48 protein-coding genes and 2 pseudogenes are annotated in these 54,013 nt (G+C 72.5%); 22 read left to right on the top strand and 28 right to left on the bottom strand.

The genetic code is table 11. The annotated features are described in order from the left end of the window. The first annotated feature begins 158 nt into the window (after positions 1–158). On the top strand, positions 159–290 hold the full coding sequence (locus ACZ418_RS34485; RefSeq protein ID WP_468370991.1) for a hypothetical protein: 132 nt from the start codon (positions 159–161) through the stop codon (positions 288–290). A gap of 254 nt (positions 291–544) precedes the next feature. Here ACZ418_RS34485 and ACZ418_RS34490 read toward each other — a convergent pair. Continuing rightward, a pseudogene (locus ACZ418_RS34490) lies at positions 545–997 on the bottom strand (SPDY domain-containing protein); the annotation flags it as partial. 414 nt (positions 998–1,411) lie between these two features. On the opposite strand from ACZ418_RS34490, the gene ACZ418_RS34495 reads away from it, so the two are divergent. Further along, the gene (locus tag ACZ418_RS34495; protein WP_468370993.1) at positions 1,412–2,017 is read left to right on the top strand and encodes a response regulator transcription factor; all 606 of its coding nucleotides are present in this window, start codon (positions 1,412–1,414) and stop codon (positions 2,015–2,017) included. Here ACZ418_RS34495 and ACZ418_RS34500 read toward each other — a convergent pair. The 11 genes from ACZ418_RS34500 to ACZ418_RS34550 form a co-directional block, all read right to left on the bottom strand. Continuing rightward, on the bottom strand, positions 1,995–3,200 hold the full coding sequence (locus tag ACZ418_RS34500; RefSeq protein WP_468370995.1) for a sensor histidine kinase: 1,206 nt from the start codon (positions 3,198–3,200) through the stop codon (positions 1,995–1,997). The two genes, ACZ418_RS34495 and ACZ418_RS34500, sit on opposite strands and share 23 nt — an antisense overlap. A gap of 83 nt (positions 3,201–3,283) precedes the next feature. Then, entirely contained in the window at positions 3,284–4,765 is a 1,482-nt protein-coding gene (locus ACZ418_RS34505) for a SagB family peptide dehydrogenase (RefSeq protein ID WP_468370996.1), read from the bottom strand. A gap of 52 nt (positions 4,766–4,817) precedes the next feature. Next, complete coding sequence (locus ACZ418_RS34510; RefSeq protein WP_468370998.1) at positions 4,818–7,094, bottom strand: TOMM precursor leader peptide-binding protein; 2,277 nt, start codon at positions 7,092–7,094, stop codon at positions 4,818–4,820. Between the two features lie 53 nt (positions 7,095–7,147). Next, positions 7,148–7,297, bottom strand: coding sequence for a hypothetical protein (locus ACZ418_RS34515; RefSeq protein WP_468371000.1), 150 nt, complete (start codon positions 7,295–7,297; stop codon positions 7,148–7,150). Positions 7,298–7,479: 182 nt separating this feature from the next. Continuing rightward, a complete protein-coding gene (locus ACZ418_RS34520) occupies positions 7,480–8,805 on the bottom strand; it encodes a sulfate adenylyltransferase subunit 1 (RefSeq protein ID WP_468371002.1) in 1,326 nt (441 codons plus the stop codon). A gap of 2 nt (positions 8,806–8,807) precedes the next feature. After that, positions 8,808–9,749: a sulfate adenylyltransferase subunit CysD gene (gene cysD / locus ACZ418_RS34525; RefSeq protein ID WP_468371003.1), complete on the bottom strand. Its 942-nt coding sequence runs from the start codon at positions 9,747–9,749 to the stop codon at positions 8,808–8,810. Continuing rightward, entirely contained in the window at positions 9,746–10,366 is a 621-nt protein-coding gene (cysC, locus tag ACZ418_RS34530) for an adenylyl-sulfate kinase (RefSeq protein ID WP_468371004.1), read from the bottom strand. The genes cysD and cysC overlap by 4 nt, the downstream gene beginning before the upstream one ends. Then, positions 10,351–12,222, bottom strand: a complete 1,872-nt coding sequence (locus ACZ418_RS34535; RefSeq protein WP_468371006.1) for a M20/M25/M40 family metallo-hydrolase — start codon at positions 12,220–12,222, stop codon at positions 10,351–10,353. The genes cysC and ACZ418_RS34535 overlap by 16 nt, the downstream gene beginning before the upstream one ends. Before the next feature lie 892 nt (positions 12,223–13,114). After that, entirely contained in the window at positions 13,115–13,885 is a 771-nt protein-coding gene (locus tag ACZ418_RS34540) for an SDR family NAD(P)-dependent oxidoreductase (RefSeq protein ID WP_468371007.1), read from the bottom strand. Beyond that, positions 13,882–14,955, bottom strand: a complete 1,074-nt coding sequence (locus ACZ418_RS34545; RefSeq protein WP_468371009.1) for a sulfotransferase — start codon at positions 14,953–14,955, stop codon at positions 13,882–13,884. The genes ACZ418_RS34540 and ACZ418_RS34545 overlap by 4 nt, the downstream gene beginning before the upstream one ends. Positions 14,956–14,994: 39 nt before the next feature. Further along, positions 14,995–15,885 (bottom strand): family 3 encapsulin nanocompartment shell protein, encoded by an 891-nt coding sequence (locus tag ACZ418_RS34550; protein ID WP_468371010.1) that lies wholly within the window; start codon positions 15,883–15,885, stop codon positions 14,995–14,997. Between the two features lie 282 nt (positions 15,886–16,167). On the opposite strand from ACZ418_RS34550, the gene ACZ418_RS34555 reads away from it, so the two are divergent. From ACZ418_RS34555 to ACZ418_RS34590, 8 genes are all read left to right on the top strand, one after another. After that, positions 16,168–17,091: a LysR substrate-binding domain-containing protein gene (locus tag ACZ418_RS34555; protein ID WP_468371011.1), complete on the top strand. Its 924-nt coding sequence runs from the start codon at positions 16,168–16,170 to the stop codon at positions 17,089–17,091. A 119-nt stretch (positions 17,092–17,210) separates the two neighbouring features. After that, a complete protein-coding gene (locus ACZ418_RS34560) occupies positions 17,211–17,393 on the top strand; it encodes a lysine biosynthesis protein LysW (RefSeq protein ID WP_468371013.1) in 183 nt (60 codons plus the stop codon). Between the two features lie 55 nt (positions 17,394–17,448). Then, positions 17,449–18,312, top strand: coding sequence for a RimK family alpha-L-glutamate ligase (locus tag ACZ418_RS34565; RefSeq protein WP_468371015.1), 864 nt, complete (start codon positions 17,449–17,451; stop codon positions 18,310–18,312). Further along, a complete protein-coding gene (argC, locus tag ACZ418_RS34570) occupies positions 18,309–19,334 on the top strand; it encodes an N-acetyl-gamma-glutamyl-phosphate reductase (protein ID WP_468371016.1) in 1,026 nt (341 codons plus the stop codon). The genes ACZ418_RS34565 and argC overlap by 4 nt, the downstream gene beginning before the upstream one ends. A gap of 100 nt (positions 19,335–19,434) precedes the next feature. Then, positions 19,435–20,349: a transketolase gene (locus tag ACZ418_RS34575; RefSeq protein WP_468371018.1), complete on the top strand. Its 915-nt coding sequence runs from the start codon at positions 19,435–19,437 to the stop codon at positions 20,347–20,349. Continuing rightward, on the top strand, positions 20,346–21,332 hold the full coding sequence (locus ACZ418_RS34580) for a transketolase family protein (RefSeq protein WP_468371020.1): 987 nt from the start codon (positions 20,346–20,348) through the stop codon (positions 21,330–21,332). Before ACZ418_RS34575 ends, ACZ418_RS34580 begins: the two co-directional genes overlap by 4 nt. Continuing rightward, a complete protein-coding gene (locus tag ACZ418_RS34585) occupies positions 21,329–23,026 on the top strand; it encodes an AMP-binding protein (protein WP_468371021.1) in 1,698 nt (565 codons plus the stop codon). Before ACZ418_RS34580 ends, ACZ418_RS34585 begins: the two co-directional genes overlap by 4 nt. Positions 23,027–23,054: 28 nt before the next feature. After that, on the top strand, positions 23,055–24,200 hold the full coding sequence (locus ACZ418_RS34590; RefSeq protein WP_468371023.1) for an acyl-CoA dehydrogenase family protein: 1,146 nt from the start codon (positions 23,055–23,057) through the stop codon (positions 24,198–24,200). A 17-nt stretch (positions 24,201–24,217) separates the two neighbouring features. Here the strand turns inward: ACZ418_RS34590 and ACZ418_RS34595 are convergent, their stop codons facing one another. Next, on the bottom strand, positions 24,218–24,790 hold the full coding sequence (locus tag ACZ418_RS34595) for a CGNR zinc finger domain-containing protein (protein ID WP_468371024.1): 573 nt from the start codon (positions 24,788–24,790) through the stop codon (positions 24,218–24,220). Positions 24,791–24,967: 177 nt separating this feature from the next. On the opposite strand from ACZ418_RS34595, the gene ACZ418_RS34600 reads away from it, so the two are divergent. From ACZ418_RS34600 to ACZ418_RS34615, 4 genes are all read left to right on the top strand, one after another. Beyond that, the gene (locus tag ACZ418_RS34600) at positions 24,968–26,428 is read left to right on the top strand and encodes an MFS transporter (protein WP_468371026.1); all 1,461 of its coding nucleotides are present in this window, start codon (positions 24,968–24,970) and stop codon (positions 26,426–26,428) included. A gap of 111 nt (positions 26,429–26,539) precedes the next feature. Further along, on the top strand, positions 26,540–27,718 hold the full coding sequence (locus ACZ418_RS34605; RefSeq protein ID WP_468371028.1) for a 3-hydroxybenzoate 6-monooxygenase: 1,179 nt from the start codon (positions 26,540–26,542) through the stop codon (positions 27,716–27,718). 24 nt (positions 27,719–27,742) lie between these two features. Further along, a complete protein-coding gene (locus ACZ418_RS34610; protein WP_468371030.1) occupies positions 27,743–28,318 on the top strand; it encodes a YdeI/OmpD-associated family protein in 576 nt (191 codons plus the stop codon). Between the two features lie 131 nt (positions 28,319–28,449). After that, on the top strand, positions 28,450–29,181 hold the full coding sequence (locus ACZ418_RS34615) for an alpha/beta fold hydrolase (protein ID WP_468371031.1): 732 nt from the start codon (positions 28,450–28,452) through the stop codon (positions 29,179–29,181). Between the two features lie 78 nt (positions 29,182–29,259). On the opposite strand, the gene ACZ418_RS34620 is transcribed toward ACZ418_RS34615, so the two are convergent. The 11 genes from ACZ418_RS34620 to ACZ418_RS34670 all read right to left on the bottom strand — a co-directional run bounded on the left by ACZ418_RS34620 (position 29,260) and on the right by ACZ418_RS34670 (position 43,710). Further along, the gene (locus ACZ418_RS34620; protein WP_468371032.1) at positions 29,260–31,611 is read right to left on the bottom strand and encodes a non-ribosomal peptide synthetase; all 2,352 of its coding nucleotides are present in this window, start codon (positions 31,609–31,611) and stop codon (positions 29,260–29,262) included. A gap of 50 nt (positions 31,612–31,661) precedes the next feature. Further along, positions 31,662–32,759 carry a 3-deoxy-7-phosphoheptulonate synthase gene (locus ACZ418_RS34625; protein ID WP_468371033.1) on the bottom strand — a complete coding sequence of 366 codons (1,098 nt, stop codon included), beginning with the start codon at positions 32,757–32,759 and terminating at the stop codon, positions 31,662–31,664. A 98-nt stretch (positions 32,760–32,857) separates the two neighbouring features. Further along, positions 32,858–33,880, bottom strand: a complete 1,023-nt coding sequence (locus ACZ418_RS34630; RefSeq protein ID WP_468371034.1) for a ketoacyl-ACP synthase III family protein — start codon at positions 33,878–33,880, stop codon at positions 32,858–32,860. 160 nt (positions 33,881–34,040) lie between these two features. Continuing rightward, a complete protein-coding gene (locus ACZ418_RS34635) occupies positions 34,041–35,999 on the bottom strand; it encodes an anthranilate synthase family protein (protein WP_468371035.1) in 1,959 nt (652 codons plus the stop codon). Next, positions 35,996–36,691 (bottom strand): isochorismatase family protein, encoded by a 696-nt coding sequence (locus tag ACZ418_RS34640; protein ID WP_468371037.1) that lies wholly within the window; start codon positions 36,689–36,691, stop codon positions 35,996–35,998. The genes ACZ418_RS34635 and ACZ418_RS34640 overlap by 4 nt, the downstream gene beginning before the upstream one ends. Positions 36,692–36,753: 62 nt before the next feature. After that, positions 36,754–37,551 carry a 2,3-dihydro-2,3-dihydroxybenzoate dehydrogenase gene (locus tag ACZ418_RS34645; protein WP_468371038.1) on the bottom strand — a complete coding sequence of 266 codons (798 nt, stop codon included), beginning with the start codon at positions 37,549–37,551 and terminating at the stop codon, positions 36,754–36,756. Beyond that, positions 37,548–39,086 carry an amidohydrolase family protein gene (locus ACZ418_RS34650; RefSeq protein ID WP_468371039.1) on the bottom strand — a complete coding sequence of 513 codons (1,539 nt, stop codon included), beginning with the start codon at positions 39,084–39,086 and terminating at the stop codon, positions 37,548–37,550. The genes ACZ418_RS34645 and ACZ418_RS34650 overlap by 4 nt, the downstream gene beginning before the upstream one ends. After that, the gene (locus ACZ418_RS34655; protein WP_468371040.1) at positions 39,086–39,424 is read right to left on the bottom strand and encodes a phosphopantetheine-binding protein; all 339 of its coding nucleotides are present in this window, start codon (positions 39,422–39,424) and stop codon (positions 39,086–39,088) included. Before ACZ418_RS34655 ends, ACZ418_RS34650 begins: the two co-directional genes overlap by 1 nt. Before the next feature lie 82 nt (positions 39,425–39,506). Further along, positions 39,507–41,228 (bottom strand): (2,3-dihydroxybenzoyl)adenylate synthase, encoded by a 1,722-nt coding sequence (locus ACZ418_RS34660; RefSeq protein WP_468371042.1) that lies wholly within the window; start codon positions 41,226–41,228, stop codon positions 39,507–39,509. Beyond that, on the bottom strand, positions 41,225–42,340 hold the full coding sequence (locus ACZ418_RS34665) for a ketoacyl-ACP synthase III family protein (RefSeq protein ID WP_468371043.1): 1,116 nt from the start codon (positions 42,338–42,340) through the stop codon (positions 41,225–41,227). Before ACZ418_RS34665 ends, ACZ418_RS34660 begins: the two co-directional genes overlap by 4 nt. 11 nt (positions 42,341–42,351) lie before the next feature. Continuing rightward, on the bottom strand, positions 42,352–43,710 hold the full coding sequence (locus ACZ418_RS34670; RefSeq protein WP_468371045.1) for a salicylate synthase: 1,359 nt from the start codon (positions 43,708–43,710) through the stop codon (positions 42,352–42,354). A 200-nt stretch (positions 43,711–43,910) separates the two neighbouring features. On the opposite strand from ACZ418_RS34670, the gene ACZ418_RS34675 reads away from it, so the two are divergent. Continuing rightward, entirely contained in the window at positions 43,911–44,315 is a 405-nt protein-coding gene (locus ACZ418_RS34675) for a VOC family protein (protein WP_468371047.1), read from the top strand. An 86-nt stretch (positions 44,316–44,401) separates the two neighbouring features. On the opposite strand, the pseudogene ACZ418_RS34680 reads toward ACZ418_RS34675, so the two are convergent. From ACZ418_RS34680 to ACZ418_RS34690, 3 genes and pseudogenes are all read right to left on the bottom strand, one after another. Then, a pseudogene (locus ACZ418_RS34680) lies at positions 44,402–44,728 on the bottom strand (hypothetical protein); the annotation flags it as partial. Positions 44,729–44,963: 235 nt separating this feature from the next. Continuing rightward, positions 44,964–45,512, bottom strand: coding sequence for an SMI1/KNR4 family protein (locus ACZ418_RS34685; RefSeq protein ID WP_468371048.1), 549 nt, complete (start codon positions 45,510–45,512; stop codon positions 44,964–44,966). Positions 45,513–45,737: 225 nt separating this feature from the next. Next, on the bottom strand, positions 45,738–45,926 hold the full coding sequence (locus ACZ418_RS34690; protein ID WP_468371049.1) for a hypothetical protein: 189 nt from the start codon (positions 45,924–45,926) through the stop codon (positions 45,738–45,740). A gap of 244 nt (positions 45,927–46,170) precedes the next feature. Here ACZ418_RS34690 and ACZ418_RS34695 point away from each other — a divergent pair, with 244 nt between their 5' ends. The 3 genes from ACZ418_RS34695 to ACZ418_RS34705 all read left to right on the top strand — a co-directional run bounded on the left by ACZ418_RS34695 (position 46,171) and on the right by ACZ418_RS34705 (position 49,571). Next, positions 46,171–46,422: a hypothetical protein gene (locus ACZ418_RS34695; RefSeq protein ID WP_468371051.1), complete on the top strand. Its 252-nt coding sequence runs from the start codon at positions 46,171–46,173 to the stop codon at positions 46,420–46,422. 111 nt (positions 46,423–46,533) lie between these two features. Continuing rightward, positions 46,534–46,683 carry a hypothetical protein gene (locus ACZ418_RS34700; RefSeq protein ID WP_468371052.1) on the top strand — a complete coding sequence of 50 codons (150 nt, stop codon included), beginning with the start codon at positions 46,534–46,536 and terminating at the stop codon, positions 46,681–46,683. A 356-nt stretch (positions 46,684–47,039) separates the two neighbouring features. Then, positions 47,040–49,571, top strand: a complete 2,532-nt coding sequence (locus ACZ418_RS34705; RefSeq protein ID WP_468371053.1) for a WD40/YVTN/BNR-like repeat-containing protein — start codon at positions 47,040–47,042, stop codon at positions 49,569–49,571. A gap of 127 nt (positions 49,572–49,698) precedes the next feature. On the opposite strand, the gene ACZ418_RS34710 is transcribed toward ACZ418_RS34705, so the two are convergent. Continuing rightward, positions 49,699–50,535, bottom strand: coding sequence for an undecaprenyl-diphosphate phosphatase (locus tag ACZ418_RS34710; RefSeq protein ID WP_468371054.1), 837 nt, complete (start codon positions 50,533–50,535; stop codon positions 49,699–49,701). 97 nt (positions 50,536–50,632) lie between these two features. Here ACZ418_RS34710 and ACZ418_RS34715 point away from each other — a divergent pair, with 97 nt between their 5' ends. The 4 genes from ACZ418_RS34715 (at position 50,633) to ACZ418_RS34730 (ending at position 53,904) form a co-directional block, all read left to right on the top strand. Beyond that, positions 50,633–51,022: a BlaI/MecI/CopY family transcriptional regulator gene (locus tag ACZ418_RS34715; RefSeq protein WP_468371056.1), complete on the top strand. Its 390-nt coding sequence runs from the start codon at positions 50,633–50,635 to the stop codon at positions 51,020–51,022. A gap of 102 nt (positions 51,023–51,124) precedes the next feature. Continuing rightward, entirely contained in the window at positions 51,125–52,066 is a 942-nt protein-coding gene (locus ACZ418_RS34720) for a M56 family metallopeptidase (RefSeq protein ID WP_468371057.1), read from the top strand. 293 nt (positions 52,067–52,359) lie between these two features. Then, entirely contained in the window at positions 52,360–52,881 is a 522-nt protein-coding gene (locus ACZ418_RS34725) for a hypothetical protein (protein WP_468371058.1), read from the top strand. Positions 52,882–52,977: 96 nt separating this feature from the next. Next, the gene (locus ACZ418_RS34730; protein ID WP_468371060.1) at positions 52,978–53,904 is read left to right on the top strand and encodes a hypothetical protein; all 927 of its coding nucleotides are present in this window, start codon (positions 52,978–52,980) and stop codon (positions 53,902–53,904) included. Positions 53,905–54,013 lie beyond the last annotated feature (109 nt).

The raw sequence follows: 54,013 nt of genomic DNA on the forward strand, positions 1-54,013 counted from the left end.
CGGTACCCGGCGGCAGCGCGCGGCGTGTGTAATCCGGTTCTGCGCCGGAGACGTTGTGATGGTGTGGATCGGAGTTCATCGGAGTTCAAGCGATACCGGGAGTACCGGCGCACGATGGACAAGCGCCGAAGGCTCTGCAGCGCTTCCTCGCCCCGTTCATGGAGCGGCTCACCGAGAAGAACCTCGGCAACGCCGTCGAGCTCATGAATGAGGACGAACGGACCGAGTTCGACCGGCTGCTCGGCCTCACGATGGAGCCGGTCCGTTCCTTCGCCCCATACACCTTCTGATAGGGCCCGTGTCCCTGCCTGACCGACGCGGCAGTGACCGGCTCCCAGGACAGAGCCGGCATCTGACACACAGGCGTGGGCGTTCCGAGCGGTAGCCGATACAGCGCGCAGCGTTGAACGAAGCTCCGGGCGCAGGAACGGTCCGCTCCCAGCAGCCGCAGTCCGTCACGCCACGGAGACGACGGCCAAGGCAGAGCAGCATGAAGCCGGGCCTCCCCCAGGGGAGGCCCGGCTTCGAGGCGCTGGACGGGCCCTCAGCCGGCCGGAGCGCGCAGGAGTCGGTCGCGTGTGCTCTCCGGCAGCACCCGGCGCAGGACCGGTGCGCTGGAGCTGAGGGAGTCGGCGAACGCTGCGACGAGGTCGTGCGGCACGCTGGCGCTGAACGACGCGGCCCCCAGGTAGCCCGCTCCGAGCACCGGCTCGGCCCAGGCCTGCCACCCGGCCAGGGCCGCCTCGTCCGCCTCAGCCACCAGCGCCAGTGGGTCGCCATCCTCAATGAGGCGCGGCACCTCGCCGAGGTGGATGCGGAAGGCGAACGTCGGATCCACCGCGCCCGACCCGGGCTGGTCGACGTCACGCGGCCAACCGTGCGCCGTTACCGCGTCGAGAACCAGCTTGGGACCACCGCACGACAGGGCGGGCTGATCGCGGGCGTCGAGCGCGGTAAGGAAGCCGGCAAGGATCTCCCCCGGGACATCGGGCGTGAACCCAAGGCAGAACCCCCGCCCAAGTTGCTTCGCGACGAAGAGGTCGTGGGCTCAAATCCCGCCACCCCGACAGGGCAGTACCAGGTCAGGGGCCTGAGTGGTTTCGGGGACTGTCTGAGCGACATCCTCCCCCGAGCTGCTCGCGACCGCTCACCTCGTCGAGTCCGACCTTCGCGTGGCGGCCCGCTTCGCTCGGTTCCCGACGTGCTGACGTACGGTTTTCGGCCGCCGTCGGCAGCGAATCGGTGCATCGGCCAAGGAGTCGCGCCGTGTCGATGGTTCGGCCCGCAACGGCCACGGCCTGCAGGTGATGGCTCCAACAGTCGTGTGCAGAATGCCAGTTCGGGCGTACAGTTCACGCCAAGCACACAAGTCCAACACAACAGATCACCGCACTGACACCGGGGGGAATCAGTGATCCGAGTCCTGCTCGCGGAGGACATGCTCATGCTCCGCCGGGCCCTGGCCTCTCTGCTGAAGCTGGAGTCCGACATCGAGGTGGTGGCCGAGACCGGGAACGGCGACCAGGTGCTGCCGCTGGCACTGGAGCACCGGCCCGACGTGGCGGTGCTCGACATCGATATGCCGGGCATCGACGGCATCGAGGCCGCAGGGCTGCTCCACCAGAAACTCCCCTCCTGCCGGACCGCGATCCTGACCACGCTCGGCCGGCCGGGCAATCTGCGCCGCGCCCTGGAGGCCCATGCCTGTGGGTTCCTGCTGAAGGACACCGAGCCCGCCCGGCTCGCGGCGGCGATCCGGGAGGTGGCCGCCGGGGGCCGGGTGGTCGATCCGGAGCTGGCGCTCAGCGCCCTGCAAGCCGGGGAGAGTCCGCTCTCGGCCCGGGAGACCGAGGTGCTGCGGCTGGCCGCGGAGGGCGAAGAGGTGCCGGAGATCGCCCGCGCGCTGTTCCTGTCCGCGGGCACCGTGCGCAACTACCTGACCGCCGCGGTGACCCGGCTGAACGCCCGCAACCGGATGGACGCCGTGCGAATCGCTAGGGATTCCGGCTGGCTGTGACCGCGCCCTCGCCGTCCTTCCCGTCGGCCTGCGCGGGCAGGACGACGGACAGCTCGAACCAGCCGTCGGGACGTTCACCGGAGTCGAGCCGGCCGCCGAGGGCCGTGGCCCGCGCCGCGAGACTGCTCAGCCCGTTCCCGCCGGACGCGGCGACGCCCGGTACCTCGGCGAAGTGCGCGTTTCTCGCATCCCTGACGCCCTCCCTCAGCCCGTCGTTGACGATCACCAGGCGCACGGAGCCGTCGGCGGCGGTGGCCTCGATCACACAGTTCTGGGCCTTGCTGTGGCGCAGCATGTTGGTGACGCCCTCGCGCAGCACCGTCGCCAGCACCGCGTCCACCTCCGGCGACACCTCACCCGCCGCCACCCGCACCGTGGCATGGATGCCGACGGCGCGCAGTAGCGAGGCGGCGGCCGGGAGTTCGCGGTCGAGGCTCATCCGCAAATAGCTGCTTGCCACCGAGCGCACCTCGCAGGACGCCTGCCGGGCCGCCTGCACGATCTCGGTGATCTCGCTCTCGGCTTGCTCCGGGTCGACCCGCACCAGACGGTGGGCGAGTTCGCACTTGAGGGTGATGGTGGAAAGACTGAAGCCGAGCAGGTCGTGCAGGTCGCGGGCGAAGCGCACCCGCTCCTGCGCGAGGGTCACCCGCACCAGTTCGTCACGGGCGGCCTGCACTTCGGCGATGAGCCCGGTCAGCCGGCTCAGCCCGTACACCACGACGCCGGTGAGGACGGTCGCCACCGTGTTGTACGGCAGTTGGTCCGCGCCGTAGCCCACCAGGAACTGCACACCGCCCGTCGCCACGACGGCCAGCGCGAAGGCGGCCCAGGCGAGCGCGGGGCGCAGCACCAACAGACAGGAGGAGCAGAGGAATCCGGGCATGCCCAGCCAGGCCGCGCCGAAGAAGGCGAACGGGGCGAAGGTGAGTGCCGCCTGGACGGCCAGAGTCACGCGCCGATGCCGCGCCCACCTCGGCGCCCGCGCCGGGAACGAGTGACAGAACTGCAGGCCGAGCAGCATCAGCATCAGAACGCCGAACGCCGTCAGCTTCAGCGCGCCGAAGCCGCCCTTCACCGCGTAGGTGAGCGCCACGCCGAAGAAGCAGAGGATGACGACGGTGGTGATGGCGGACGCCATCCTGGGGGCCAGTTCGACGTTGCTGACCGGTCTGTGCCGCATCGGGCCGGCCGAGACCAACGGACGGAACCATCGCACTGAAACCCCCCGCAGTCGAATGCGATTTCGGGTACAGCATAGGTCCGTCAGGCTGTCATCGTCCCGGTTCCGGGGCCGGGTAAGGCCGACACTACGAACTCCCCCACCCCTGGCTCAGCCCGCCAGTCGAGACCGAAGGCACGGGCCGTCGTCTCGGTGTCGCCGAACGCCAGCGCGCAGGGCCCGAGCCCCATCGCCGTCGCCACCAGGTACAACGTCTGCTGGAGCGCTCCCACTTCCTTGAGGAGGGAGGAGTAGGCCGTTCCCCGGTAGAGGCCGGCCGTACGGTGGTAGCGGGCCGTCATGCTGATCAGCACCGACGGCTCCTGGCTCATCCCCGCGTTCGCGGCGGCCTCGCCGAGCAGGCCGTCCACCAGCTCCGGCGCCGTGTCCAGCGGGGAGAGCCGATGGCCGTGCGGGTCGTAGTGGTACACCCCGCGCTTGAGGTCGCCGCCGCCGGCGACGGTGAGGTACAGCTCCAGCGGATAGCGCGCGCCGAGGCTCGGATACGGTCGCCCGCCCGCCGGACGCTCGGCGGCGGACCGGTGCAGCAGCTCCCCCAGCTGGTCGAGGGTCAGCGGCATTCCGTTGTCCACCCGCTCGGAGCGCCGGGCGGCCAGGACCTCGCTCAGGCCGGGTTCGCGTGCGCCCGCGCGGACGCGGTCGGGCACCGGCAGGGCGATGACTGTGGCGCCGTCGAGGGGGTCGCCGTACCCGCCGTCGCCGTCGGTGTCGTCGTCCAACCCGTCGGCCCTGCCCACTGGTTCGTCGTGTGCGCCCGGTCTGCTGCGCTGGTGCACGAGCAGCTCCCGCGGTGACCAGGGCTCCAGGGCGAGGTCGTGGTCCTCGGCGAAGGCGTAAGAGAAGGAGGGTGATCCGTCTGCGCCGCCGAAGGCCGCCTGCGGGACTCCCGGTACCAGCATTCCGGCGGCCTCCAGGTAGCCGACCACCAGAGCCGTCTCCTCCACCGGCAGCCCGAGCATGCGGGCCGCCTCGCGCACCGTCGTGGGCCGGGCGTAGCAGCCGACCAGCCAGCCGGCCTGCGGGGTGTGCAGGAGCACCCGGTGGGTGGCGAGCGGCGATTCCGCCACCCATCCCTCGGCTCCGGCCCGCAGGGTGACGAACTTCGACAGTCGGTGCACGGCGTCCGCTTCGGGGCGGCCGGGGGTGAACCGGGCTCGCCGGGCGATGGGCACCACGGTCAGATGGTGGGTGCCCTCCGCCAGCGCGAGGGTGCGCACCACGACATGCTGGAGTCGTCCGAGGGCGGCGTCCAGGGCGTCGTACTGGGGGCGTTCCTCGGCCGGTCCGGTGCCCTCGGTGAAGCCGGGCAGCACGTTGTCGAGCGAGACCGGACCGTACGTCATGCGCTCCAGTGCCCGGCCGACCGCGGGGGTGCCCGCGTCGAGGCGGATCTCCCCCCAGGGGGTGCTGACGACACCGGCGCCCGGGTCGTCCGGTACGAGCCGGAATCCGCAGTCCTCACGCAGCGACCACAGCGGCTTCAGGGACGGGGCGACGGAGTTCATGGCGAGACCTCGGGGGCGGCGGTGTCGGGGGGTACGACGGTGTCGGGCGGTGTCACAGGAAGAGCGGGACCGGGTTGAGGTCCTCGTAGCGGATCGGGATGGTCCGGCGGCCAAGGCGCACCGGGACGTCGTACAGGCGGCCGGGGGCGAAGCGGGCCCAGAAGGGGCGCAGCCCGGGCACCACCACCTTGACCACCGGCAGGCCGGTGTCCGGCCGGGTCTGGTCGAGAACCAGCAGGTCGCTGCCGATTCCGCGGGCGAGGTCGGCGGCCGCCGCCACGTCGGCGGCCAGGTCGGCGCGCGGAACGTACGCGAAGTCCTCTGGGCTGCGGGCCGGTTCGGCCGGCCCGGGTCGCAGGTACGGCTGGTTGGCGGTGGTGGCGGTCCGCCACCAGGTCAGGACGGCGGGGTCGTCGCAGCTGTACCCGGTGCCGTCGGGTCGGGCCTGGGCGACCGGCGGGAGCATCTGGTTGAGCTCCGCCACCGCCCGGCGCAGCGCGATCCGGGGGTCGAAGTGGGCGCCGAAGCCGAGGGTGACGTCCTCGGCCGGTTTGTCGGTGCGGGCGGACAGGGCGGCGAAGACCGGGACGCCGAGGTCGCTGGTGAGGTCGAGCACCCACAGCCGCCGGGCGAGGCCCCGGTGTTCGTCGCGCACCCGCCGGACCCAGGGGTCGTCGAAGGCGTCGAGGTCCACGCCGGGCTGACGGGTGCGGTTGTACCACCACAGGGCGACGGCGTCGCGTTCGACGAGTTCCAGGAAGCCCTGGACGACGGCGTCCTCGCGGCAGCTGCCCGCCGCCGAGCCGTTGGAGGTCGCTGCGAACGTGGCCCTGTTGCCGGGCGCGTTGTAGTAGAGCATCGCGGTGGGCACCAGTTGGTGCCGGTTTCCGGTCAGGGACCACATCGGGGTCCAGTCGACCGGAGCGTCCTCGTCGAAGGGGTCGCAGACGCGGTGCGCCGGGCCGTGCTCGGCGTTCCAGCGGTCGCGGTCGGCGTACTGGCGGGGGTGGAAGAGCTGGACGGTGTCCGGGTGCACGGCCCGGTCGGCGATGTCCCGGTAGGCGGCCCGCACGGTCGGCTCGTCGCCCTGGAAGTAGCCGCTGTGCCGCTCGACGGCCTCGCACAGGGCGCTCACTTTCGCCTGGGTCTCGGTGGTGCCCTTGCCCGAGCTGTGGCTGCGCAGTCCGCTGCGCACCTGGGCGAGTCCGGTGGGCGCTGCGGCCGGGTTGTGCCCGGAGTGGAAGCAGTTGAGGAAGCCGGGGCCACGCCGGTCGCGACGGATCTCCTTTACCACTCCGGTCAGGTCGTCGACGAGATGCCCGTACCGCCGGAGCATCTCCTCCGCCGGCAGCGACCGCTCGCCGGTGCCGGTGCCGGTCTTGGGGCGGCGGGTGATGACGAACGGCGCCCGGACCTGTCGTGTCATCAGCTCGGCGTCGCCACAGGAGGAGCACTGTGGGCGGCGGCGCACCGGATGGTGACTGCTCGTCAGGTCGAGGGGGTTCAGCTCCCAGAGCGCGGACTGTCCGGGGTGGCGCTGCCCGGCCAGCCACTTGACGGCCTCCAGGCAGGCCAGGTGCAGACCGGCCGCCCGGCCGGCGGCGAGTGCGGAGGGCGGGGTGCGGACCGGGCGGCCGAGGGTCCGGCCGAGGAAATCCTCGGCGGGGCGGTTGCGGCGCAGCGGCTCGGCCAGGCAGTGCCAGCAGGGGCCGTCGTCCGGGCGGAACACCGGGCCGATCCAGGGCCGCCCGCCCATCAGCCGGACGAGCAGCCAGGGCGTGCCCGCGGACCGGTACGCGGCATCCACGTCCGCGAGTTCGGCGTCGAGGTAGCTGTCGCAGAGGACGACGGCGAGGCTCGGGGGTTCGGTGTCCTCGCCGGGGCGGTGCGGGCGCAGGCCGTTGTCGGTGAGCGCGGCGGTCATCTCGGCTACGGCCTGCCGGGCGTGGGTGCCGGTGGAGGCGACGGCGACCGTGGCGACCGCGGTGCGGCGGGCGGCGGCGGGCCCGTCCATGCCCGCCAGTTCCCAGAACGCCTCGTCGGCGGAGGCGGTGGCGTCCGGCGGCCGGTGGGTGAGCAGCCCCGAGTCGAGGAGCCTGCCGACGACCTGCCGCACCTGCGCCGGGAACAGCCCGGCGGGCGCCTCGTCGGCCAGCTGGTCCAGTGTCCGGCTGCCGTCGAGGAGCGGGGCGAGCTCGGTGACTCCGGCGCCGCGCAGCACGGTCACGCCGCGGTCGGACACCAGGAACACCCCTTCCCCCGGCACCACTTCGGCCGTCAGGTGGTGCTTGAAGGCCAGTCCCGGCTCCGCGCTCTGCTGCTTCGTCACTGCCGTTCCCCCGTTCCCCCTGCGATCGGCTGCGGTCCGTTCGACTGCCGGCGTCACTCGGCGAGCGCACTCTCCGACCAGCAGATGCAGGTGCCCGGCTGGAACGGCTCGGCGGCCGACGCGGCGAGGTCCTCGATGACCAGGCCGTCCATGACCGGGGCGTCGGTGGCGGGGCAGGCGGTGGTGGCGACGGTGAGATTCATGTCGGCCCTTCCTCGAAGGTGGTGTCGCGTGGTGTCGGGTGGCGCTGGTGGTTCGGGTGGTGCCCGGTGGCGCTGGGTGGTGCCGCGTTCGATGAGGAAGAGTCTTCCGGGACGCGGGCGGGGCCGACAGTGCCAGCGTCACCGGCTCGACATGACGCTCTCATGATCATCCAGGGCAGCTCTCACACTCCCTCCGCGCGGCCCGGGACGGCCGGGTCCTCCGGGGCGTCGGCCATGCCTGCGGTGAGGGTGCTGCCGTCGTCCGGGTCGATGAGCAGGAACGAACCGGTGCGGCGCAGCTCGGCATAGCCGTCGAGGGCGACCGGTTCGGCGGTGCGCACCACGATCCGCCCGATGTCGTTGACGTCGAGCGTCCCCGGCCCCGGACGCTCGGTGAGGTCCCGCAGGTCGAGCCGGAAGCCGATCTCCTCGACCCGCGCCCGCACGGTGCGCGTGGTGTGCTTCAGCAGCACCCGCTGGCCGGCGCACAGCGGGCGTTCGGCCAGATGACAGACGGTGGCGTGGATCAGCCGGGTGGTGCGGGGCGGGGCGGCGGCGGGGGCCACCAGATCGCCGCGGGCGATGTCGATGTCGTCGGCCAGGCGCACCGTCACCGACTGCGGCGCCCAGGCCGCCGGGACCGTGCCCGCCGGGGTGTCGATGGCCTCGACGACACTGCTGCGGCCGGACGGCAGGACGGTCACCGGGTCGCCGACCCGCAGCAGCCCGGAGACGAGCTGACCGGCGTAGCCGCGGTAGTCGCGGTGTCCGGCGGTCTGCGGCCGGATCACGTACTGCACGGGCAGGCGGGCCGGTTCGGTGCGTGGGTCGAGGCCGGTGGGCACCGTCTCCAGGTGCTCCAGGACGGTCGGGCCGCCGTACCAGTCCATCCGGTCCGAGGGCCGTACGACGTTGTCGCCGTCCAGCGCCGAGACCGGGACAGCGGTGACGCGGGCGACGCCGAGGGTGCCGGCACAGTCGGCGAACTCGGCGACGATGTCCGCGAAGACCTGCTCCGAACAGCCGACCAGATCCATCTTGTTGACCACCAGCGTCACCCGGGGGATGCGCAGCAGCGCGGACACGGCGAGATGGCGGCGGGTCTGCTCCACGACGCCGTGCCGGGCGTCCACCAGGACCAGGGCGAGGTCGGCGGTGGAGGCGCCGGTGACCATGTTGCGGGTGTACTGCACATGGCCCGGGGTGTCGGCGAGGATGAACCGGCGTCGGGGCGTGGCGAAGTAGCGGTACGCCACGTCGATGGTGATGCCCTGCTCGCGTTCGGCGCGTAGGCCGTCGGTGAGGAGGGCGAGGTCGGGGGTGTCCTGGCCGCGTGAGCGGGAGGCGTGCTCGACGGCCTCCATCTGGTCGGCGAGGACCGACTTGGAGTCGTGCAGCAGACGGCCGACGAGCGTGGACTTGCCGTCGTCGACGGAGCCGGCGGTGGCGAACCGCAGGGTGTCGATGGCCGGGGTTCGGTGGACGGCCGGGGCTGAGTCGATGGTCATGGCTAGAAGTACCCCTCGCGCTTGCGGTCTTCCATGGCGGCTTCGGAGAGCTTGTCGTCGGCGCGGGTGGCGCCCCGCTCGGTGAGGCGGGCGGCGGCGATCTCGGCGATGACCTGGTCCAGGGTCACCGCGTCGGAGTCCACGGCGCCGGTGCAGGACATGTCGCCGACGGTGCGGTAGCGGACGAGGCGCGTCTCGACGGTCTCGCCGTCCTTCGGCCCGCCCCACTCACCCGCGGTCAGCCACATGCCGCCCCGCCGGAACACCTCGCGCTCGTGCGCGAAGTAGATGTCCGGCAACTCGATGCCCTCACGGGCGATGTACTGCCACACGTCCAGCTCGGTCCAGTTGGACAGCGGGAAGACCCGGACGTGCTCGCCGGGCGCGTGGCGGCCGTTGTACAGGTTCCACAGCTCGGGGCGCTGCCTGCGCGGGTCCCACTGGGAGAACTCGTCGCGCAGCGAGAACACCCGTTCCTTCGCGCGGGCCTTCTCCTCGTCCCGGCGGCCACCGCCGAACACGGCGTCGAAGCGCTCGGCCTGGATCTTCTCCGTGAGGGGCACGGTCTGGAGGGGGTTGCGGGTGCCGTCGGGCCGCTCGCGCAGCACGCCTCGGTCGATGTAGTCCTGCACGGACGCGATGTGCAGACGCAGGTTGTGCCGGGCGACCGTACGGTCCCGGTGGTCGATGACCTCGGGGAAGTTGTGCCCGGTGTCGACGTGCAACAGGGAGAACGGGACGGTCGCCGGCGCGAACGCCTTCAGCGCCAGGTGCAGCATGACGATGGAGTCCTTGCCGCCGGAGAAGAGGATCACCGGGTTCTCGAACTCGCCCGCCACCTCCCGGAAGATGTGGATGGCCTCCGACTCGACGGCGTCGAGATGGGACAGGGTGTACGGGTTCGCGGTGGGCGCGGGTGCCGGTGCGGTGGTCAGGGTGGTCATGCCAGCCCCCGCTCGGTGAGCAGGGCGAGCAGCGCCGCCACGGACCGGTCCACGGACTCGGTGTGCGAGTCGATCCGCAGATCGGGGGCCGACGGCTCCTCGTACGGGTCGTCCACGCCGGTCAGCCCGCTGATCTCGCCCGCGGCGCGGCGCGCGTACAGGCCCTTGACGTCGCGTACGGAGCACACCTCGACCGGGGCGGCGACATGGATCTCCAGGAACGCGGTACGGCTCTCCCGGTGCATGTCGCGCACCAGTGCGCGGGAGTCGGCGTACGGGGCGATGACCGGGACCAGGGTGAGGACGCCGTTGCGGGCGAGGACCTGGGCGACGCGGCCGACGCGCTCGACGTTGCGATGCCGGTCCTCGCGGGAGTAGCCGAGGTCGCCGGTGAGCGTACGGCGCAGTTCGTCGCCGTCGAGTACCTCCACGCGGCGTCCGGCACGTCGTAGGACCTCGGCGGCGGCGCGGGCGACGGTGGTCTTGCCGGAGCTCGGCAGCCCGGTCAGCCACACGGTCGCGCCGGGGTAGCAGGTGCAGTAAGGAGCAGGCGCGGAAGGGGAGGTGAGGTCGGGGCCCGGTCGGGTGGTCTGCAGGGTGGTCACAGCGTGCTCCATTCTCGGACGGCGGCGGTCAGCAGGCGCCGGGCCTGCCGGAACTCGGCCGCGGGCAGGTGCTCGGCGGGGGTGTGGTCCAGGCTCGCGTCACCTGGGCCGTAGGCGACCATGGGGACGCCGTGCCAGGTGGTGGCAAGCGTGTTCATGTCGCTGCTGCCCTTCTTCATCAGGTAGCGGGGCCTCACCTCCTCGGTGTGGAAGGCCCGTTGGAACGCCTTGACGAGCGGGCTGGTGCGCGGTGTGGCCACGCCCGGGGTGGCACGCAGGACCTCGATGCGAACGGGCTCCGCCACGACGGCGCGCAGCGCGTCGACGAGCGTCTCCACGGCGTGGCCCGGAGGCAGCCGTATGTCGACGACGGCTTCGCCGTCCTGGACGTCGCCCGCGTTGAGGGCGCGGACGCCCAGGGTGGCGGTGAGGGCGTCGGGGGCGACCTCGGCGACCGCTGTGCGCACGGCGGTGAGGGACTCGACGAGGCGGTCACCGGCCGTGCGGACGCCCTCGCCGGCGGTGTGGCCGACGCTCTCGCGGGTGTGCAGGCGGATCTTGATCAGGCCGTAGTAGCCGAGGGTGAGGGCGGACGCGCCGCTGGGCTCGCCGACGATCACCGCGTCGGCGGGGTAGGTGTCGCGGACGTGGAAGGCGCCGGCCCCGGTGATCTCCTCCTCGACGGCGCCGATCACCCGTAGCTCGACGCCCTCGGGAGGGTCGTAGTCGGCGAGGGTCTGCAGGAAGGCCACCAGGCTGCCCTTGGCGTCGACGGAACCGCGGCCGGAGAGCACCTCGCCGTCCCAGCGGACGGGCCATCGGTAGGGCACGGTGTCCAAGTGGCCGAGCATCATCAGGCGCCGGTCTCCCGCGCCCTTGGTGGCGACCAGGTTGCCGACGGCGTCGATCTCGGACTTCAGGCCGTGGTCGGCGCACCACTCGGCGAGGAAGACGGCGAGTTCGCGTTCGTCGCGGGAGACGGAGGACAGTTGCACCGCCCGGGAGAGCAAGGTGAGGTCGGCGGCCGGCGCGGTGGTACCCCAGAAGCGGGTGGCGCCCGTCGCGGACAGCGTGTGCGGGCCGGTGATCGCCGTGTCGGAGGCACCGCCGATGGCGATCTCGGCGGCGCGCACCTTCTGCCGCATACGGCCCTTCGCGTACCTGCCGCCCTCGCCCTCGGTGAGGTGGCGCAGGGTGCTGGTCGGGTCGGCGGGGTCACAGAGCAGGCCGGCGGTGCCCGTCACCAGGCGCAGATGGTCGGCGTTCAGGGCGCGGGCCAAGGTGGCGGCGAGGACGTCGGCGTCCACGTTGAGCGGTGTACCGCCGTCGGTGTCGGCGACCGGCGGGGAGAGGCAGACCACGTCGAAGGCGTCGAGCAGTGCGGTGATGCGGGGCGCGTCGACGGAGGTGACGGTTCCGGCGCGGTGGTCGCGGACGACGCGGATACGGCCGTCGTCCCGCACCCGCATCGGTCCGTTGGCCTTGGCCGTCACCAGGGAGCCGCCGCGGGCCACCGACGCGAAGACCGACAGGCCACGCCCGGTCAGCTCCTCCTCCACCAGGGGGAGGGTCACCTCCTCGTAGGCGGCGACGATGTGCCGCATCTCCTCGGGCGGGCAGTAGCGGATCTCGTCGCCGCCGCGGGAGACGAGGGTGCGGATCTCGCGTCCGGTGCGGCGGTAGTGCTCGGCGATACCAGCGGCTCCCCCGGCGACGACGAGCAGGCGCGCGCCGCGCCCACGCAGGGCGAGCAGTTCGTCGAAGACACGGCTGTGGGCCAGGGTGGCGCTGCCCAGCTTGACCACATAGAGCGCCGGCCGCCGCGCGCTGGCGACTTCGCCCAGGGGCGGGGTTGTTCCCGGGGGCATGTGCGTACTCCTTCGGCTGTGGGGCGGGGTGTGGGTGGGTGACGGGACGTCGGTAGTGGGCCGGGGCCGGGGTGCGTGCGCCCGTCGGGTGACGGGGCGCCGGCCAGGGGCAGGGGCGCGCCTGCCGGGCGACGGGGCGTCGGCCCGGGGCCAGGCGGCACGCCCGTCGGTGACCGGACACCAGCCGGGTGACCGGAGGCCAGCCGGGTGGCGAGGCGCCGGCCGGGGAGCCGGGCATCGGCCGGGAAGCCGGGCATCGGCCGGGGAGCCGGGCATCGGCCGGGGAGCCGGGCATCGGCCGGGGAGCCGGGGCGCTCCCCTCCGCGACCGGACGCCAGCCAGGCGGCCAGGCGCACGCCCGGAGGCGGGGCGCTCCCCTCCGCGACCGGACACCGGCCGAGTGGCGAGGCGTCGGCCGGGTGGCGAGGCGCCCGCCGAGGAGCCGGGGCGCTCCCTCCGCGACCGGACACCGGCCGGGTGGCGAGGCGCCGGCCGGGGAGCCGGGCATCGGCCGGGAAGCCGGGCATCGGCCGGGGAGCCGGGGCGCTCCCCTCCGCGACCGGACGCCAGCCAGGCGGCCAGGCGTCGACCGAGGAGCCGGGGCGCTCCCCTCCGCGACCGGACGCCAGCCAGGCGGCGAGGCGCCCGCCGAGAGCCGGGGCACGCCCCACCCTGACCGGACGCCAGCCAGGCGGCGGGACGTCGGCCGAGGGCCAGGGACCGCCCCTCGGCTGAGGGCAGCGTCGACCGAGAGGCAGCGGCGCACGCCCGGAGACGGGGCACCGCCCGAAGACCGGGCGCCAGCCCGAAGACCGGGCGCCAGCCCGAAGACCGGGCGCCGGCACGAAGGTCGGGCATCGCTTGGTGGGTGGCATCGGCTTGGTGGCCGGTGTCAGACGATGGCGCGGGTGTTGCCGCCGTCTGCCAGCAGAACCGTGCCCGTGACGAAGGCGGCCTGTTCGCTGGCGAGGAAGGCGACCAGGGCGCCCAGGTCCTCCGCGCGGCCGATGCGGCCGACGGGCAGGGAGGCTGCGACCTCGGCGAGGCGTTCCTCGACCTCGTCGCCGTACTGGACGTCGAGGATCGGGGTGCGGTGGAAACCGGGCGCCAGCACGTTGACCGTGACCCCGGATGCGCCGAACGCGTCGACGAGGCCCTTGGCGAAGCCGAGGACGCCAAGCCGCGCCACCGAGGACAGTCCGCTGCCCGGGTGGGGCCGGCGCACCGACTCGGAAGTGATCATCACGATCCGCCCCCAGCCGGCCTGCCGCAGATGGGGTGCGGCGGCCAGCGACAGCGAGACGTGCGGCAGCAGGTTGTCGTTGACGGCCTCGCGGTACTCGGCGACCTCGAAGTCCTCGACGGGGCCGAAGGGAACGCCTCCGGAGTTCGTCACCACGACGTGCAGCGCCCCGAACGCCTCGGCGACCTCGCTCACCCATCCGGCGGCGGCCTGCTCGTCACGCAGGTCCACCGACCGGCTCAGCACCCGGCCGGGACCGCACGCGTCCACCTCCTTGTGGGCCGCGGCGAGCCGCTCGGGATCGCGGCCACAGATCGACACGTCGGCGCCCTCCGCCGCGAGCACCTTGGCGACCGCGAGCCCGATACCGCTGCTGGAGGCCGCCACGAGCGCGGCTTTGCCGGCGAGTCCGAGGTTCACCAGAGCTCACCCGGCCAGAGGGGGGCGACGAAGCCTTGCCGGGCCGCCGTCCGTGAACTCGCCTTCGGGGACGGGGTGTCGGCCGTACGAGGGTGTGCGGTGCCGCCCGCCGCAGTGGGCGGTGTGCCGGACCGGCGGGACGGTGCCACCGGGTAGCCGTACCGGCCGAGCAGCGGCAGCGCCGGGACCGTGGCCGCCGTGATGTCGGCCGGGGACAGGGCGGTGCGCCAGCGCTCGTCGGGGCGGATCTGCGTCACCCCGCGCCGCAGCCGGTCCGGATTGCCGGTGACCGTGTGGTTGACGCCGAGCGGGACCCGGCCGGACTCGTCGACCGGGACCTCGTCGTCCAGGCCGGCGAAGCGCAGCACCTCGGCCACCGTCTGCCGGGGCCGGGCGCACAGGTCCTCGTGCCGGACGCGCAGGTAGCGGTCGCCCGCCACCGTGCCGACGAGCTCGGAGGCGAGGTTGAAGGCCGTCCAGTAACCGCTGGAGCGGGCCGGGGACATCGGGTCGATGTACTCCTTCGCGCTGCGGTACGACAGGGCGGTGGCCCTCGGGTCCCGCACGATGTGCAGCACCCGTACGTCGAGGTCGGACCGGCCCAGCAGGGCAGCGGCCTCCGCCGGGCACTTGGAGCCGTCCACCACCAGCCGGTCGGCTCCGCCGGCGGCGATCCGACGGTAGACGGCGGCCGACTGGTCGAGCAGCTCGGCGACCCCGGGAGCGGCGGGCCGCGTGCCGCGCGCCTCGGCGAGCCGGTCCCGGGTGTGCCGGGTGCGCATCAGCCTGCGCTGGAAGCCCAGCATGCGGTGCGCGGCGGCCTCGGTGCCCCCGGCGGGCAGGGCGGCCAGCGCCTCCGACCACAGCGGGCACTCGGTCAGCGGCCGGCCGCAGCCGCAGCTGGAGTTGGTTCCGGTGCCGAGGACGCCGTTCTTCCACAGGAAGTGCAGCTCACCGATGTGCCGGACGCCGGGCAGCTCGTTGAGGACGTTGCCGAGCAGGGTGCTGCCGCTGCGCATCCACCCGGTGATGTAGAGGACACGGACAGGGGGGCGAGGAGGGCCGGACATGGGGGTTCCCTTCGTCGGCTGACGCACGTCGGGGGCGGGTCAGTCGCGGGTCAGCAGCAGGAAGTGCTGGGGCAGGTGGACGGCGAGACCGACGCGGCTGGTCGCCTCGACGACGTCGGAGCCGTCCGGGCCCTGGCCGCGCAGCAGCGCCAGCGAGGCGACGCCGGGCACCAGCAGGGTCACGGCGGCCCGGAAGTCGCCGAGCAGGACCTGGCCGCGCGGGATCATGCGGGTGCGGGAGACGGTGATGCCCGCCGCCCCCAGCTGGCCGAGGACGCCGGCGCGGACCAGCTCCCAGTAGGTGAAGGGGTGGACGACGATGCCGTCGCAGGAGCCGCCGGTCTCCTCCACCTCGGCGGCCGCCTCCGTGATCGACGCGTACACGTCGTCGCCGAGGGCGCCGTGGCGCATGCCGGGCAGGTCGAGCAGACCGGTGATGGCCTTGTCGTCGCTGCCGTGCAGCAGGGTCTGGTTCTCCACCACGGACAGCCGGACCAGGACGCGGTAGTCGATGAAGGACGCGAGCAGCGCCGGCTCGTCGAGGAGCCCGGCGGGCAGCGGCACCCGCACCTTCAGGTCGGTCAGCTCGGCGTGCTGCAGACGGGAGGTGAAGGAACCTTCCGGGGTGGTGCGGTACGACGTGCCGGAGGCGGCCAGGTGCGTGGCCGGCTCGTGCACGAACGGCACCGGGGCGTCGGCCACCGACGCCGTCTTCAGCAGGTGCCGTACGGCATAGCGGGGCCGGGTCGCGAACAGCGGGAACACGGCCGGGAGATGGGCGCGAAACGGTATGACGCGATCCTCGTCGGCCGCGGCCCCGCGCACCGACCAGGCGAATTCCTCGCCCGGGCTGCGCTCGTCGAGCGACGGGTCGGCGAGGTTTATCCGGACGCCCTGCTGTACTGCCGAGGAGGCGGGTGCTGCCAGCATTCTTTTCTCCTTGAGTAGCTGCCTGAGTGGCCCTGGACGTGCCGCTTGAACGGCCCTTGAGTGGGATCGATGCTAGGCCGCCGCCGGACATTTCGGCGGAGTAATTCCACGCCCGTTTTTTATGACCTGAATAAGGCGCCGTGATTCCCGTTCGGGACGACTGCACCCACCGGACATGAAGATCTCACACACATTCGGTGAGCTGCGCCGTGGCCGCCGCGAACCGGCCAGTCCTAGGCTGCTGCCAGCTCCAGGAATTCCAACCGACGACGGGGTGAGAGAATGCGTCACGACCTGCAGATAAACCGCCTGAGGGCATTGGTGGCCGTGGTCGAGCACGGCGGATTCCGGCGGGCCGCGGAGGCCCTGCACATCACCCAGCCCGCGGTCAGCCAGCAGATCCGCCAGCTCAGCGGCCTCATCAAGAGCCCGGTCTTCGCCGCCACGGGCCGGGAGATGCGGCTCAGCCCGCAGGGCGAGGAGCTGCTGGAGTACGCCCGCCGGATGGTGGCGCTGAACGACGAGGCGGTCGCCCGGTTCGTGCCCGAAGCCGGCCAGGTGCTGCTGTCGGTCGGCGTGACCAGCCAGCTCGCCGAGGTCCTGCCGGAGTTCCTGCGCCGGGTCAACCGGGGGCTGCCCCGGGTGCAGCTGCGGGTCCGGACGGGGGTGAGCGAGGTGCTGGCGCAGCAGCTCGGCTCCGGTCAGCTCGACGCGGCGCTGCTGTTGCAGGCCGCCCCGCCGGACCCGGGCACGGACGCCCTGGAGCTGGGCAGGATGCGCATGGGCTGGTTCGGCCGGCCCGCCACCCGCGAGCGGGACCCGCTTCCGCTGGCGCTGTTCCCCGCCCCCTGCACCCTGCGCGGACTGGTCGGCGAGGTCCTGGACGACGCAGGCGTCCCCTGGCGCGTCGCCTACGAGGGGCCCGAGTTGATCGGCCTGCGCTCGGCCGCCAAGGCCGGCCTCGGCATGACCTGCCTGATCGCCAACGGCGACGAGTTGTGGGGGCTGGCCCGCACCGCGCATGCGGGGCTTCCGCAGCCGCCGGCCCCACTGCCGGTGACCCTGGCGCTGGCCCCCGGTGCGGCCCCGGAGGGCTTCGCCCGGATCGCGGAGAAGGCGTTCCGGCAGGCGCTCCAGGGATATCCGCTTGAGCCTGCGGGCCCCGCGGACACCCTCATTCCCACGGGCATGAGCAGCCACGCATAAGCAGCCGCGTTCACTCCCATTCGAGCCGGTCATGAAATCCGGCCGAACGGCGGAAAACCCAGGGATACAGTCCTTTTGGTCCTTGCTCCACCAGATTCCATCACGTGAGGGGAATTCCCATGTCCCAGACCCTGACGATCACCGAATGCCTCGAGTGCGACGCGACGGTGCCCTGGGAGAACGACGCCCGGGTCGGCGAAATTCTCGAGTGCCCGGAGTGCCGTACGGAATTGGAGGTCGAATCCGTCGAGCCGCCGCGCCTCATCCTCGCGCCCGAGGTCGAGGAGGACTGGGGCGAGTAAGCAGCCCCGGATCCGACACAGAGGACAGAGGGACACAGGGGAAGGAGAAGAAGCCATGAGTTCCGCGGCACCGCGGCTCGGCGTGCTCGCCTCGCGAGTCCGCTTCGAGGAGAAATGCATCCTGGCAGCCCTGGAGAGGCGTGGCGTCGCGTGCCTGCAGATCGACCCCCGCGCGCTGTCGGTCCGGGCGGGCTCGCCCTGGAACGGCCCGCGCACGGTCCTCAACCGGGAGGTCGGCCACTACCGGGCGCTGTACGCAGCGAGCGCCCTGGAGTCGACGGGCACGAAGGTGCTCAACACCGCCGCCGCGACGGCGGTGTGCGGTGACAAGTGGCAGACGTCGGCGGCGCTGGTCGCCCGCGGTCTGCCGACTCCCGAGACCACCCTCGCGCTGACCCCGGAGGCGGCACTCGAAGCCCTGGAGCAGCTCGGCTACCCGGCCGTGATCAAACCCCTGGTCGGCTCCTGGGGGCGCCTGGTGACCCGGGTGACCGACCCCGCGATGGCCGCGGCCGTCCTGGAGCACCTGGCGGCGCTGCCCTCCCCGCAGTCGCACATCGTCTACGTGCAGCGCGAGGTCGCCAAGGCCGACCGGGACATCCGGGTCCTCGTGGTCGGCGGACGGGCGGTCGGGGCGACGTACCGGCGCAGCGATCAGTGGCGTACGAACGTCGCCCGCGGAGCGGTCAGCGAGCGCTGTCCGCTCGACCCGGACCTCACCGCACTCGCGGTGGCCGCCGCGGACACCGTCGGCGCGCACATCGCCGGCGTGGACCTGCTCCAGGACCCCGACGGTCGGCTCACCGTGCTCGAGGTCAACGACCGGGTGGAGTTCCGGGGCCTGCAACAGAGCCATGGGACGGACATCGACGCAGCGGACGCCATCGCCGCCCTGCTGATCAAGGAGGCACAGGCATGATCCGGGCAGCCGTCGTGGGCGCGGCCGGCTACATCGGCGGGGAACTGCTCCGCCTGCTGGTCAACCACCCCCAGGTGGAGGTCGTCGGCGCCGTCTCGCGCACCCTGCGCGGGCGGCCGGTCGACAGCGTCCACCCCAACCTGCGCGGCCGCACCCGGCTGACGTTCTCGTCGTACGACCAACTCGGCCACCCCGACGTGCTGTTCCTGGCCACCCCGCACCGGGAGACCATGCAGCGGATGCCCGAGTACCTCGACTCGGCGCGGGTCGTCATCGATCTGTCCGGGGACTTCCGGCTGCGCGACACCGATGTCTACGAGGACTACTACGGCACCCCACACGAGGCGCCCGCTCTGATCGACACGTTCACCCCGGGCATCCCCGAGTTCCACCGCGAGCGGCTGCGCAGCGCCGACCGGATCTCCGTGCCCGGCTGCATGGCCACCGCCGGACTGCTCTCCCTGGTCCCGCTGGCCCGCGCCGGGCTGGTGCGGGGCGACATCACGGTGGACGCCCGTACCGGGTCCAGCGGCTCCGGCGCCAAGGCCGGCTCGGAGAACCTGCACGCCGAACGCAGCGGCGCACTGCGGGTGTTCGCGCCCACCCGGCACCGGCACGAGGCCGAGATCGCGCAGGCGACCGGGCACACCATCCATATGACGGCCACCGGCGTCGAGGCGGTGCGGGGGGTGCAGCTGCTGTGCCGGGCGGCGCTTGCCGACGGGGTCGACGAGCGCGCCATCCGCGCCACCTACCGCTCCTGGTACGGCGACGAGCCGTTCGTGCGGATCGTCGCCGCCCGGCGCGGCATGCACCGCTTCCCCGACGCCAAGATCCTGTCCGGCTCCAACTACTGCGACGTCGGCTTCGCGCTGGACCGCGGGGCCTCCACCGTCACCGTGATCGCGGCCCTGGACAACCTCGTCAAGGGCGGCGCGGGCAACGCCGTGCAGTGCATGAACGTGCGCTTCGGCGAACCGGAGGACCGCGGCCTGGAGTTCACCGGGCTGCATCCGAACTGACCGCGACCGCACCGTCGTACGCCCGCCTGCGCCGCCGTACGCCCGCACCCCGTACGCCTCCGGCGTCCACTCGCCACCGCACCCGCCGAAAGGACCAGGCATGAGCAGCCCGCCCCTGCTGCGCGGCACCCCGCCGCCGGCCGCACCGACCGCCGACCGCCCCGTCGGCCCGTCCCGGGCCGAGGCACCCCGCGGCGGAGCCGAACTGCCCGAGGTCATCACCCGGATCAGGGAGCACATCGTGACGATGTGCGCGTCCGCCGAGGGCGGTCACCTGGGCGGTTCGATGTCCCTGGTGGAGATCCTGGCCGTGCTCTACTTCCGGGTGCTGCGCCACGACCCCCGCTTCCCGGGGCAGCCCGACCGGGACATCCTGCTGCTCAGCAAGGGGCACGGGGGCATCGGCCTGTTCGCGACGCTGTGCGAGGCCGGCTACTTCCCGGCCGAGGAGCTGCAGGCCTACGCCAGGCCGGGCAGCCACTTCACGGCTCACCCGCACCCCGGGATCCCCGGTGTGGAGATGCCCTCCGGCTCCCTCGGCCACGGACTGGCCGTCGGCGTCGGGCACGCGCTGGGGCACAGGCTGGAGGGCTCCGAGCGGCGCTGTTTCGTCGTCATGGGCGACGGGGAGCTGCAGGAGGGCTCGGTGTGGGAGGCCGCCTCGGTCGCCTCCGCGCAGCGGCTCGGCCATCTCACCGCGATCGTGGACCGCAACGGCCTGCAGATCAGCGGCCCCACCGAGTCCGTCGGCGCGCTCGAACCGCTGTCCGACCGCTGGCGCGCCTTCGGCTGGCGGGTGCTGGAGGCCGACGGCCATGACACCGAGGCGCTGACCGACGCACTGTCCTTGCCGCCGGACCCGGAGCGCCCCACCGTCCTGATCGCGCGCACCGTCAAGGGCAAGGGCGTCCCCCAGATCGAGGGTCAGGCCCGCAGCCACTATGCCCGCCTCGGCCGCCGCCAGCAGCTCCAGCTCCTGAAGGCCCTGCGCGCGGACGCGGAGGTCCGCCGATGACCACCGCCACGGCTCCCACCGAGCGCCGAGCCGCCCCCGCCGAGCGTTCCGCTCGTGAGGTCTACCGCGACACCGTCGCCGAACTCCTCCCCCGCGAGGAGCGGTTGGTGGTCCTGGACAGTGACACCGGGCTGTTCGGCGGGGTCGACTTCGGGGACGGCGCGGACCGGTATCTGAATCTCGGGATCGCCGAGCACACCCTGATGGGTGCCGCGGCCGGGCTCGCCCGTGAGGGGCGGATCGCGATCGTCAACACGATGGCCGCGTTCGCCGCGTCCCGGGCCCTGGAGGCGGTGAAGCTCGACATCGCGCTGGGCGAGCTGCCGGTGGTGATCGCGGCCACCCACTCCGGGGTGTCGGCCGGTCACCTCGGCCCCACGCACCACGCCCTGGAGGACCTGGCGTCGATGCGGGTGCTGCCCCACATGACCGTGGTGGTGCCCGGCGACCCCGCCCAGACCGCCGAACTTCTCCGTCAGGCCCTGGCGTGGGGCGGCCCGGTCTACCTCCGCCTCGGCCGGGGCGCCACCCCCGCCCTCCCGGCCGACGCCGAGCCGCCGCGCCTCGGCAAGGCCCAGATCCTGCGCCGAGGCGGCGACATCACGCTCGCCGCCTGCGGCCCCTACCCGGTCCTGGCGGCCCTGGAGGCGGCCGAACTCCTCGCCGCGGACGACATCTCGGCGAACGTCCTGCACCTGCACACCGTCAAGCCGCTCGACGCCCCGGCGCTGCTCGACGCGCTGGGCGACCAGCGGCATCTGATCACGGTGGAGGAGCACTGGGCGGCCGGCGGGTTCGGCTCCGCGGTCGCCGAGGAACTGGGCGCGCTGCCGGTCCGGGTCCACCGGGTCGCGATGCCGGACGCCTTCGTGCCGGTCGCCGGCAGCCAGCGCCAGCTACTCGAACAGGGCGGTGTCAGCGCCCAGTCCATCGCCGCCCGCGCCCGCCGGGCGCTCGGCAACTCCGGGGGAGGCACCCGATGACCACGACAGCACAGCGACCGTCGAAGTCCCCGGCAGAACTCGGCGACGAGTGGCGCGCGGCCGGCTTCTGGCGCGACGAGACGATCCTGCACGACCTGCGCCGCTGGGCCGCCGAGCGCCCCGACAAGCCCGCCCTGGTCTGCTACTCCGGCACCGACGCGCAGACCGTGACGTACGCCGAACTCGCCCGCCGGGTCGACCGGCTCGCGGTCGGGCTGCTCCGGCTCGGCGTGCGGCGCGGCGACGTGGTGACGCTGCAACTGCCCAACTCCTGGGAACTGGTGGCGCTGTGCCTGGCCGCCGCACGGGTCGGCGCGGTCGCCGGTCCCGTCGTACCGACGATGCGCCGCCGCGAGGTGGAGTTCATGACCCGGCTCACCGCCAGCCCGGTCTACATCGCCGCCGCCGAGTTCCGGGGCTTCTCCTACGCCGAGATGAGCGCCGAGGTCGCGCAGGCCGTGCCCACCCTGCGCCACCGGGTGCTGCTCGGCGGCGACGGCCGGGAGGGCGGCCACCTCGCCGACGGCGCACTGGACTTCACCCGCGACCTGTACGCCCCCACGCCCGACCCGGACCTGCTCGCGTCCCTCGACTGCCTGGAGGCAGGGCCGGACGACGCCGGGCAGATCATGTTCACCTCCGGCACGACCGGGGAGCCCAAGGGCGTCGTGCACAGCCACAACACCTTGTACGCGATGAACAAGGCGCAGGCCGACGTCCTCGGCCTCGCCGGCGACGAGATCACCGCGATGGGCTCGCCGACCACCCATCAGGCCGGTTTCACCTGGAACTTCGTGATGCCGATGCTGCTCGGCGCGACCGCGGTGCAGGTGGACCGGTGGGACGCGGACCGGATGCTGCGCATCCTCCAGGAGCAGCGGGTGACGTTCTTCATGGGGGCGCCCACCTTCCTGTCCGACCTGATCGACGCCCAGCGCCGCACCCCCCACGACCTGTCCGCGCTGCGCAGCTTCGCCACCGGCAGCGCGCCGATCGCGCCGCTGCTGGTGGAGGACGCCGACGCGCTGCTCGGCTGCCGGGTGTACGCGCTGTGGGGCATGACGGAGAACGGCTGCGTGACCGTCACCCGGCCCGAACAGCCGCCGCTGCGGGCCGCCGAGAGCGACGGCACCGCGGTCCCCGGCATGGAGGTCCGCGTCACCGCCAAGGACGGCACCCCCGTACGCCCCGGGGAGAACGGCCGTCTCCAGGTGCGCGGCGCCGCCCAGTGCCTGGGCTACTTCCGGCGGCAGGAGGTCTACGACGCCTCGGTGACCTCCGACGGCTGGTTCGACACCGGCGACCTGGCCCGGGACGACGGCCACGGTGGCATCCGCATCGTGGGCCGGGTCAAGGACATGATCATGCGCGGCGCCGAGAACATCCCGGTCGTCGAGGTCGAGGGCGCGCTGCTGCGGCACCCCGCGATCAAGGACGTCGCGGTGGTCGGCTACCCGGACGAGCGGCTCGGGGAGCGCGCGTGCGCCTTCCTGGTCACCAGCGGCCCGGTCCTCGGCCTGCCCGACCTCCAGGAGCACCTGGCCGGGCTGGGCATGGCCAAGACGTACTGGCCGGAGCGGGTGGAACTGCTGCCGGAGCTGCCTCGCACCCCCTCCGGAAAGATCCAGAAATTCGCCTTGCGTGACCTGTTGCGTACGCCGGGCCACTCCGTACCTTCCGGCCCCGCCGCCTGACGCCCGCCGAGAGAAGGAAGCACCCTCGATGGACTTCACGTTCACCCCAGCGCAGAACGAACTGGCCAAGCGGGTCGCCGGGTTCGCCGCCGAGAAGATCGCCCCGCACCGCCAGGAGCAGGACCGCGCCGGCACCTACCGCCCGGACCTGATCGCGGACATGGCCGCCGCGGACCTGTTCGCCCTGCGCATCCCGGAACAGTACGGCGGCCTCGGCCTCGACGCGGTCAGCGCGGGCATCGCACTGGAGCAGCTGGCAGCGGCCGATCTCGCGGTCTGCTTCCCGGTGCTCAACGCCGCGCTCATCGGCGGTGTCCTCGCCGACAACGGCAACCCGGAGCAGCGGGCGGCCTGGCTGCCGCCGATCGCCCGCGGGGAGGCCGTGGTCGCCCTCGCGCTGACCGAGCCCGACCACGGCACGGACGCGGCGGGCATCCGGATGAGCGCCGAGCCGGACGGTGACGGCTGGGTGCTGACCGGCGAGAAGACCTCGATCATGATCGCCGCGCACGCCACCCACGCGCTGGTCTTCGCCCGCACCGGCGGGAACGGCCCGCGCGGCATCAGCGCCTTCTACATCCCACTGGACGACGCGCGGATACACCGGGAGCGGCTGACCGATCTGGGCTGCAGGGCCGGCGGCAGGGGCCGTATCGTCCTCGACAGGGTGCGCGTCGGCCGCGGTGACCTGGTCGGCGAAGCGGGCGGCGGCTTCGCGGCCGTGATGCGCGGCTTCGGGGTCTCGCGGGCGTACATCGCGCTGATGGCGATCGCGGTGGGCAACGCCGCCCTGGACGAGGCGTACGCCCACGCCACCCGGCGGACCGCCTTCGGACAGCCCCTCGGCCGGTTCCAGTCGGTGGCGTTCCCGCTCGTGGAGCACACCACCCTGCTGCACGCGGCGCGCCTGGTCGGCTACGAGGCGCTGTGCACGGCGGACCGGGGCGGGGATCCCCGCATCCCGTCGAACATGGCCAAGTGGTGGGCGCCCAAGGCCGCCGTGGAGGCCACCCACCAGGCGCTGCTGACCATGGGGCACCTGGGCTGGAGCGAGGACGGGCCGGTTGCCCAGCGGCTGCGGGACGTCATCGGCCTCCAGCTCGCCGACGGCACGGCGGCGGCGACCAAGCTGACGGTGGCGCGCCTGGTCCTGGGCAGGGAGTACGCGCCGTGACGGCCGTCCTGCCGCGCTCAGCGGTTCGCCGCGTCGGCCTTCAGGCCCTGCCGGTAGACCTGCATCTTGGAACGGGTGCCGCACACCGCCATGGAGCACCAGCGGCCGGAGCGGTTGCGGGCACGGTCGTAGAAGGCCCACTCGCAGCGGTGGTCATGGCAGGACTTCAGCCGCTGCCAGGTGCCCTCCTTGGCCGCCTCGACGACGATCCCGAGGATCTGCCCGAACAGGCCCTGGACGCCCGCGCGGGCGGGCCGCAGGCCGGGCAGGCCCACGTCGTCGAAGCCGAGGACCAGCGGGGAGTGCGCAGCGACGCGCTCGACGACGGCGCGAGCCGCCGGGTCGGGGGCACCGCCGTTGTTCTCCCGCAGCAACGCCCGCAGGGCCTCGCGGAGTTCGACCGCCCGCCTGCGGTCCGCCTCGGTGACACCGTCGGCGGCGCCGGGGGGGCCGTACTCCTCAAGCCAGCGCGTGATCCCCCCGACGGTGGCGAACTCGTCCGGTCCGAACTCCACGTTGAGGCTGTTGACGAAGGACTGCACCAGGGCGAGCCGACCGGGCGCGACCTCGCGGTTCCCCGGTTGCCGCACCCTCGGTCGTCCTGTCGGCGCACTCGGCGCCGTGGCCTGCGCCGGCATTCCACTCATGCCGCAGACCTTACCGGTCACTCGTGTTGACCGGTATCCATCTCCACCGCTCCATGTCCACCGCTCCATCTCCACCTCCGTATCTCCACCTCCGTATCTCCCCCCCACGAAAGGAATCCCATGGCCGGGAACACCGGCGGGCGACCGCCGCTCCTTCTGCTGTGCACCGCACAGTTCATGCTCGCCCTCGACTTCGCCATCGTGAACGTCGCCCTCGGCGGCATGCAGCGCGACCTCGGCTTCACCGACAGCGGACTGCAGTGGGTCGTGGGCGCCTACGCGCTCTTCTACGGCGGGTTCCTGCTGCTCGGCGGCCGGGCCGGGGACGTCATCGGCCGCAAGCGGCTGTTCGTCACCGGGCTCACCGTCTTCACCCTCGCCTCGCTCGTCGGCGGCCTCGCCACCGCCCCGTTCGTCCTGGTCGCCGCCCGCGCGCTGCAGGGTCTGGCGGCAGCGGCGGTCTCCCCTGCCGTCCTCGCGCTGATCGCCGCCGGGTTCCCGGAGGGCAAGGAGCGTGTGAAGGCGATGGGTGTCTTCGGCGCGGTCTCCTCCGCCGGCTTCTCCGTCGGTGTCGCGGCCGGCGGTCTGCTCACCGAGTACATCAGCTGGCGTGCGGTGATGCTGGTCAACCTGCCGGTCGGCATCGTCCTGGTCGCGCTCGCCGCGCGAAAGCTCGTCGCCGACCACAACCAGACCCGGTCCACGCGTCTCGACGTGCCCGGCGCGGTCCTCGTCACCTCCGCGATGTGCGCGTTCAGCTACGGCCTGACCGTCGCCTCGGACAAGGGCTGGGGCACGACACCGGTCATCGTCTCCCTGACGGCCGGCGGCGTGCTGCTGATCGCCTTCCTGGTGGTGCAGACCCGGGTCTCCGCTCCGCTCGTGCCGCTGTCGATCTTCCGCAACCGCAGCCTGTCCTCCGGCAACGTGATCGCGTTCCTGTCGGGCGGTGTGATGTCGGTGTCCACCTTCTTCATCACCCTGTACCTGCAGCAGGTGCTCCACTACTCCTCCGTCAAGACCGGACTCGCCTTCTTCCCGCAGGCGTTCGTCGTGTTCCTCGCCAGCGTCCCGGTGATCCGCCTGACCGAGAAGCTGGGCGCGCGCAACACGCTGACCCTCGGCGGTGTGCTCCTCGCCGCGGGCGGGGCGCTGCTCGCGCAGGTCACGGCGGACAGCTCGTACCTGCTGGTGGTGCTGCCCGGCGGTGTCCTGCTCGGCCTGGGTGTGACGGTCATGATGATCACCACGGCCGTCGCCGCGACCAGCGGGGTCAGCGGGCCGCAGATGGGTCTCGCCTCCGGTCTGTACAACTCCGGCCGCCAGCTGGGCGTGGGCCTGTGCCTCGCCCTGGGCGTGGCGCTCGCCGGCATCGCGCACGGCGCGGTCCGGGCCATCCCGATCGACGGCTTCCGCGCGGCGTTCTGGTTCACCGCCGCGCTCTCCGTCGGCATCGTCGCGGTCTCGGCCCTCGGCCTGCGCGGCACGGCGGTCGCCACGGCAGCCCGCCCGCAGACCGACGCGGCCCCGGGCAAGGAGGCCCTGGGCACCCCGGCCGAGGCGCCGGTGGCGGCCCAGTAGTCCACCGGCGGTTCGCCGCCGTCCCCCGCGCGCGGCCGGCCCTCGCTCCCCCGGAGGGCCGGCCGCCGCGCCCATCCGGTACACGCATGCGGAGAGGATCAGGAACGAGCCATGACTCACATACTCGTCGCGGGCGGCGGCATCGGCGGACTGGCGGTCGCGCTGGGCCAGGCCCGCAGCGGACATCGGGTGACGGTCCTGGAGAGCCGCCCCGAGTTCAGCGAGATCGGCGCCGGAATCCAGCTGGCACCCAACGCCTTCCACGCTCTGGACGCCCTCGGTGTCCGCGACGCCGTGGCCGACCGCGCCGACTTCATCGACGAACTCCGCTTCATGGACGGTACGACCGGACACCGGGTCGCCGCGATGCCGCTGACCGGCAGCTACCGCACCCGCTTCGGCAACCCCTACGCCGTCGTACACCGCGCCGACCTGCACCGTGCCCTGTTCGACGGCTGCCGGGAGTCGGGTGTGGAGCTCATCGCCGGTCAGCGCGTGACCCGCTACGAGCACTCCGGCGGCCACGTGGCCGCGACGACCGCCACCGGCGACCGCTTCCGCGGCCAGGCGCTCATAGGCGCCGACGGCCTGCGCTCCGCCGTCCGCGAGCAGCTCGTCGGCGACGGCGCGCCGCGCGTCTGCGGCCACACCATCTACCGCTCCGTCATCCCGATGTCCGAGGTTCCCGAGCGGCTGCGGACCCGGGCCGTGACCCTGTGGGCGGGCCCGAAGTGGCACTTCGTGCACTATCCCATCGGCGCCGGCGCCTACCTCAACCTCGCCGCCACCCGCGACGACGGCGCCGTCCACGAGATCACCGGAACCCCCGCCCCCGGCGAGCGGGTCCTCGCCGAGTTCGACGAACTGTCCGACGCCGCACGCCAGGTGCTTCAGCTCGGCCGGGACTGGCGGACCTGGGTGCTGTGCGACCGCGACCCGGTCGAGACCTGGGTGGACGGCCGGGTGGCACTGGCCGGCGACGCCGCCCACCCGATGCTCCAGTACGCCGCCCAGGGTGCCTGCATGGCCCTGGAGGACGCGGTGGTGCTCGCCGCACTGCTGCGCTGCGACCCGGCCGACGTCTCCCAGCGCCTGGAGAAGTACAACGGCGTACGGCGCGAGCGCACCGCCCGCACCACGCTCACCGCCCGCTGGATGGGCAGCGAGCTGTACCACGCGGCCGGTGTCCGCGCCGCCGAGCGCGACGCGCTGCTCGCCTCGCACTCCACCGAGGACCTGTACGACGTGGTGTCCTGGCTGCACGGCGCCACCGACTTCACCACCGTTTGACGCGCACGGAAGGCAGATGCCCGTATGGCCGCCCAGCACGACGACGCCGAAATGCTGCACTTTCCCGCCGAGGAGGACCTGGAGAACTGGCTCGAACAACATCACGCGCGGTCGAGCGGGGTGTGGCTGAAAATCGCGAAGAAGGGCTCCGGAATCCCCTCGGTCAATTCCACCCAGGCCCTCGACGTGGCCCTGTGCTACGGCTGGATCCCGGGCCAGCGCAAATCGCTGGACGAGCGTTTCTTCCTGCAGAAGGTCACCCCGCGCCGGCCGCGCAGCGTGTGGTCGATGGTCAACATCCGCAAGGTAGAGGCGCTGATCGAAGCCGGGCGGATGCGCGAGCCGGGCCTGGCGGAGATCCGGGCCGCGCAGGCCGACGGCCGCTGGGCCGCCGCCTACGAATCACAGGCCCTCGCCGAGGTGCCGGAGGATCTGGCGGCGGTGCTGAGCGAACGGCCGGGCGCCGCCGAGCGGTTCGAACGGCTCGACCGCACCACGCGTTACGGCCTGATGCTGCCGCTCCTCAAGGCGGTCGGCGAGCAGAACCGGGCCGCCCAGCTGAAGAAGATCATGCAGAAGCTGGAGTCGGCCGAGAGCTGACGCCCCCAAAAGCGGTCACCCAAACAGCCGTCGCCCGGCTCCACACAGCGGGCGGCGGCTTTTCGCTTCCATAAAGGATCCGTCACCGCACACCCCCGGCTTCCGGTGTTCCGGACCCTATTCTTCCCGGCATGACTCTTCACGTACGCCATTGGGGCACGGGCGACCAGGTCGCCGTACTCGTCCACGGAATGCTGAGCAACGGGGAATGCTGGTGGGAAATCGGCCCGGCGCTGGCCGAGCGCGGCTATCGGGTGGTGGCCGTGGATCTCCCGGGCCACGGCCTCTCCCCCGCCGACCCCGACGCCGACCTGGACAGTTTCGTCACCGCTCTCCTGAAGTCCGTGCCGGCCGCTCCGGCGCTCGCCGTCGGCCACTCGATGGGGGCCTTCGTGCTCGCCTCCGCCCTGGACCGGCTGGCCCCCGAGCGGGTGGTGTACGTCGACACGCCCTTCGGACCCAGCCGGGCCGACTTCGACTCCCCGACGCTCACCGCGGCGTACACCAAGGCGAAGGAGCGCCGTACGCTCGACGCCCTCGACCGGCAGGAGCCCGGCTGGCAGCAGCGGGATCGGGTCGTCGAGGCGCGGGCGGCCGAGCAGTTCGACGTGGCCACCTCGGTGAGCCTGTTCGCCTCGGTGGCCGGGATGGACTTCGCCCCGCCGGAGCACGTCCCCTCGCTGATGATCCACCCCGAGCCCAGCCGCTTCGTCCCGCCGGCCGCGGTCGAGCGGCTCACGGCCTGGGGCGTACAGGTGCGCTCGATCGAGGGGGCCGGGCACATCACCTGGTACGGCCACCACGACGAGTTCATGGCGGCGCTCGACGGCTGGCTTGCGCAGCCGCTGCCGAAGGCCGCCTGAAGCGCCCCCGTACGCCCGCCTCTGTACGCCCAGAGCCCCACCGGTTCAACCGGCGGGGCTCTCTGACGTCCTGTCCGGTCAGGCGGCGGCTGCCGGGACCCGGTCCGCGACCAGGGCCGCCATCCTCGCCACGGTCGGCTCGTCGAAGAGGTCGACGATCTCGATGTCCACCACGAACCGCTTGCGCACCAGCTCGGTCAGCCGGGCGGCGCGCAGCGAATCCCCGCCCAGTTCGAAGAAGTTGTCCTGCACGCCCACGCCGTCGAGTTCCAGCACCTCGGTACACAGCCCGAGCAGCGCCTCCTCCAGCTCCCCCGCGGGGGCCTGGTACGGGGTGTCGAGCTCGGGGCGCGAGCGCGGCGGCTCGGGCAGGGCGGTACGGTCGATCTTGCCGTTGACGCTGAGGGGCAGCCCGCCGATGACGTACACGGCCGGGACCATGAACGACGGCAGCCGCTGGGACAGCCCGCGACGGATGTCGCGCACCGACGGCACGGTCCCCTGGCTGGGCTCGACGTATGCGGTCAGCTGGACGTCGCCCTGCCCGTCCTGACGGGCGAGTACGGCGGCCTGGTCGACCCCCGGCAGGGTGGTGAGGACGACCTCGATCTCGCCGAGGTGAACCCGGTTGCCGCGCACCTTGACCTGGTTGTCGGTGCGGCCGACGATCTCGATACTGCCGTCCGGCCAGTACCGGGCCAGGTCTCCGGTGCGGTACATCACGGGGTGGCGGGCGGGGTCGATCGGGTTGCGGATCCACTTCTCGGCGGTGGCCTCCGGGCGGCCCAGGTAGCCGGCCGAGAGGCTGACGCCGGCGATGCACAGCTCGCCGACGAGGCCCGGCGGCAGCGGGCGCAGCTCCTCGTCGAGGACGTACGTGGTGACGTTGGTGGTGGGGCGGCCGATCGGCGGCAGCCGGCGGGCCCGGCCCTCGGCACCCAGCTGCTCGCCGAGTTCGGTGATGTCGCAGCTGGCGACGACGGTGGCCTCCGCCGAGCCGTAGAGGTTGATCAGCCGGAACGGCAGGCCGGCCGGGGGCCAGGACTGGATGCGCTCACCGCACACGCGGATGTTCTCGAGCGGGGTGTCCTCGGGCCACTCCAGGCGCCACAGCCGCTCGGCCATCGGCTTCATCAGCAGGGTGGTGGTGATGCCCTCGCGCAGGAACCACTCCTGGAGGCGGTGCTCGGAGGAGACCACCGACACGTCGGGAATGTGCACGGTCCCGCCGCGGGCGAGGACGGGGAAGCACTCGACCTCGATCATCCCGTAGCCGGGGGCGGCGAGCCAGGTGCCCTGGGAGGCGGCGGTCATGCCGCACAGTTCGGCCATGCTGTGGATCAGGTTGCGGGCGGCGCCGAAGCGGACCATGACGGCCTTGGGGGCGCCGGTGGAGCCGGAGGTGTAGCAGATGTGGATCAGGTCGTCCGCGTCGACCGGCTCGCTCACCTCGGTGTCCGGCTCGGTGCGCCAGTCGTCGGTGTCCAGGGCGATCACCGGGGCGAGGCCGCTGACCTTGTCCGCGTGGGCGGCGAGGGTCAGTACGACGGCGGCGGAGGCGTCCTTGATCATGTAGCGGACGCGGTCGGCGGGGAAGTCGCTGTCGAGCAGGATCGCCGCGCAGGCCAGCTTGAAGCAGGCCAGCTGCGCGATCAGGCTCTCCGCGCTGCGCGGGAAGCAGACGCCGACCCGGTCGCCGGAACGCACGCCGCGGGCAGCGAGCCGATGGGCCAACTGGTTGGCCCGGCCGTCGAGTTCGCGGTACGTCAGCCGAGTGCCGGGAAGGATCACCGCGAGCGCGTCGGGGGAGCGGCGCGCGTGCTCGGCGACCAGCTCGTGGAAGTACTCCGGGCCCACCGGCCCCTCGGTGTCGTTCCACTCCACCAGGGTGCGATGCAGCTCCTCGTCGGTCAGCAGGGCGATGTCCCGGACCGTGCCGTCCGCGTCGGCCGCCAGGGCGGCGAGGATCCGCTCCAGGTGGCGGGCGTACTGGTCGGCGGCCTCGGCGTCGAACTCGTCGCCGTCCAGGGCGAGTTCCAGGCCCTCGCCGGTCATGGAGACGGTCAGCGCGGCGAGCGCCGCCGACGCGGGCCCGGCGGTGTCGACGGCGGCGTGCGCCGGCCGTCCGGTGCCGCCCTCTTCGGCGACGGGGGCCTCCGGTACGGCGCGCAGGAGATCCCCGGCAGTGGTCGGTCCGTCGACGCGGAGCGCGACCGTCTCGGTGACGCCCGGCTGCCGGCGGCGGCCTATCAGCAGATCGGTCTCTCCCGTGTACTTGTGCACGAGCGCCGCCAGGGCGGCCGTCGCGTACACCTCGGACCGCTCGGCGACGACCGCGGGGGCGTCGATGGCACGCCGGTGCAGCGCACCGCTCCGCGCGCCGTCCAGGACGCGCGCCAGGGGCAGGGACGAACTCGTGGTGACAGCCACGGCATTGGTTCCTCTCGGGTGCTGTTTCGGATGGACTGCAGGGGGTGTGCTCAGGCGGCGGAGGCCCGGCGGGTGTCGATCGCCGCGGCCAGGTCGTCGACCATGTGGGCCGTGGTCGACCAGTCCACGCACGCGTCGGTGACGCTCTGGCCGTACACGAGGCGGTCGGTGCGGCCGAGTTGGAGGTCCTGGCGGCCCGCGGTGAGGAAGCTCTCGATCATGACGCCGGCGATCCCCTGCTCACCCGCGGCGATGCGGCGGGCGATGTCGGCGATGACGAGCGGCTGCCGCTCGTGGTCCTTGTTGCTGTTGCCGTGGCTGGCGTCGACGATCAGCCGCTGCGGCAGACCGGCGGCGGCCAGTTCCTCCAGCGCGGCGGCGACCTGCGCGGGACCGTAGTTGGGGCCGTCGGCACCACCGCGCAGCACCACATGGCCGTCGGGGTTGCCCTGGGTCGCGACGACGGCCGCCCGGCCGTCACCGTCGATGCCCGGGTAGACATGGGCGCGGGAGGCGGCGACGACGGCGTCCACGGCGTCCCGGACCCCGCCGTCGGTCGTGTTCTTGAACCCGACCGGCATGCCGAGGCCGCTGCAGAACTGGCGGTGCACCTGGCTCTGCACCGTGCGCGCCCCGATGGCCCCCCAGGCGACCGCGTCGGCCAGGTAGGGCGGGACCAGCGGGTCCAGGAACTCGCAGGCCACGGGCAGTCCCATGCCGGCGATCTGGGCCATCAGGCCGCGGGCGAGGCCGAGCCCGCCGGGCAGGTCGTGCGAACCGTCCAGGCCGGGGTCGCTGAGCAGCCCCTTCCAGCCGACCCGGGTACGCGGCTTCTCCACGTACACCCGCATGACGACGATCAGCTGGTCCCGGCTCTCCGCGGCGAGCGCGGACAGCCGCTCGGCGTATCCGAGGGCGGCGTCCGGGTCGTGCACGGAACACGGGCCGGTGATGACGACCATGCGGTCGTCGTGGCCCGCGAGCACCCGGCCGATGTCGCGGCGGGCCAGCGCGGTGGTCTTCTTCGCGAGGGCGGACAGGGGGATCTGCTGACGCAGCGCGTCCGGGCTGGGCAGCACCCGCGGGGGCGCCGGCGCCGGGACGGCGGGGGCGTTCGGGGCGATGCTCGCGGTACGAAAGGGAGTCATGGACGTGATCCGTTTCCTTGGGCGAAGGGTGCGGACGGGGCGGTGCAGGCCGTGTGGGGCGGCGGCGCCGGTCTGGTGCTGCGGGGGGGCCGGGTCGCTCAGACGCCGTCGGCCGTGAGGACCGCGGCGGAGAAGGTGAAGCCCATGCCGGTGCCGATCACGAGGATGCGGTCGCCGGGGGTCAGCAGGTCGTTCCTGAGCAGGTGATCGAGGCCGTACATCTGGTCGCAGGGGCCGAGGTGGCCGATGGTCAGGCCGAGTTCGTGCACGGTGTTGCGCGGGGTGATGCCGAGCGGCCGTATGAAGCTCTCGCGGTACAGGGTCCGGCCGACGAACGGGGTCAGGAACCAGTCGATCTCGTCGGCCGTGATGCCGGCCTCGCCCAGGGCGCGTCCGACCACCTGCCGGGTGCAGTCGGCGACGCGGGTGTGCACGTCCCTGAGCGTGACCTCGCCGGACGCCAGGAACTCACGCGTCCTGCGCCGCATGTCGGGCTGCCCCTCGGGCACCGTGCGGAACGGCTCGGCGCCCCGGGACAGTCCCTCCAGGACGGTGTCGGTCCGGCTCACCAGTGAGCGCAGCCGCAGCCGCCCGGTGTCACGGGTGACGACCCCGGCGGCGGCGCCGTCGCCGAAGATCATGCCGGGGGAGGTGTAGAAGCGGTCGGTGGGCGGCGCGAACCGGTCGGCCAGGGTGATCAGCACCGACGGCACGTCCGGGCGGGCGATCAGCGTGGAGGCGGCGACGTCGAGCGCGGCCAGGGAGCCGTTGGACCAGGCGTTGACCGTCGTCGGAGTGGAGTCGACGTGCTGCCCCAGCAGCTCCCGGGCGATCCAGCAGGCGGCGGGCCACAGGTCGATGCCCTGGAAGTGGCCGTGACTGTGGAGCAGCAGGGTGTCGGTGTCGACACGCGCTCCCTTCTCCGCCGCTTCCTTGACGGCCTGCCGGCCCGCGGTCACCGCCATCTCGGGCGGCGCCTGTGTGGCCCGCGCGTAACTGACCATGCCGGTGCTCTCGGCGGCCTCGGCCGAGTACCGGCCGTCGGCGACCGCCGCGGCCACCGGCTCGAACGCGCCGAGGGTTCCTCCGGTGCCGGCGATCCAGATGTTGTCGAAGCGCATCGGACGGTTCCTTCCAGGGTGGGGCGGCGGGATAAGAGGTGCTGGGGCGGCGGGACAAGGGGGTGCTGGGGCTGCGGGAACAGAGATGCTGGGGCGGGGGGAAGAGGTCGAGCGGTACGAAGGCCCGGCACGATCGGCCGGCCCGCTACCATCAAAAACGTTATGCCGGTATCGAGGCCGAGACAACGGCCCCTCGATAAGGGCCCGTTACCTCACCGAGCAGCTCCGCGATCAGCTCCCTGAGCAGTTCGGGACCGTGCCGCGTCAGCGCCGACGCGGGGTGGAACTGGACGGAGGCGAAGCCGGGCCCGCGCAGCGCGTGCACCTCGCCGTCCGCCTCGCGGAACACCCGCACCAGACCGTCCCGTTCGGGGCACTCGACGAGGTCCTGGGCGCTGTGCGCGGCGAAGGTGTTGTAGAAGCCCACGGGCTCACGGCGCCCGAAGCAGTCGATCGTGCGCTGCACCCCCTGGCTGGGCACGCTGCGGCGCACCAGCGGAAGCCCGAGCAGCGTGCTGAGCACCTGGTGCCCGAGGCAGACGGAGAAGAACGGGATGCCGTCCCGCAGCAGCCGCGAGGTCACCCCGCGCAGCCGGGCGATCTTCGGGTCGGCCGTCTCCCGGGGGTCACCCGGACCGGGCCCGACGATCACCAGGTCGTAGTCGTCGAGCGGGAGTTCGTCGTCGTGCCGGCGTACGTCGACGTACGGCCCGTGCGCCTGGAGCAGATGGCGAGCCATGTGGGTGAAGGTGTCCTCGGCGTCGATCACCAGGATCCGGCGCCCGGACAGCGCGGCCGACGGCCGGGCCCGCTCGCGCGGGTCCTCGAACCAGAAGCCGGCCAGCGGCCGGTTGCGCTCGGCCAGCGCCGCCCGCACCGCCGGATGCGCGGCCAGCGGCTCCGGCCGTCCGGCGGCGGACCCCGGCCGCGCGCCGGCCGGTGCCCGCAGCGCCTCGATCAGCCCGGCCGCCTTGGCCCGGGTCTCCGCGGCCTCCGCCACCGGGTCGGAGTCGCGGACCAGGGTGGCGCCCACCGGGATCCGAACCCGGCCCGCCGCGTCGATCTCCGCCGTACGTATGAGGATGGCCGAGTCCATCCGCCGGGCCCCCGAGCCGTCCCGGCCGATCAGAGCCGCGACCCCCGCGTAGTGCCCGCGCCCCTCCGGTTCGTGACGGCTGATCACCTCGCAGGCGCTCTCGAGCGGGCCGCCGGTGACGGTCGGCGCGAGCAGCGTCTCACGCAGGATCTCCCGTACGTCCAGGGAGCTGTGGCCCTCGATGAGGTACTCGGTGTGGGCGAGCCGGTCCATCTCCTTCAGGAACGGCCCGGTGACCCTTCCGCCGAGGTCGCAGACCCGGCCCATCATCTTCAGTTCCTCGTCGAGGACCATGTACAGCTCGCCCGCCTCCTTGGGGTCGGCGAGGAAGGCCAGCACCTCCTTGGGGACGGGCCCGCCCGGCGGATAGCGGTACGTGCCGCTGATCGGGTTCATGACGACCCGGCCGGCGTCCAGGCTGACATGGCGCTCCGGCGAGGCGCCGACGAAGGTGCGCTCCCCGGTGTGCACGACGAACGACCAGTGGCTGCCCGGGGCGCGGCCGGCCAGCCGGCGGAAGAACGACAGCGCGGTCCGCGCCGACCAGCCCTCGATCCGCGCCGTGAAGGACCGCCGGAGCACGAAGTTGGCGCCCGCGCCCCGCCCGATCTCCTCGGCGAGCACCCGGCGCACCCGGGCGGCGTACTCCTCGTCGTCGGCGTCGAAGCGGCCCTCGTCCATCGTGATCGGCACGTCCGGCAGCTGTTCGAGGACGTCCCCCAGCGGCAGCACCGCCTGGTCGTCCACGGCCAGGGCGATCAGCGGCGCCCCGTCGTCGACACAGGCGAAGCCACGCTCGCGGATCTGCCGGTACGGCAACAGCGCGAGCACCTCGTGCCGCTCTCCGGCCGGCTCGTCCGCACGGGGTTCCGCGAGGGGGACGTCCGAGATCAGCTCGTGTACGGCGACCCGCCCGGTCAGTACGTCGATCCGGTCGGGCCCCGTCGCGCCGGGCCGGTGCAGCAGCGCGAACGGGGGCGGGTCGGCGCCGAGGACGCGCTCGAGGATCGGGTGCGCGGTCATGACCGTCCCCCCGCCATCGCGGCCCCCGCCGTCTCGGCCGTCGTGCCCATCGCGTCCAGCACGGCCCGCGTCGGCAGGGTGACCGAGCAGCGGCCCGCGACGTACTCCAGCGTCTCCCGATGCCGCCGGGCGGAGAAGTCGGCGATCGCGTCGCTCACCACGAAGGTCTGGATGTCCTGCGAGAAGCCCTCGTGCGCGGTCATGAGGATGCCGACATGGGCGTACACCCCGCAGATCACCAGCTGGTCGCGGCCGGTGCGGCGCAGCATGCCCAGCAGATCGGTACGGCAGAACGCGCTCGGCCGCCACTTGGTGAACACCACGTCACCGGGGCCCGGGGCAATCCGTTCCGGGATGGCGCGGTGCTCGTCGTCCGCGCTCATCCCGGCGCCCCAGAAGTCCTTGAGCAGCCCGCGCTGCTCGTCGTTCATGCCGCCCGGCTGGGCGGTGTACACCACGGGCGCGCCGGCCGCCGCGAACGCCCCGCGCAGGGCCTCGGTGTGGTCGAGCAGATCGGTCAGCGGCTGCCGGCCGGTGTCCGCACCGCCGTACCCGAAGGGGCTGAGGAAGTAGTTCTGCAGATCGTGGACGAGCAGCACCGCACGGGCGGGATCGACCGTCCACGAGGCTGTGTTGCGCGGAAGTTCGTCCTCCGTCGGCATCGGATAGGGGTCGATGAGAGGGATCGCCATGGTGGCTCCAGGGTCTGAGCGGGTCGGGGGAAGCAGGGGCCGGCCGGACGGGCCCGGTGTGGTCAGGCTCCGAGCGCGGCGCCGCCGTCCACCACGAGGGAGTGCAGGGTGATGTGCGCGGCCTGCTCGGAGAGGAGGAAGAGCACCGCGTGCGCGACGTCCTCGGGCCGGGCGAGCCGGCCCAGCGGGATGCCCACCCGGTAGGTGTCCGGTGAGCCCTCGACGGACGGCCGGGCGAAGTCGCCGTCGGCGTACATCGAGGTGAGCATCGGGGTCTCGGTGGAGCCGGGCGCGACGACGTTGCAGCGGATGCCGTACCGCGCGACTTCCAGGCCGAGGGTCCGGGTGAAGCTGGTCGCCGCCGCCTTCGACGCCGCGTAGGCCGCCATGGTCCAGCGCGGTACGCCCGCCGAGTTGGAGGCGACGGTCACCACCGCGCCCGAGCGGCGCGGCACCATCCGTCCGACGACCGCCCGGCTGACGTGGAAGACGCCGGTGGCGTTGACCGCGAAGGTGAACTCCCAGTCCTCGTCGCTGTATCCGGTGACCTCCCCGGTGCGCAGCACCCCGGCCGCGTTCACCAGGTGGTCCAGCGGCCCGAGTTCGGCCTCGGCGCGCTCCACCGCGGCGTCCACCTCGGCGCTGGAGCGCACGTCGGCGGCCAGCGCCAGCACGCTCGCCCCGTCGGCCTCCAGCTCCTTCACCAGCGGCTCCAGGGCGGCCCCGTCGGCGTCGAGCAGGGCGACCCGGGCACCGGCGGCGGCAAGCTCGCGGGCCACGGAGGCACCGATGCCGCCGGCGGCGCCGGTGACGAGGGCCGTACTGCCGTACAGGGCGGCCTGCACCTTGGACTCGCTCATCCCGTCTGCCTCCATCCCGTGTGATGTGCGGCCGCCGCCCGGCGGCGCCGTTCGAGCGTCTCGGTCCGGCGGCGCAGCACCGCCGCGACCGTGTCGGCGTCCACGCCCAGGCAGCGCACCGTGAAGGAGGACAGGGCCTCCAGGTACTCCGCCTCCAGGGCGTCCTCGTCGAGCTCCGTGGAGCGGCCGTCCTCGATCAGGACCCGGCCGGCGACGACGACGGTCTCCACGTCCATGGAGCCGCCGAGCGACAGGAACCCCTCCAAAGGGCGCGGATTGAGCAGATAGCGCCAGTCGCCGGCGGGCACGAGCAGCAGGTCCGCCTGCTTGCCCGGCTCCAGGCTGCCGATCCGCTCGCCCTGGTCCAGGCCCCGGGCGGGCAGCCGGGTGGCCATCGCGAGGGCGTCGGTGGGCAGCACCTCGGTCGGGTCGGCGTACATCTCGTTGTAGAGCTGCCACACCGCCCGCATCGCCTCCGGCATCCCGCCGAGCGGTACGGCGGCCCCGTCGGTCGACACCGACACGTCCAGCCCGGCCCGCCGGAACTCCGGGATCACCCGGGTCTCGGAGACGGTGGACTCGCCGGCCTGCCCGTACTTCGCGGGCGAGTGGCTGATGTGCGCGCCCGCGTCGATGAGCAGCGCCCGCTCCCCCGGGTCGGCGAAGCCGCAGTGCACCGCCATGAACCGGTTCGACAGCAGCCCGGCGTCGGCGAACCGCCGTACCGGAGTGGCACCGTAGTAGGCCAGCATCACGTCGGCCTCGTTGCGCAGCGCGCCCACGTGGGTGGCGAACGGGACGTCGTAGCGGGCGATCAGGTCGGCGAACCCGGCGGCGAGTTCGTCGCTCATGTTGGTGCCGTAGACGGCGGTGGGCCAGGCCCGGACGAGACCGTCGCGGTCGGCAGCACACTCGTCGAGCAGTTCCTCGATGCGCTGGAGCTCGAGGTCGGTGTCGCGGGTGCGCCGGAAGCGGCTGTCGCCGGGGGCGCAGACCGCGTCGGCGGCCCAGGTGCTCACCGTGACCCGCATCCCCAGACCCCGGGCGGCCCGGGCCAGCGCCTGCGGCTGGTTGAGGGAGCCGACGTCGCCCAGCGTGGTCACACCGGAGCGCAGCTGGGTCCACATCGAGTAGCGGGCGATGGCGAGGGCCTCGTCGGGGGTGAGCCGGTCGACATGGTCGTGGAAGGCGTCGAAGACGACGGAGATCTGCGGCACGTCGCCGCCCAGCGCCATGAACACCGGTTTGTCGTCGCGGTCCGAGGCGGAACGCAGCGCGCCCTTGAAGGGGAAGCGCATCGCGAACATCTCGTGCCAGTGGGCGTTGACGAAGCCGGGCAGGATCATCCGGTCGTGGGCGTCGATGACGCGCAGCCCGCCGGCTCGGTGCTCCGGCCGGATCGCCGCCTCGACCTCGGCGCTCGGACCGGCGGCGACGATCAGGCCGTCCGCCGCGAGCACGGCGCCGTCGGGCACGACCCGGTCGGTGGCGTCCGCGAGGTAGAGCACCCCGCCACGGATCAGCAGGGCGGCCATCACGCCGCTCCCGTCTCACGCACGGCCCACGCCTCGCCGAGGTGCCGGTGCCAGGCGTCGAGGGTCGGGGCGCCGGTGAGCGCGGCGAAGTCGACGGGGATGCCCTGCCGACGCCACCGGGTCACCAGCAGCATGGCCTCCAGCGACCCGAGCCCGAGGTGCACCAGATGGGCGTCACCGTCGATCTCTTCGGGCGGGACACCGATGGCCTGGCCGACGTCACGCCGCAGCTCGTCGAGGGAGAGCGGGGTGGTGCGGCGGGCGGCGCGGGGCCGTACGGAGGAAGTGGGGGAGGAAGAGGCAGCAGGGACAGGAGTTGGGGTGGTGGGTACGGTCATGGTGTTCACCTCGTGGGTGTCGATGCGGGCGGTGATGGCGGCGCCGGGGCGGGCCTGTCGCCTCGTCGGTGTCGAAGGGGCGTCACCTCGTCGGTGCCGGAACAGGGGCGGGCGCGACGGCCGCAGCAGCCGGGGTGCGCCGGGCCTGCCCCCAGTCGCGGGAGTACTCCGGGTCGGCGGCGGCCGCCGACAGGACCTTCTTGTCGATCTTCCCGAGCGGTGTGAGCGGCAGGTCCGCCACATACTCGGCGCGGTCCGGCAGCTTGAAGTCGGCCAGCCCCCGCTCCTGCAGCGCGGCCTTGAGCGCGCTGAGCGGCGGCGCCTCCTCCTCGGCCCGGCTGACGAGGAACGCGTAGATCCGCTCCCCGAGGAACTCGTCGGGCACCGGTACGACGGCCGCCGCGGCGACACCCGCAACGGTGACGAGGTGTGCCTCCACCTCCCCGGCGGCGATCTTGTCCCCGCCCCGGATGACGACGTCCTTGATCCGCCCTTCGACCACGAGCCGCCCCTCGGGGGTGATGCCGGCCAGGTCGCCGGTGCGGTAGAACCCGTCTTCCGTGAAGGCCCGCGCGTTGTGCTCGGGAGCCCGGTAGTAGCCGCGCAGGGTGTACGGCCCGCGGGTCAGCAGCTCCCCGGCCTCACCGACCGGAACCGGTGCACCGGTCGACGGGTCGACGATCAGCACCTCGTCGGCCTCCGACACCGGCCGCCCCTGTGTGTGCAGCACGGCGTGCGGATCGTCGTCCGGCCGGGTCATGGTGAGCAGCCCCTCGGCCATGCCGAACACCTGCTGCAGCCGGCATCCGAGTTCCGGCGCGATCCGCGCGGCCAGCTCCGGTTCGAGCCGGGCCCCGCCGATCTGCAGGACCTCGAGGCTGGACAAGTCCGCGTCGGACCACTGCCGCTCCTCCAACCAGAGCCGGGCCACGGTCGGCACCACCGAGGTCAGGGTGACGCGCTCGGCCTCGATCAGCCGGAAGCAGTCGTCGGCGGTGGGATCGGGCGCGAGCACGACGGTCCCACCGGACGACAGTGTGCCGACGACTCCGGGACAGCCCCAGGCGAAGTTGAACTCCACCGGCAGCGCGGCGAGATAGACCGACCCGGGTCCGAGTCCCGACTGCCCGGCCACCGTGCGGGTCTGGTACGCGTAGTCGTCGTGGGTCCGCGGAATGAGCTTCGGCAACGCGGTCGTACCCCCCGACAGCAGGAAGAAGGCCACGTCGGACGGGTCGTTGGCGGGCAACGGCAGCGGCTCGGCGTCGACCTTCTCCAGGGGTACGACCAGGCCGTCGCCGTCCGCGGCGCCCGTGCCGCCGGTACCGTCCATGACGAACACCCGGCGCAGCGCGGGGAGTTCGGCTGCGAGCTGACGCCCGAGGGCGGTGTGGTCGAAGCCGCGGAAGAGGCCGGGCACCACATACCCGGACGCCCCCGACAGCTCGCACAGGTGCCGCACCTCCTGAGCGCGGTGCGAGGTGAGCGAGAACACCGGCTTGGCGCCGGCCCGGAACAGGGCGAAGGCCGTCTCCACGAACTGTGCGACGTTGGGCAGCTGGAGCACGATCCGGTCGCCCGGCCGCACTCCCTCACGGACGAACCCGGCGGCCCTGCGGTCGACCCGGTCGGCCAGTTCTTCGTAGCTGATGCGCTCCGGGCCGGCGACGAGGGCCGTGGCGGCGCCGTACGCGTCGGCCCATGCGCGGGGCAGCGAGCCGAGGTCGATGCCGCGCCACAGCCCGGCGCGGCGGTAGCGCTCGGCGGTCTCGGCGGGCCAGGGTGTGCAGCCGTCGAGCATCATCGGTCGTCCTCCTTGACCATGTCGTTCGTCCGGTCGATCGTTGGGCCGACCGTGTGGCCGTCCGTTTGGCCGTCCGTTTGGTCGTCCGCGTACTCACCGGTGATCTCCACGACCGCGCAGGCGACCTCCATGCCGGGCCCGGCCGCGAGGAGCAGCACGTGGTCGCCCGGCGTGACCTCGCCGCGGGTCCACAGGTGCTCCAGGGCGATGAAGGGGTCGGCGGCGCCGACGTGGCCGATGTCCCGGCTGAACTCCCAGGTGCCGTGGGAGGGTCCGATGTCCAGGGGTGCGAGGTAGATGCTGTGCAGCGCTCCCTTGGCGTACCCGGTGTGGCAGACGCGGGCCACCTTCTCCAGGCTGGTGCCGGCCTCGTCGAGGACGCGGTCGACGGTGTCGGCGACCACCTCGCCGAAGTGCACGCTCGGCGCGGCCGTCCCCTGTTCCCACTGCCGGCGCAGATGGGCGTTGCGCTCCTCGAAGTTGAGCGAGCGGCCGACGGTGATGCCGGGCGGAAAGAGCTGCTCGCCGGCGCGGTGCAGCTCCTCCAGCGCGGGCGCGGATGCCGAGCCGATGGACACCAGCCGGGCGAACCCACCGCGCCGGGAGACGACGGCGGCCGCACCGCCGTCCGCGAGGAGGAACAGCTTGGAGGAGTTCCAGCGGTCCACGACGGGGGCGGAGAAGTTGTCGCCGGAGGTGACGAGGACGGCATCCCGGGAGGGATCGGCGGCCAGCCGGTGTGCCGCCAACTCCAGTGCGGCGAGCATGCCGAGACAGCCGGGCCCGATCTGGGCGGCGCCGATCGGACGGTCGAGGGTGTGCCGCAGCACGTAGTGCGGCGCGGACCAGCCGTCGGGCCCCTGGTGGTAGGTGGCGCAGTGCAGCAGCGCCCCGAAGTCGTCCGGGGTGAGCCCGGTGGCGGCGCTGCGGCGCAGGGCGGTGCGCGCGGCGCGTACGGCCATGTCGGGGGCGGGCAGCTCACCGGCGACCCGAACGGCCCGCATGCCGGAGGTGTCCCGGTCGGCGGCGTCGTACCAGCCGTGGGCCACAGCCTCCTCGGTAGTGACGGCGTCCGGAAGCCAGCTGCCGACACCCGCCAGCCATATGTCCATGCCGGCGACTTTCATCGCTGGTCCCCGTCACGGGGGTCGTCCGTCGCCGGGACCAGGAACCGGGCGACGCTGTCGAGCTTCTCGCACGTCTCCTCGAACTCCCGCTCGGGCGTGGAGTGTCCGACGATGCCGGCCCCGGCGCGCAGCCAGGTGCGTTCGCCCTGGCGGTAGGCGCTGCGCAGCACGAGGGCCGCGTCCATGGCGCCGGAGTGGTCGACGGTGAGGACGGCGCCGCTGTACAGCCCGCGCGCCTCGGTCTCGTACCGCCGGATGGAGTCGTAGGCGGCGGCCTTGGGCACACCGGAGGCGGTGACGGCGGGGAAGACGGCGCCGAAGGCGTCCCACGCGTTCCGCCCCGGGGCGAGCCGCCCGGCAACGCGGGAGGCGAGGTGCTGCACACTTCCCCGCTCCCTCACGGCCATGAACTCGGGGACCTCCACGGACCCCTCGACGCACACGTCGACCAGTTCGTCCGCGCCGACCTTGACCGAGATGGCGTGCTCGTAGACCTCCTTCGGGGAGCCGAAGAGGTCGGCGCGCAGGCTCTCGTTGACCAGGACGTCCTCGGTGAGGGCACGGGTGCCGGCCAGCGGCTGGCTCACGACCCGCCCGTCCTCGGAGACCTGGACGACGATCTCGGGGCTGAAGCCGATGGCCTCGGTGCCGCCGAGGTCGAGCATGAAGGAGCGGGCGGGGTTGTTGCCACGCCGCCCGGCGACGTACGTGGCGGTCAGATCGGTCCGCCCCGGCACCTCGACGACCCGGGACAGGATCACCTTGTGCAGCTCACCGGCGTTGATGTCGTCGACGGCGTGCTGGACGGCGGCCCGGTAGTGGGTGCCGTCGGTGGCGTGGACATCGAGGGCCCGAGGCCGCCCACCACCAGCAGGCTTCTGGCTGATGACGGTGTTGACGAGAGCGTCGAGCGTGGCCTGATCGGCGGCGCGCAGGAGGGCGTGACCCTCGCCGAAGCGGACCTCGGCGCGCGGCACGATGAGCTGCATCAGCCGCTGGTCGCCGAGGTGCCGGCGGTCGCCGCCCTTGGCGTACGACAGCTCGAAGGCGGCCCAGCCGTAGGCGCGCCAGTGGGGCACTTCGACCTGGGCGAGCAGCTCGGAGACGAGCTGCAGCGGCTGGTCGCTCCAGGGCAGCTCGGCGTCGGGCACCCCGTCCTGGCGCAGCCGCGCACCGTCCCGGTCGAGGGTCAGCTCGGCGCGCACACCGCCCGCGTAGGCCCAGCTCCCCCCGTTCTCGTAGACGACGTACGACTCGTGCAGCCCGGAGTCGGCGAGCCGCGCCGCCATGAGCAAGGGGTCTTCGCTGAGCGGCAGTTGGGTCTCGTAGTAGTGACGCGAGGCAAGGGCGATCATCTGCGTGGTCCTCCCGTGAGGCTGTTACCTTCCATGAGGTTACGGAGGTAACAGTCCCGGGTCGCCGCCCAGCCGATCAGGCTTCCTTCTCGAACTGCCAAACCGAACTACGAAGGAGACGAGGGATGTAGGACAGAAACAGACCTACAAGAGGGTTACTTTCGTAGAGCCCAACGCCCCCCACACATGAGGAACAAGAAATGCTGCGAGGTCTCACGACGGTCCGCTTCCACACCGCCGACCTGGAGTCCGCCAAGTCCTGGTACACCGAACTCCTCGGCATCGAGCCCTACTTCGAGCGCCCCGGCTACGTGGAGTTCCGCATCGGCGACTACGAGCACGAGCTGGGCCTGCTGGACAGCAAGTACACGGGAGCCCTGGGCGCACACGGCGAGGGGAGCGCCGTGGGCGGCCCGGTGATCTACTGGCACGTGGATGACGTCCGGGCCGCCGTGGACCGCCTGTTGTCCCTGGGCGCAACACTCCACGAGCCGATCCGCGAGTTCGGCGAGGGCTTCATCGGCGCCTCGGTCGTGGACCCCTTCGGCAACACCCTCGGCGTCATGCAGAACCGCCACTACCTGGACATCCTCTCCACCCGCTGACCTGCCCGCCCCCCTGATCCGCGATGCGTGGACCCATGGCAGCCCAATGACCTGACCAGGTAAAACAGCAAATCCGCCGATGTGGATCAGGCCCGGCGCCGGTGGGCCCTGTGTTTGATGGCGCCGTGCGCACGACCACAGGCAACGGCAACAACGGCAGGGTTCCGGGTGCGGTGGCCCCTTCCTGTCAGGTCCGCTACTTCCGCTACCTTCGCTACCGGCCTCGGCAGCGGAAGTACCGTACTTTCCGCCGGGGGCGGGCGGTAGCGCTGCAACGCGTCGTGCAGAACGGTCGCGCCCTTGAAGACGCAGTCGCGCAGGTCCGTGAGCAGACGGATTCCGATGCTGCCCTTGTCGCTGGTCTTGTCGCTGGTCTTGGCCGCGTTCACCAGCTCGATGCAGGCAGCGCGAGCTCCGGGAACACCCCGTCGATCCGGTCGCGGACGGACTCTCATCCGCTACCGCAGGCTCATGGCGTAAGGCGGCTCTTCGCCATCACGGCCAACCCTGTGCACGCCCATTCGGTTCTGGGCGGGTGAATGGTCACGAGCATCACCACAGCCACCATGACAACCACAAGCGACGCAGCGAGTATCAGCCGGAGCGTTCGCGTGAACATCGGCCTGCTAGCAGCCTGTGGCAATGGGCTCAGTGGTCGTCGGTCTCGGGCCAGTACCAGGACTCGTCGTCCTCCAGCGCGAGGTCGCTCGGGATACCGTGCTCAAGCTTCCCTTCGAGCCACATGCCCAGCCATTCACGGAGCGTCAGGTCGCACTTGTGCCGCTCTCCCTGGTCCCACCACCACATCTGCCCTTCCGGGCTTCGGCAGTCGAGCATGGACCACATGGCACAGCCGTGGTCGCAGAACAACAACACCCCGTGAGGCGGGGCAGGTGGCGCTTCCGGATCCGGATCGGGCTCGTCGTACTGGAGATACATCTCCAGCATGCTTGGCCCGTCGCTCGTGTATCCGTCACGGAGGCCTTCGATGCCGCCGAAGGGACCGAAACCGCCGTTGGCCACCTCCGTGTAGAGGCGGCGGAGCAGAGGCGGGAGTGGGTAACCGATGATGCGCTCTGCCTCCGCCAGCGCCTCCGCGGACGCGGGTGCCGACGTGAGCGGAATGTCGTGCAGGTCCGTTGGGCGCCCTGCCTGAACGCGGGCCTTGACGGCGGCCAGCACCTCGTCATCGGTCACGCTGATGATGATCGCAGATGCGGAGCGTCGGTGTTCCCCCGGAGGCGTCGACGGCCACGCCGTAGACCCGGCTCCCGTCCGGGGCCCCGGCGACAGCCTTGCCGTACATCGCCATGGCGAACTGCCCGTCAAGCGCCAGATCCGAGACGCGGTACCGATCGGCGGTCGCGCCCTGAACTGACGGGACCGCCAGATGCAGCCCGTCCGCCGTGACCGCGAAGTCGCTCAGGACGGGGACGGGCAGCGCCTTCGCGGCGCCTGCCGGGTCAGCGCACCGACCTCGGCCCGGTACGTGACGACGGCTGAGGTGTCACCCGTCTGCACGGCGGCCGCGAGTACGCCGGAGGGCGTCGGGTCGTCGCCGGCATGGGCGCCGCCGCACAACCGCCAGTCCGCCAGCGTCTGAATCACCAACGGGCGAGAAGCGGGATGGAGGCCGAAGGGACGGCGCCCCCTTCGTCGCACGCCACGGCCCCGCCCCTCAAGGTCATGCCCCGGAAGCTGGAAGTGTCCGCAATGCGCCACAACCGTTCGAGGGAACCGTGGCCAACCACGGATCGACAGGGCGGCCACAAGCACATGCCCCCCGTGATCGCCCTCGCCCGCCGCCGCGTCGGCGTTCTCTGGTTGGGCAACACGGCGGCGGTACAGTCCGTGCATGAAGCCAGCTGACGCTAACGCCGCGCGGCGACCAGGCAAGTTCACCAGCCGCCTGCGCCATCTCGCTCGGCGGCCCTTGCTGCTCGCCTGGTTTGTGGCTCTGGCGGCCCTCTCGATCGTGCTTCAGTCCGAGATCCCTCAGCCGTGGACCGGCCTGATCTACCTAGTGGTCATGCCTGCCGCTGTGCTCCCGGCCACGCGCAGCTTCGAACGCGCTCGCCCGGACCGAGAAGATCCCTCCAACACCTGACGCCGACCTCGTCGCCCCCGAACTGCCCCGCTTACCGGAACTCGCCCCCGTCTGGGAGCAGGTCGGGCCGGAACGCCATCACCCCGCCGAGGCCGGCTCGACGTCCCCGGCATGGAGGTGGCCATCCTCCAGCTGTGGGCGCTCATGCTCTACCCGCACCTGGTCTTCAGCGCCTGCGGCACGACCATCGACGGCGACATGTTCCTCGGCCACTGCACGCCACGCCCCACCGAGCCGTGGTCGACAGCGCAGCCGGAGTAACGGAGGAGCGGGGCACTGCGCTGCAGGTAATGGAGTGTGCTTCCGATCCCGGTGGGCGAGACGGCCAACGAGGCGGTTTTTAACAATCGTTACGTTTGTTGGGCTATAAAGTCGCGGTAAACACCTGTGGTTGAGGGAGGGCACGGGGGTAGCGTTCCGGCGCTCGGCAGTAGGAGATCAAGTGCGGCCGTAGGGGCGGCTGCCACTTACGCCGAAGAAGCCGGAGACAGTCCATGCGTGTGTATTCCGCACGGCGCAGATCGCGCCGCGGGACGGAGGGTGGTGGGCGGTCGGCTTTCGCCGTCGTCGCCGCCGCGCTTCTGATAGCGGGGACGGGACCCGTCGCCGCTTACGGAGTGGACAGCGACTCGGGATCCAGCCGCCATGACGTGGCGGGCGAGGAGTCCCATGAACTGATGGAGTCCCTCGACTCGTTCAACGAGCCGCGGCTCTCGCCCAGCGCACAGATCGCGCCGGGCGCGTACGCCGGCGCCTGGGCGCACATCAAGAACATGCCGGTCGCGTCCGGCAGTTGGAGCGAGGTCACCACCTCGCCGTACAACGAGGACGCACTGCACTACCGCGACCGGTCCGCCTCCAACTCCGGGGGCGGCGCGGGGCATTCGGCCGGTCGTATCGCCGCCCTGGCCACCGATCCCACGCATCAGGGGGTCGTGTACGCGGGCGCCGCGGGCGGGGGTGTGTTCCGGTCCACCGACAACGGCAAGACCTGGACGCCGATCGCCGACCGGCTGCCCGCCCTGTCCGTGGGGGCCCTCGCGGTCGCGCCCGACGGCTCGCTGTGGCTGGCCACCGGTGAGGCGACCACCGCCTCCGACAACTACCTGGGCAGCGGCGTCTACCGGCTCGCCGACCCGGTCACCGGCAGCTTCGGCGAGAGCGACAAGGTGGGCGGCACCGAGCTGGACAGCAGCTCCATCCACACCCTCACCTTCGACAAGGCCGCCGGGTACGTCTTCGCCGCCTCCTCGCACGGCGTCTTCCGGCGCCCGCTGTCGGCCGGGCAGAACGCCGCCTGGTCCAGGGTTCTGGCCCCGTGCGCGGGCATCGGCATCAGCGGCGTGGGCTGCGGGGTGGACAGCCACTACGCGGACATCGCCAACGACATCGCCGTACAGCCCGGCACCGACGGCAGGAAGCTGCTGGCGAACGTGGCCTGGCGCAGCGGCGCCGACTACAACGGCTTCTACTACTCCGACGACGCCGGCACCACCTGGAAGCGGTCCAACCCGACGGGCGCGATCAACCCCGCCGAGATCGGCAACGCCGCCTTCGCCTACGCGGCCGACGGCAGCAAGCTGTACGTCTCGATGGAGTCCCCGAAACTCCTCAACAAGGCGTCCGGCTCCGGCGTGTACTCGGTGCTCGCCGGCGTGTACGTCAGCCGGAGCGGCGACGCCAGCGGCTCGTTCCAGCAGATCGCGACCTCCTCGTCGCTGTCGGCGAGCGGCTCGGCGATGAAGATCAACGCGATCGGCTCCGGCTACCAGCCCGGCTCCCAGGCCTGGTACGACCAGGTCATCGCGGTCGACCCGAACGACCCGAACCACGTCTACCTGGGCCTTGAGGAGATGTTCGAGTCCCGGGACGGCGGCGCCACCTGGAAGGCGATCGGCCGGTACTGGAACTTCGGCATGAAGTGCTTCTCGTACGACCCGGCCGCGAACTCCTGCGACGGCGACGTGATGCACTCCGACCAGCACGCGCTCGCCTTCTCGCAGTGGAAGGGCAGCACGCCGGAGGTGTTCGTCGGCAACGACGGCGGTGCCTACGCCCGCCCGACCGCGCAGACCACCGCCGGCTGGCGCAACCTCAACGAGTCCGGCACCCTGCGCAACCTGCAGTACTACTCGGTACGCGCGGGGAAGATGACCGACGGCAGCGGCGACGCCGTCTGGGGCGGCCTGCAGGACAACGGCGTCTCGCTGCTCGCGCCCCAGGGCGCCACCTACCAGGGGCAGCAGCTCAACCCGGACGGCGAGATGGTCTCCCCGTTCGGCGGTGACGGCGGCGACCAGCTGGTCAACCCGGACAACGGCTGCCAGACGGTCGGCGAGTACGTCGACCTCGCGCTGCAGATCACGAACAACTGCGGCTACACCGCGAGCGACGACGGCTCCGAGGACGTCATCACCGACATCGCACCCGGCGACCCGGGCGCCCGCTTCATCGCCCCGTTCAGCGCGGACGAGACCGACCCGAACGGCCTGTGGGTCGCGGGCGGCCAGTACGTCTGGGGCAACACCAGGACCTGGAACAGCACCTCCGGCGCCGACTGGACCAAGCTGTACGACCTGGGCGCCGGCCACTCCGCCTCGGCGGTCGCCAGCCGCAACCATGTGACGTGGGCGGCCTGGTGCGGACCCTGCTCCAAGGTCGACGGCACCTTCGGGCGGGGCATCGCCACCAACTACGGCGGCACCTGGCACCAGGTGAGCCTGCCCGCCGCCTTCCCCAACCGGTACGTCTCCGGTCTGGCCATCGACCCGTCCGACGCGTCCGGCAAGACGGTCTACGCGGTGATCAACGGCTTCTCGCGGCACTGGAACGAGGGCCCCGGCGCCGGCTACGGCCACGTCTGGAAGACCACCGACGGCGGCACGACCTGGACGGACGTCAGCGGTGACCCCGCGGCCTCGGACTCCTTCCCGGACGCCCCGGCCAACTCGGCGCTGATCACCCGGAACGGCACCCTCGTGGTCGCCACCGACCTGGGCGTGTTCACCAGCACCTCGGCGGGCCACTGGGCGCGTCTGGGCACGAACCTGCCCACCTCGCCGGCGGTCTACCTCTCGTCGAGCCCGGACGGCAGCCAGGTGTACGTGGCCACGCACGGCCGCGGCATCTGGAAGACCCGGACGCCGTAACACCGGCGACAGCACAGGGGGCCCCGGACCGGTCGGTCCGGGGCCCCCTTCCGTGTGCGAGCCGATCCGGGTACGAGCCGACGCCTCACGACACCCTTGGCCGGACGGCGTACGGCGGCCGGCCCGGTCAGGCGCTCAGCACCCCGGTGGCCAGCAGGCCCAGCAGCCCCAGGCCGATGACGATGCGGTAGACCACGAAGGCGTTGAAGGTGTGCTTGGCGACGAACTTCAGCAGCCAGGCGATGGAGGCGTAGGCGACCACGAAGGAGACGGCGGTGCCCACGGCGAGCGGGACGACGCCGACTCCGGCGCCCACGGCGTCCTTCAGCTCGTACAGGCCCGCGCCGGTCAGGGCCGGGATGCCGAGGAAGAACGACAGCCGGGTGGCGGCGACGCGGTCGAGGTCCAGGACGAGCGCGGTGGACATGGTGGCGCCGGAGCGGGAGAAACCGGGGAAGAGCAGGGCGAGGATCTGGGAGCAGCCGACCCACATCGCGTCCCTGAAGGTCGTGTCGTCCTCGCCGCGCTTGTGCCGCCCCATCTGGTCGGCCGCCCACATCACGGCCGAGCCGACGATCAGCGAGCCGGCCACCACCCACAGCGAGCCCAGCGGGCCCTCGACCAGCTTCTTGGCGGCCAGGCCGACCACGACGATCGGGATGGTGGCGTAGATGACCCACCAGGCGAACTTGTAGTCGTGGTGGTAACGCTCCTCACGGTTGCGCAGGCCGCGCCCCCAGGCGGAGACGATCCGCACGATGTCCTTGAAGAAGTAGAACAGCACGGCGGCGATGGCGCCGACCTGGATGACGGCGGTGAAGCCGACGACCGAGGTGTCCTCGACCGGGATGCCCATCAGCCCCTCGGCGATCTTCAGATGGCCGGTCGAGGAGACGGGCAGGAACTCGGTCACCCCCTCGACGATGCCGAGAACAACAGCCTGACCGAGGCTTATGGCGCTCATCGGGGTCCTTTCGTGGCACACTCGGACGTCAGCAGCATTTACACGGCCGTAGAAGTTCTACACGACTGTAGAAGATCAGCGGGAGAACGACAAACCCATGGGCGCCCACACACAGGGACGCGGCCCCAAGCGGGCCAACGGAGTACGCGAGGCCGAACTCCTCGGCCTGCTGCAGCGGGCCGAGGGCGCGCTGACCCCCGGGGAGGTCGCCGAGCGGCTCGGGGGCGAGCTGACGTACAGCAGCGTGGTCACGATCCTCACCCGCATGTACACCAAGGGCCTGCTCGGCCGCACCCCCCGCGGCCGGGCCTACGCCTACGCCCCCGTCACCGACGACGCCGGCCTCGCCGCCCGCCGGATGCGCACCGTCCTGGAGGAGCGGCCCGACCGCGAGGCCGTCCTCGCCCGGTTCGCCGACGAACTGTCCGACACGGACGCCGAGTTGCTGCGTCAGCTGCTCGGCCCCGACCAGCACCCCGGCCAGTAGGACCAGCACGAACCGGTAACCGACCGGAACCGGTAGACCGGCAGGAACCAGTAGACCGGCAGGAACCGGTAGACCGGTAGGAACAGGAAGGGGCCGCTCGGAATGCATGTCGCCGTCTATCTGCCGCTGCTGCTCTCGCTCATCGCCCCGCTCGGCGCCCGCCCGCTGGCCGAACGCTGCGAACCCCGCCTCGCCACCTGGCTGCTCACCGCCTCGTCCCTCGTCCTGGGCGCGGCGAGCACGATATCCCTGGGCCTGCTGGCCGTGGCCGGCCTGATCCGTGTCCCGCAACTCGCCGCCCTGGGCCACTGGTCGGCCGGCACCGCACAGCACGACGCCCCCGCCGCGCTGTCCGTGTCGCTGATCGCCGGCCTGCTGCTCGGTGGCGCCGTGCTGATGGCGGCACGGATGCTGTGGCGCCGGGCCCGTTCACTGGCCGCCGCCGCGTGGGACGCCGCCTGCATGCCCGCCCGGGACGGTCTGGTCGTCGTCCCCGACGACGCTCCCGACGCCTTCGCCATCCCCGGACTGCCCGGGCGGATCGTCGTCTCCACCGGCATGCTGCACAGCCTGGAGGAGTCCGAGCACGACATCCTGCTCGCCCACGAGCGCGCCCATCTGACCGCCCACCACTACGCCTTCGTCGCCCTCGCCCAGCTCGGCGCCGCCGCCAACCCGTTCCTGCGTCCCCTCGCCACCGCGGTCACCTACACGATCGAGCGCTGGGCCGACGAGAACGCGGCCGCCTCGACCGGTGACCGCAGGCGGGTCGCCCGCACCGTCGGCAAGGCGGCCCTCGCCGCGCACCGCGCTCCCGCGCTCGCCCGGATCGCCGGTGCGGCCCTCGGCTTCCTCGGCCGCCGAAGCCCCCTTGCCAAGGCCGGCCCGGTCCCCCGCCGCGTCGCCGCGCTGCTGGCTCCGCCGCTGGGCCGCCACCCGGCTCTCACGGCGGCGACGGCAGCGGTCCTGACCGCGGCGACGCTGGCCACGGCGGAGGCGGCCCATGACTTCCACCTGCTGCTGCGGACGGTTGGCGTGTCCTGACCGCGCCGTCGGGGTCCGGCCGCCTGCGGCACGGCACCGTCGGGGGGGCGGGCCGTTCCCGGCTGCTGGTGCGTTGGGGCTGGTCGCGCCCACGAGGCGGAGCCGCACATCGATACAGCGCCGCGTCCCTTCGGGGCGCTCACTGGTCAGAAGGGCCACCAAAACGGCCACCCAGGCGCCGGCAGGCCACCCCGGGCACGTGGACCCGGCCACTGAACGCCGCAGAGCCCTCCTCTCCCCCGTTCGGCCCGCTTTTCCGCGTGCCCGCTCGTACGCACCCGTAAGGTGGAGCCGTGATCCTCGCGCAGCCCGCCGCCGACACGGCCAGGGCCCGCATCCGCCAGGCGGTGCGGGCCCCCGTTCTGGTCGCCGTGCTGCTCGGGCTGTTCCTCATGCACGGCGGCCCGGCCGCGGCCGCGGGCGGCTGCCACGGAGCCATGCAGGCCACCGACACCGCCGTCATGGGACCGGCACCCGCCCCGATGGCTGCGCACACGGACCCGATGCGCTCGGCGCCCTCGACGCCGGCCGCGCACCCCGCCGACCACGCCGAGGCAGCGCATCCCGCCGGCCGCCCCGCGACCACAGCCGCCAAAGCCGCACCCCACGTGGACGAGGCCATGCGGGGTGCGTTGTGTCTGGCCACGACGCCCCGGTCCGGGATCCCGGCGCCTCCGCTCGCGGCGGCCGCCCTCGTGTTCCCGGCCGCCGTCCTGCTGCCGTGGGCCCGGCCGGGTTCCGACGGCAACCGTCGCCGGGGGCCACCGGCCGGCGGGCGCCGACTCCTGCTCCAGGTGTGCATCGCGCGGACGTGACGAGACCTCCGGGATCCGGCTCGTCGCCGCGGTCCCGCACGGCTCTCCCACGTTAGGCAGCGCCGCCTCACGGCGCCCACCTGGAAAGACACACTCATGACCCAGCGTTTCCGCACATCCCGCCGCGCCCTCGCCGCGGCCGCCGCCACCGCGGCACTCACCCTGACCCTCGCCGCCTGCGGCTCGAACTCCACCTCCGGCTCCGGCCACGGCTCCGGCATGGCCGGCATGGACCACAGCGCCACGCCGTCCCCGTCCGCGTCGGACGACGGCATGGCATCGATGCCCGGCATGGAGCCCGTGTCCGCGGGCAACGGCCTGGCCTCCGCGAAGGACGGCTACAAGATGACCGCCACGGCCGCCACCGTCCCGGCCGGCAAGGCGAGCGCGTACCGCTTCACCGTCACCGGCCCCGACGGCAAGCCGGTCACCGGCTTCGCCGTCGACCAGACCAAGCGGATGCACTTCTACGCCATCCGCTCCGACCTCACCGGCTTCCAGCACCTGCACCCCACCATGGCCGGCGACGGCACCTGGACCGCGCCGCTGGCCACGCTGCAGCCGGGTACCTGGCGGATGTACGCCTCCTTCGTCCCGGACAGCGGTGCCGGCAAGGGCAAGGACTTCGTCCTCAGCCGCACCGTGAAGGTGTCCGGCATGGCGATGCTCGACCCCCTGCCGAAGGCGTCCGGCACCGCCACCGTCGACGGTTACACCGTGACGGTGAAGGGCGATCCGATGGCGGGCATGGCACACCAGCTGACCGCCACCGTCACCAAGGACGGCAAGCCGGTCACCGACCTCCAGCCCTACCTCGACACCTACGCCCACCTGACCGCGTTCCACCAGGGCGACCTCGCCTTCGCCCACCTCCACCCGGAGACCCGGGTCGACGGCGACCACGGCGGGCCGACGCTGCCCTTCCACGCCGAGTTCGCGCAGTCCGGAAACTGGCGGCTGTTCCTCCAGTTCCAGACCGGCGGCAGGCTGCACACCGCGTCCCTCACCCTGCACGTCGCCTGAACCGACGGTGGGGGGGGGGGGGGGGGGGGGGGGGGGGGGGGGAGAGGGGGGGGGGGGGGGGGGGTTGGTCTCCGTTCTCCTGGTCCTCGTCTTTCGTGGTTTTGTTCTT

The sequence above is a fragment of the Streptomyces sp. NPDC030820 genome, from assembly GCF_055572075.1.

Excerpts from the sequence above, each read along its gene's own strand:
- ACZ418_RS34700 (WP_468371052.1), top strand. The coding sequence starts at position 46,534 with ATGGAGGTGGCCATCCTCCAGCTGTGGGCGCTCATGCTCTACCCGCAC.
- ACZ418_RS34660 (WP_468371042.1), bottom strand. The coding sequence starts at position 41,228 with ATGATGCTCGACGGCTGCACACCCTGGCCCGCCGAGACCGCCGAGCGC.
- ACZ418_RS34655 (WP_468371040.1), bottom strand. The coding sequence starts at position 39,424 with ATGACCGTACCCACCACCCCAACTCCTGTCCCTGCTGCCTCTTCCTCC.
- ACZ418_RS34645 (WP_468371038.1), bottom strand. The coding sequence starts at position 37,551 with ATGAGCGAGTCCAAGGTGCAGGCCGCCCTGTACGGCAGTACGGCCCTC.
- ACZ418_RS34665 (WP_468371043.1), bottom strand. The coding sequence starts at position 42,340 with ATGGACATATGGCTGGCGGGTGTCGGCAGCTGGCTTCCGGACGCCGTC.
- ACZ418_RS34670 (WP_468371045.1), bottom strand. The coding sequence starts at position 43,710 with ATGATCGCCCTTGCCTCGCGTCACTACTACGAGACCCAACTGCCGCTC.
- ACZ418_RS34505 (WP_468370996.1), bottom strand. The coding sequence starts at position 4,765 with ATGAACTCCGTCGCCCCGTCCCTGAAGCCGCTGTGGTCGCTGCGTGAG.
- ACZ418_RS34585 (WP_468371021.1), top strand. The coding sequence starts at position 21,329 with ATGACCACGACAGCACAGCGACCGTCGAAGTCCCCGGCAGAACTCGGC.
- ACZ418_RS34710 (WP_468371054.1), bottom strand. The coding sequence starts at position 50,535 with ATGAGCGCCATAAGCCTCGGTCAGGCTGTTGTTCTCGGCATCGTCGAG.
- ACZ418_RS34605 (WP_468371028.1), top strand. The coding sequence starts at position 26,540 with ATGACTCACATACTCGTCGCGGGCGGCGGCATCGGCGGACTGGCGGTC.
- ACZ418_RS34515 (WP_468371000.1), bottom strand. The coding sequence starts at position 7,297 with ATGAATCTCACCGTCGCCACCACCGCCTGCCCCGCCACCGACGCCCCG.
- ACZ418_RS34555 (WP_468371011.1), top strand. The coding sequence starts at position 16,168 with ATGCGTCACGACCTGCAGATAAACCGCCTGAGGGCATTGGTGGCCGTG.
- ACZ418_RS34575 (WP_468371018.1), top strand. The coding sequence starts at position 19,435 with ATGAGCAGCCCGCCCCTGCTGCGCGGCACCCCGCCGCCGGCCGCACCG.
- ACZ418_RS34635 (WP_468371035.1), bottom strand. The coding sequence starts at position 35,999 with ATGACCGCGCACCCGATCCTCGAGCGCGTCCTCGGCGCCGACCCGCCC.
- ACZ418_RS34545 (WP_468371009.1), bottom strand. The coding sequence starts at position 14,955 with ATGTCCGGCCCTCCTCGCCCCCCTGTCCGTGTCCTCTACATCACCGGG.
- ACZ418_RS34650 (WP_468371039.1), bottom strand. The coding sequence starts at position 39,086 with ATGGCCGCCCTGCTGATCCGTGGCGGGGTGCTCTACCTCGCGGACGCC.
- ACZ418_RS34500 (WP_468370995.1), bottom strand. The coding sequence starts at position 3,200 with ATGCGGCACAGACCGGTCAGCAACGTCGAACTGGCCCCCAGGATGGCG.
- ACZ418_RS34695 (WP_468371051.1), top strand. The coding sequence starts at position 46,171 with ATGAAGCCAGCTGACGCTAACGCCGCGCGGCGACCAGGCAAGTTCACC.
- ACZ418_RS34590 (WP_468371023.1), top strand. The coding sequence starts at position 23,055 with ATGGACTTCACGTTCACCCCAGCGCAGAACGAACTGGCCAAGCGGGTC.
- ACZ418_RS34560 (WP_468371013.1), top strand. The coding sequence starts at position 17,211 with ATGTCCCAGACCCTGACGATCACCGAATGCCTCGAGTGCGACGCGACG.
- ACZ418_RS34520 (WP_468371002.1), bottom strand. The coding sequence starts at position 8,805 with ATGACCATCGACTCAGCCCCGGCCGTCCACCGAACCCCGGCCATCGAC.
- ACZ418_RS34625 (WP_468371033.1), bottom strand. The coding sequence starts at position 32,759 with ATGACTCCCTTTCGTACCGCGAGCATCGCCCCGAACGCCCCCGCCGTC.
- ACZ418_RS34630 (WP_468371034.1), bottom strand. The coding sequence starts at position 33,880 with ATGCGCTTCGACAACATCTGGATCGCCGGCACCGGAGGAACCCTCGGC.
- ACZ418_RS34485 (WP_468370991.1), top strand. The coding sequence starts at position 159 with ATGGAGCGGCTCACCGAGAAGAACCTCGGCAACGCCGTCGAGCTCATG.
- cysD (WP_468371003.1), bottom strand. The coding sequence starts at position 9,749 with ATGACCACCCTGACCACCGCACCGGCACCCGCGCCCACCGCGAACCCG.
- ACZ418_RS34600 (WP_468371026.1), top strand. The coding sequence starts at position 24,968 with ATGGCCGGGAACACCGGCGGGCGACCGCCGCTCCTTCTGCTGTGCACC.
- ACZ418_RS34580 (WP_468371020.1), top strand. The coding sequence starts at position 20,346 with ATGACCACCGCCACGGCTCCCACCGAGCGCCGAGCCGCCCCCGCCGAG.
- ACZ418_RS34565 (WP_468371015.1), top strand. The coding sequence starts at position 17,449 with ATGAGTTCCGCGGCACCGCGGCTCGGCGTGCTCGCCTCGCGAGTCCGC.
- ACZ418_RS34730 (WP_468371060.1), top strand. The coding sequence starts at position 52,978 with ATGACCCAGCGTTTCCGCACATCCCGCCGCGCCCTCGCCGCGGCCGCC.
- ACZ418_RS34535 (WP_468371006.1), bottom strand. The coding sequence starts at position 12,222 with ATGCCCCCGGGAACAACCCCGCCCCTGGGCGAAGTCGCCAGCGCGCGG.
- ACZ418_RS34615 (WP_468371031.1), top strand. The coding sequence starts at position 28,450 with ATGACTCTTCACGTACGCCATTGGGGCACGGGCGACCAGGTCGCCGTA.
- ACZ418_RS34720 (WP_468371057.1), top strand. The coding sequence starts at position 51,125 with ATGCATGTCGCCGTCTATCTGCCGCTGCTGCTCTCGCTCATCGCCCCG.
- ACZ418_RS34610 (WP_468371030.1), top strand. The coding sequence starts at position 27,743 with ATGGCCGCCCAGCACGACGACGCCGAAATGCTGCACTTTCCCGCCGAG.
- cysC (WP_468371004.1), bottom strand. The coding sequence starts at position 10,366 with ATGGAGCACGCTGTGACCACCCTGCAGACCACCCGACCGGGCCCCGAC.
- ACZ418_RS34715 (WP_468371056.1), top strand. The coding sequence starts at position 50,633 with ATGGGCGCCCACACACAGGGACGCGGCCCCAAGCGGGCCAACGGAGTA.
- argC (WP_468371016.1), top strand. The coding sequence starts at position 18,309 with ATGATCCGGGCAGCCGTCGTGGGCGCGGCCGGCTACATCGGCGGGGAA.
- ACZ418_RS34550 (WP_468371010.1), bottom strand. The coding sequence starts at position 15,885 with ATGCTGGCAGCACCCGCCTCCTCGGCAGTACAGCAGGGCGTCCGGATA.
- ACZ418_RS34640 (WP_468371037.1), bottom strand. The coding sequence starts at position 36,691 with ATGGCGATCCCTCTCATCGACCCCTATCCGATGCCGACGGAGGACGAA.
- ACZ418_RS34675 (WP_468371047.1), top strand. The coding sequence starts at position 43,911 with ATGCTGCGAGGTCTCACGACGGTCCGCTTCCACACCGCCGACCTGGAG.